Origin of the sequence: Sporosarcina sp. GW1-11 (genome assembly GCF_033088395.1) — a bacterium.
Taxonomy (GTDB): domain Bacteria; phylum Bacillota; class Bacilli; order Bacillales_A; family Planococcaceae; genus Sporosarcina.
Map to the genome: position 1 here is coordinate 1 of NZ_JAPMIW010000010.1, position 57,671 is coordinate 57,671.

General features: G+C 39.6%; 47 protein-coding genes (1 of these 47 running past the window's edge). 8 read left to right on the plus strand and 39 right to left on the minus strand.

What is annotated here, in order from left to right:
• Window positions 1–104 precede the first annotated feature (104 nt).
• On the minus strand, window positions 105–317 hold the full coding sequence (locus ORD22_RS08005) for a hypothetical protein (protein WP_317645407.1): 213 nt from the start codon (window positions 315–317) through the stop codon (window positions 105–107).
• Window positions 318–332: 15 nt separating this feature from the next.
• A complete protein-coding gene (locus tag ORD22_RS08010; protein WP_317645408.1) occupies window positions 333–701 on the minus strand; it encodes a hypothetical protein in 369 nt (122 codons plus the stop codon).
• 197 nt (window positions 702–898) lie between these two features.
• Here ORD22_RS08010 and ORD22_RS08015 point away from each other — a divergent pair, with 197 nt between their 5' ends.
• Entirely contained in the window at window positions 899–1,942 is a 1,044-nt protein-coding gene (locus ORD22_RS08015; protein WP_317645409.1) for a YARHG domain-containing protein, read from the plus strand.
• A 43-nt stretch (window positions 1,943–1,985) separates the two neighbouring features.
• Here the strand turns inward: ORD22_RS08015 and ORD22_RS08020 are convergent, their stop codons facing one another.
• The 5 genes from ORD22_RS08020 to ORD22_RS08040 form a co-directional block, all read right to left on the minus strand.
• A complete protein-coding gene (locus ORD22_RS08020) occupies window positions 1,986–3,158 on the minus strand; it encodes a tetratricopeptide repeat protein (protein WP_317645410.1) in 1,173 nt (390 codons plus the stop codon).
• Between the two features lie 45 nt (window positions 3,159–3,203).
• On the minus strand, window positions 3,204–3,800 hold the full coding sequence (locus tag ORD22_RS08025) for a hypothetical protein (protein ID WP_317645411.1): 597 nt from the start codon (window positions 3,798–3,800) through the stop codon (window positions 3,204–3,206).
• A 307-nt stretch (window positions 3,801–4,107) separates the two neighbouring features.
• Entirely contained in the window at window positions 4,108–4,908 is an 801-nt protein-coding gene (locus tag ORD22_RS08030; protein WP_317645412.1) for a hypothetical protein, read from the minus strand.
• Window positions 4,909–5,146: 238 nt separating this feature from the next.
• Window positions 5,147–6,376 carry a Zn-dependent hydrolase gene (locus ORD22_RS08035; RefSeq protein ID WP_317645413.1) on the minus strand — a complete coding sequence of 410 codons (1,230 nt, stop codon included), beginning with the start codon at window positions 6,374–6,376 and terminating at the stop codon, window positions 5,147–5,149.
• A 15-nt stretch (window positions 6,377–6,391) separates the two neighbouring features.
• On the minus strand, window positions 6,392–7,579 hold the full coding sequence (locus ORD22_RS08040; RefSeq protein ID WP_317645415.1) for a hypothetical protein: 1,188 nt from the start codon (window positions 7,577–7,579) through the stop codon (window positions 6,392–6,394).
• A gap of 372 nt (window positions 7,580–7,951) precedes the next feature.
• Between ORD22_RS08040 and ORD22_RS08045 the strand changes: the two genes are divergently transcribed.
• Together ORD22_RS08045 and ORD22_RS08050 are read left to right on the plus strand one after the other, a co-directional pair.
• A complete protein-coding gene (locus tag ORD22_RS08045; RefSeq protein ID WP_486377079.1) occupies window positions 7,952–8,488 on the plus strand; it encodes a DUF7686 domain-containing protein in 537 nt (178 codons plus the stop codon).
• A gap of 169 nt (window positions 8,489–8,657) precedes the next feature.
• A complete protein-coding gene (locus ORD22_RS08050) occupies window positions 8,658–9,458 on the plus strand; it encodes a hypothetical protein (RefSeq protein WP_317645417.1) in 801 nt (266 codons plus the stop codon).
• 51 nt (window positions 9,459–9,509) lie between these two features.
• On the opposite strand, the gene ORD22_RS08055 is transcribed toward ORD22_RS08050, so the two are convergent.
• The 14 genes from ORD22_RS08055 to ORD22_RS08120 form a co-directional block, all read right to left on the minus strand.
• Window positions 9,510–9,899, minus strand: coding sequence for a S8 family serine peptidase (locus ORD22_RS08055; protein ID WP_317645418.1), 390 nt, complete (start codon window positions 9,897–9,899; stop codon window positions 9,510–9,512).
• A 139-nt stretch (window positions 9,900–10,038) separates the two neighbouring features.
• Window positions 10,039–14,724 (minus strand): leucine-rich repeat protein, encoded by a 4,686-nt coding sequence (locus ORD22_RS08060; RefSeq protein WP_317645419.1) that lies wholly within the window; start codon window positions 14,722–14,724, stop codon window positions 10,039–10,041.
• Window positions 14,725–14,923: 199 nt separating this feature from the next.
• Window positions 14,924–15,904 carry a response regulator gene (locus ORD22_RS08065; RefSeq protein WP_317645420.1) on the minus strand — a complete coding sequence of 327 codons (981 nt, stop codon included), beginning with the start codon at window positions 15,902–15,904 and terminating at the stop codon, window positions 14,924–14,926.
• Complete coding sequence (locus tag ORD22_RS08070) at window positions 15,897–17,867, minus strand: sensor histidine kinase (protein WP_317645421.1); 1,971 nt, start codon at window positions 17,865–17,867, stop codon at window positions 15,897–15,899. Before ORD22_RS08070 ends, ORD22_RS08065 begins: the two co-directional genes overlap by 8 nt.
• Window positions 17,868–17,988: 121 nt before the next feature.
• On the minus strand, window positions 17,989–18,375 hold the full coding sequence (locus ORD22_RS08075; protein ID WP_317645422.1) for an STAS domain-containing protein: 387 nt from the start codon (window positions 18,373–18,375) through the stop codon (window positions 17,989–17,991).
• A gap of 14 nt (window positions 18,376–18,389) precedes the next feature.
• Window positions 18,390–20,084, minus strand: a complete 1,695-nt coding sequence (locus ORD22_RS08080) for a methyl-accepting chemotaxis protein (RefSeq protein WP_317645423.1) — start codon at window positions 20,082–20,084, stop codon at window positions 18,390–18,392.
• Window positions 20,085–20,510 carry an ATP-binding protein gene (locus ORD22_RS08085; RefSeq protein ID WP_317645424.1) on the minus strand — a complete coding sequence of 142 codons (426 nt, stop codon included), beginning with the start codon at window positions 20,508–20,510 and terminating at the stop codon, window positions 20,085–20,087. It lies immediately after the preceding gene.
• Between the two features lie 15 nt (window positions 20,511–20,525).
• Window positions 20,526–21,647, minus strand: a complete 1,122-nt coding sequence (locus ORD22_RS08090; protein ID WP_317645425.1) for a SpoIIE family protein phosphatase — start codon at window positions 21,645–21,647, stop codon at window positions 20,526–20,528.
• Window positions 21,648–22,523: 876 nt separating this feature from the next.
• Window positions 22,524–22,880 carry a type II toxin-antitoxin system RnlB family antitoxin gene (locus ORD22_RS08095; RefSeq protein ID WP_317645426.1) on the minus strand — a complete coding sequence of 119 codons (357 nt, stop codon included), beginning with the start codon at window positions 22,878–22,880 and terminating at the stop codon, window positions 22,524–22,526.
• Between the two features lie 27 nt (window positions 22,881–22,907).
• Entirely contained in the window at window positions 22,908–23,441 is a 534-nt protein-coding gene (locus ORD22_RS08100) for an RNase LS family HEPN domain-containing protein (protein WP_317645427.1), read from the minus strand.
• Window positions 23,395–24,006, minus strand: a complete 612-nt coding sequence (locus tag ORD22_RS08105; protein ID WP_317645428.1) for a ribonuclease H1 domain-containing protein — start codon at window positions 24,004–24,006, stop codon at window positions 23,395–23,397. The genes ORD22_RS08100 and ORD22_RS08105 overlap by 47 nt, the downstream gene beginning before the upstream one ends.
• Window positions 24,007–24,362: 356 nt before the next feature.
• On the minus strand, window positions 24,363–25,118 hold the full coding sequence (locus ORD22_RS08110; RefSeq protein WP_317645429.1) for an SDR family NAD(P)-dependent oxidoreductase: 756 nt from the start codon (window positions 25,116–25,118) through the stop codon (window positions 24,363–24,365).
• A gap of 298 nt (window positions 25,119–25,416) precedes the next feature.
• The gene (locus ORD22_RS08115) at window positions 25,417–27,897 is read right to left on the minus strand and encodes an Ig-like domain-containing domain (RefSeq protein WP_317645430.1); all 2,481 of its coding nucleotides are present in this window, start codon (window positions 27,895–27,897) and stop codon (window positions 25,417–25,419) included.
• Window positions 27,898–28,077: 180 nt separating this feature from the next.
• Window positions 28,078–28,314, minus strand: a complete 237-nt coding sequence (locus ORD22_RS08120) for a hypothetical protein (protein WP_317645431.1) — start codon at window positions 28,312–28,314, stop codon at window positions 28,078–28,080.
• A 312-nt stretch (window positions 28,315–28,626) separates the two neighbouring features.
• On the opposite strand from ORD22_RS08120, the gene ORD22_RS08125 reads away from it, so the two are divergent.
• Window positions 28,627–29,490: an ATP-binding protein gene (locus tag ORD22_RS08125; RefSeq protein WP_317645432.1), complete on the plus strand. Its 864-nt coding sequence runs from the start codon at window positions 28,627–28,629 to the stop codon at window positions 29,488–29,490.
• 576 nt (window positions 29,491–30,066) lie between these two features.
• Here ORD22_RS08125 and ORD22_RS08130 read toward each other — a convergent pair.
• The 7 genes from ORD22_RS08130 to ORD22_RS08160 form a co-directional block, all read right to left on the minus strand.
• Window positions 30,067–30,510 (minus strand): hypothetical protein, encoded by a 444-nt coding sequence (locus ORD22_RS08130; protein WP_317645434.1) that lies wholly within the window; start codon window positions 30,508–30,510, stop codon window positions 30,067–30,069.
• A gap of 510 nt (window positions 30,511–31,020) precedes the next feature.
• Window positions 31,021–31,326, minus strand: coding sequence for a DUF3892 domain-containing protein (locus tag ORD22_RS08135; RefSeq protein WP_317645435.1), 306 nt, complete (start codon window positions 31,324–31,326; stop codon window positions 31,021–31,023).
• Between the two features lie 217 nt (window positions 31,327–31,543).
• A complete protein-coding gene (locus tag ORD22_RS08140; protein ID WP_317645436.1) occupies window positions 31,544–31,816 on the minus strand; it encodes a hypothetical protein in 273 nt (90 codons plus the stop codon).
• Window positions 31,817–31,909: 93 nt separating this feature from the next.
• On the minus strand, window positions 31,910–32,227 hold the full coding sequence (locus ORD22_RS08145; RefSeq protein WP_317645437.1) for a hypothetical protein: 318 nt from the start codon (window positions 32,225–32,227) through the stop codon (window positions 31,910–31,912).
• An 83-nt stretch (window positions 32,228–32,310) separates the two neighbouring features.
• Entirely contained in the window at window positions 32,311–33,525 is a 1,215-nt protein-coding gene (locus ORD22_RS08150) for an ISL3 family transposase (RefSeq protein ID WP_317645438.1), read from the minus strand.
• Between the two features lie 260 nt (window positions 33,526–33,785).
• Window positions 33,786–34,031 carry a hypothetical protein gene (locus tag ORD22_RS08155; RefSeq protein WP_317645439.1) on the minus strand — a complete coding sequence of 82 codons (246 nt, stop codon included), beginning with the start codon at window positions 34,029–34,031 and terminating at the stop codon, window positions 33,786–33,788.
• Between the two features lie 205 nt (window positions 34,032–34,236).
• Window positions 34,237–38,337, minus strand: coding sequence for a hypothetical protein (locus tag ORD22_RS08160; protein WP_317645440.1), 4,101 nt, complete (start codon window positions 38,335–38,337; stop codon window positions 34,237–34,239).
• 282 nt (window positions 38,338–38,619) lie between these two features.
• Here ORD22_RS08160 and ORD22_RS08165 point away from each other — a divergent pair, with 282 nt between their 5' ends.
• The gene (locus ORD22_RS08165) at window positions 38,620–40,146 is read left to right on the plus strand and encodes an ATP-binding protein (RefSeq protein ID WP_317645441.1); all 1,527 of its coding nucleotides are present in this window, start codon (window positions 38,620–38,622) and stop codon (window positions 40,144–40,146) included.
• A 551-nt stretch (window positions 40,147–40,697) separates the two neighbouring features.
• On the opposite strand, the gene ORD22_RS08170 is transcribed toward ORD22_RS08165, so the two are convergent.
• The 7 genes from ORD22_RS08170 to ORD22_RS08200 all read right to left on the minus strand — a co-directional run bounded on the left by ORD22_RS08170 (window position 40,698) and on the right by ORD22_RS08200 (window position 46,770).
• Window positions 40,698–41,606 carry a hypothetical protein gene (locus ORD22_RS08170; protein ID WP_317645443.1) on the minus strand — a complete coding sequence of 303 codons (909 nt, stop codon included), beginning with the start codon at window positions 41,604–41,606 and terminating at the stop codon, window positions 40,698–40,700.
• Between the two features lie 17 nt (window positions 41,607–41,623).
• Entirely contained in the window at window positions 41,624–42,514 is an 891-nt protein-coding gene (locus ORD22_RS08175; protein ID WP_317645444.1) for a tyrosine-type recombinase/integrase, read from the minus strand.
• 131 nt (window positions 42,515–42,645) lie between these two features.
• Window positions 42,646–43,293 (minus strand): hypothetical protein, encoded by a 648-nt coding sequence (locus tag ORD22_RS08180; RefSeq protein ID WP_317645445.1) that lies wholly within the window; start codon window positions 43,291–43,293, stop codon window positions 42,646–42,648.
• A gap of 14 nt (window positions 43,294–43,307) precedes the next feature.
• Complete coding sequence (locus tag ORD22_RS08185; protein ID WP_317645446.1) at window positions 43,308–44,171, minus strand: tyrosine-type recombinase/integrase; 864 nt, start codon at window positions 44,169–44,171, stop codon at window positions 43,308–43,310.
• Between the two features lie 64 nt (window positions 44,172–44,235).
• Complete coding sequence (locus ORD22_RS08190) at window positions 44,236–45,756, minus strand: P-loop NTPase family protein (RefSeq protein ID WP_317645447.1); 1,521 nt, start codon at window positions 45,754–45,756, stop codon at window positions 44,236–44,238.
• Complete coding sequence (locus ORD22_RS08195) at window positions 45,749–46,579, minus strand: bifunctional DNA primase/polymerase (protein WP_317645448.1); 831 nt, start codon at window positions 46,577–46,579, stop codon at window positions 45,749–45,751. Before ORD22_RS08195 ends, ORD22_RS08190 begins: the two co-directional genes overlap by 8 nt.
• 2 nt (window positions 46,580–46,581) lie before the next feature.
• Entirely contained in the window at window positions 46,582–46,770 is a 189-nt protein-coding gene (locus ORD22_RS08200) for a hypothetical protein (RefSeq protein WP_317645449.1), read from the minus strand.
• A 141-nt stretch (window positions 46,771–46,911) separates the two neighbouring features.
• Here ORD22_RS08200 and ORD22_RS08205 point away from each other — a divergent pair, with 141 nt between their 5' ends.
• The 3 genes from ORD22_RS08205 (at window position 46,912) to ORD22_RS08215 (ending at window position 50,060) form a co-directional block, all read left to right on the plus strand.
• Window positions 46,912–47,871, plus strand: a complete 960-nt coding sequence (locus tag ORD22_RS08205) for a S24 family peptidase (protein ID WP_317645450.1) — start codon at window positions 46,912–46,914, stop codon at window positions 47,869–47,871.
• 409 nt (window positions 47,872–48,280) lie between these two features.
• Window positions 48,281–48,691, plus strand: a complete 411-nt coding sequence (locus tag ORD22_RS08210) for a S24 family peptidase (protein ID WP_317645451.1) — start codon at window positions 48,281–48,283, stop codon at window positions 48,689–48,691.
• 97 nt (window positions 48,692–48,788) lie between these two features.
• Window positions 48,789–50,060 (plus strand): replication-relaxation family protein, encoded by a 1,272-nt coding sequence (locus tag ORD22_RS08215; protein WP_317645452.1) that lies wholly within the window; start codon window positions 48,789–48,791, stop codon window positions 50,058–50,060.
• A gap of 1,104 nt (window positions 50,061–51,164) precedes the next feature.
• Here ORD22_RS08215 and ORD22_RS08220 read toward each other — a convergent pair.
• The 4 genes from ORD22_RS08220 to ORD22_RS08235 form a co-directional block, all read right to left on the minus strand.
• Complete coding sequence (locus ORD22_RS08220) at window positions 51,165–55,718, minus strand: Ig-like domain-containing protein (RefSeq protein ID WP_317645453.1); 4,554 nt, start codon at window positions 55,716–55,718, stop codon at window positions 51,165–51,167.
• Window positions 55,719–55,765: 47 nt separating this feature from the next.
• Complete coding sequence (locus ORD22_RS08225; RefSeq protein WP_317645454.1) at window positions 55,766–56,218, minus strand: hypothetical protein; 453 nt, start codon at window positions 56,216–56,218, stop codon at window positions 55,766–55,768.
• A gap of 73 nt (window positions 56,219–56,291) precedes the next feature.
• Window positions 56,292–56,543 (minus strand): hypothetical protein, encoded by a 252-nt coding sequence (locus ORD22_RS08230; RefSeq protein WP_317645455.1) that lies wholly within the window; start codon window positions 56,541–56,543, stop codon window positions 56,292–56,294.
• 17 nt (window positions 56,544–56,560) lie between these two features.
• On the minus strand, window positions 56,561–57,671 hold the 3' portion of the coding sequence (locus ORD22_RS08235) for an S-layer homology domain-containing protein (protein WP_317645456.1). It continues 2,861 nt past the right edge of the window; only the last 1,111 of its 3,972 coding nucleotides appear in the window; its start codon lies off the right edge, out of view; its stop codon occupies window positions 56,561–56,563.

Genomic DNA, 57,671 nt, shown 5'->3' on the forward strand with positions numbered 1-57,671 from the left:
TTTGCGGCATGCCCTTCAAAATAAAGCTCCACCACTTTCTTTTTCAGTTCATATTCATACGTTTTTCTAGTCATGATCTCACTCCTCAGGATGTAGTCTGTCCTTTAGGAGCGCTTTCTTATACTGTCTACTGTAAGGTAATTATGCACTTCTATGAGCGCGAAACTCACTTCTATGAGCGCGAGACCAGCTTCTATGAGCGCGAGACTCACTTCTATGAGCGCGAAACTCACTTCTATGAGCGCGAAACCCAACTCTATGAGCGCGAAACCCAACTCTATGAGCGCGAAACCCAACTCTATGAGCGCGAAACCCAACTCTATGAGCGCGAATCACACTTCTATGAGCGCGAAACTCACTTCTATGAGCGCGAAACTCACTTCTATGAGCGCGAAACTCACTTCTATGAGCGCGAAACTCACTTCTATGAGCGCGAAACTCACTTCTATGAGCGCGAAACTCACTTCTATGAGCGCGAAACCCAACTCTATGAGCGCGAAACCCAACTCTATGAGCGCGAAACCCAACTCTATGAGCGCGAAACCCAACTCTATGAGCGCGAAACCCAACTCTATGAGCGCGAAACCCAACTCTATGAGCGCGAAACTCAACTCTATGAGCTCGAAACCCAATTCTATGAGCGCGCCACACAATTCTATGAGCGCGAAACACAATTCTATGAGCGCACACCTCAAATCCACAAGCTCACAACCAACAAACACAAGTACTTAGACCCATCCAGCGAACAATAATCACCATTCCATAAGCGAAATATCACCTAATCCCCTCTCGATACATCGAACATAGAATTATTCTAAAATACATAGTATAATTCTCTAGAACACTTGCTACAATCACCTTACTTACTAAAGAACTACTATGAATTTGGAGATAGCTTATGAGAAAATGTCTTACATGCCAGGAAATGAATCCTGAGAAAGAAGAGTTTTGCATGAATTGTGGAGCATTCTTATCGTTCCGCCGTGCATCTGTTAAAAAATCATTCATTCAACGGCCGCCACTTTATCAAATGGTCTTAGCCATTGTTATAATTGGTGGATTCTTCGGGTATTACGCAATGCAAACTGAATATGGAAAAGAGGCTGTGGCGGAACAATTCATCACTGCGCTGATCACACAAGATACAAATACATTGAACGAACTAATTGTGCCGAAAGATAGTCGCATCACTGTAGACAAAGATAGCTTGCAAGCACTGTTAGCATTGATCGAGAAAAATCCATCCACTGTTCAGACGATAGAAAATAACTTGATGGAACAAAATAAGGGCATGTTTTCCATGAGAGCATCAGGTAAACGGTTAGGATTATTCCCGTTATATACCATTAATCCGACTGGTTATATTGTTGAAGTGGAATCGATAGGTGATGAGACCATCCTTTCTACAGAAAACTCCGAAATTGGCTATATTAAAAAACGTGGGGAAACTGCCGAATTCGGACCGTTTTTAGCTGGTATCTACCCAATTAAAATGACAACTATAATCGACGGGGAAACTATCTCAGAAGAAATTCAAGCGAATATATTTGGGGAAAACCATGCAATTAGCCTCTTCTTTCCTTCTGTTGAAGAAGTAGCGCTAATCGCCAAACAATCGAATGGGCAAGATGCAAGCATAACAAATAAAGCTGAATCGTCTACCGAGAACGATACCCCCGTTGGTAAAATCTACAATGATTATTTCATCCTTCCCACTAGCGGAGATACGTATTTGAAAGCATCTGATCTAAAGGGTCTTTCAAAAAGTGATTTGCGTTTAGCCCGCAATGAAATATACGCGCGCTACGGCTATATTTTCAAATCAAAAGAACTTCAGGCGTATTTTGACTCACAAACATGGTATGTACCGAACGACGCCTATGGTGGTTCATTGACCGAATGGGAAAAACACAATGTTGCCCTAATTAAATCAAAAGAGTAAATAAAGAGACATCGCAGAAAATCCTACGATGTCTCTTTTCCAATTACTCATCAGTAGCCAATAATTTAAGCATCGTAGCCGCTTCATGATTCACCCAGTCTACTTCCGCCTTGTTAGAAAGTTCCTCCAAAATACCAATAGCTTCCTCACGCCTATCTAACTTTACCAATGCAGCGCTCTCCTGAAGACGGATCGCCTCACGGTAAGGAGACTCCATGTAATGTTTACTATCTTCCCTTTGAAACTGTTCCACTGATTGTAGAGCCTGCTCATAAGCCTCTTCCTTCATATAGGATGCAGTCAGAAAATAAGCTGCATCATCCGAAAAATACTCACTTTCTAAAGAACGGATGGCCTGTTCAAAGGACTTACTAGCTCTGGAATAATTGCCATTGCGATAGTCTTTAAACCCATCTATATAATACTCTTCCGCTACTTCTGCAGAGATAAATAACGGCTTTTCATCATCTGCCAACTCTTGCGGCTTTAGTTGTTCAGCAGCCAAATCAGTATTTTTCGGTTCTGAAATCACCTCAGTAGACACATCTACTTGCTGATCATGCACGTTACCCTTCGTCTCCTTGTCACTTAACAACATATATCCCGACAAGCCAAGCGCACTAATCATCGCTACATATAAAGCGACTACTCGCCCAAACGACTTGCGCTGTTTCACTGGCATTTCTCGTTGCTCAATAAGGCTTGGCGCTGTTCTTGCCGTGAGCACGCGCTTAATTACACGATCATCCATCGCATAAATCGGTAAATCCAAAATAAATCGATCCAATAAATCCGGACGATGGCTCGCAAGTAATAGTGTGTTCATTCGATACATTTCAATTGATATCGGCAAATCTCCGACTCTATGTAATGCATCATTCAAAATGTACAATGCATTTTCAGAATGACCTTTACGAATCTCAGCAACCGCTGCATTATATTCACCAACTAGAAACGCATACGTAGACCAGTTGCTATCGATCTCCTCTCGCAACCATTCAGCTTGCGGTCCTTCTACATCTTCAAGATACCGACGCGCGATATGTAGGCGACCGACCTTACATTCCAGCAACGCCTTCTGCCAAAGAATCTGTTGCCGATTGCCACCAACCACCTCAAGAGAACTTAGGGAAGCGAGCGCTTTCAAGTATTGTTTCTGTCCAATTTGACGATGAATTTGCTTAGCGAGCTCCTCCATCTGAATAATTGAATTCATGATGCAACCACCTCTTTATCTATATGCATCACCATAAACTCCCCCTTACGAAACCGTCTTCACTAAAGCCTCTTGAATAATCTTCCCCGTACCTTCAAACGTAAAGGCTCTGCGGTATACGACCGCCACTTGATACGTCTCTAAACCTTCCGGCGCTTCTTCAGCTGGTATTGTCCCTAATAACTCCATATACTCCTCATCTACGTACTGACCATAGACATCCACCTCATGAATCCCCATCTCACGCAACAACGCAAGCGAATGAGAAACGACCGACTTCACTTGCAAATAATTTTCAGAATCACTTTCTTCAAGCGTCATACGTAAATGATCCACCAAATTAAACATCTCAACCGCCCGTCTCGCCAAATCCACTTGCCCGACAGCACCATCAAATGTCAAACCTGCGATTTCTTCTTTTATGGAAGCGGCTAGTAGATCTGAGTCAAGAAGTTCTCCAAGCGTCTCGAAATTTGAATAAGCAACTAACTCCTTCTGTTGAAGTTCCACTGCCTCGGATGGTTCAACAGCATCACTTGCGGAGTCATCCAATGAGATCTTTTCCAACTTCATGAGTTCTTTATCAAGAAGTCCCTGCAACCCTTTTGGTCGATCAGCATTTGGAATATCTACGTTATTCATCAAACCCCTCATTTCATAATGCAATTTCTGCTCTATTTCGTCATGTAACCGTAGTCTAGCTACGTTCGACATGTTTCGATAATGTTCCCACTATTTGGTTTATTCTACTGATAAGATAGCATTACTTAATGTAGAAAACAACAAGACTAGTGAAAATATCGAGTGATTGCTTCAATTCATTACCCAAATCTGTCCTTTCCTGAAGCAGATTAACATATGTATAGCGAAAAGATTTCAACCTAACTTTCTCTCCCGTACACGTTTCTACACGCAGTCGACTGCCAATCTTCTTTAGTAGCAATCTATTTCATATCAAGCCAGGATAATACAGCTCATCTACTGAAACCGAATACTCCTCGTGAATATCCGCAAACAACGCATCTGTGATCAACTGTCTAAGCACGCCACTAAAATACCCCGCCACATTCCGTATGTTCTTCGTCTTCGTCGCCATCACACTAATTCTCGCTGCACGATACGCTAATTCCTCAAACAACTTTTCTTTCCCTTGATGAATTTCAAAACGTAACATCCGATTGGACAATGAACGATAAATCGCAAATAGATCTCTTGCTTTTGAAGTATCTCCGGTCAACGCAAGGACATTTTTCATCTTAGAAAACAGGGTTGTGGATAACTGTTCATCTGCAAGATGAGACGTCTTTGATTGTTGTTTAATGTTTGTAGATTTTAAAAAAGAAGCTTCCTTCTGAGATACTACGTCAGAAACCGCATCATGACAAGGCTCGTCCGCCTTCTCCGGGCTGTCCATTTCCCCCTGGTCAGTGACAGGCAAAATGACATAAATGTTCGCACCCAATCCATTTAATACAGGTCGTACAAACTGAACTCGCTCAATAATTTCTAGCTTCGCTAATTTACGCAACGCACGTCTGATTGTTGAATTCGATAAACCTAGCTTCTTCTCCATCGTCTCATGCTTCAAATGTGCTGCTAAATACTTCACCGAATAGCAACGAATCATCTCTAAAACGGCACGATCCGTCTTGTTCATCGCGTTATAGTGAATGTCCGCATGCGTACGTGCTGCTGCATCTAATTGTTCCTTGGTTGCAAATCTTGCATAAGTAGAAAGATAATGTGTCATAAGAAAAAACCCCTTTTTCCCTCTATATAGAGAGCAGGGGTCGAAAAGTGGACAGCTGTTTAGAAAAAGTATATTTATTTTAGGTGAATGTTTTATATTAACTAGAAAATCAAAATCCCCACACTCCATGTTGGAATGAAACACTTATCGTCTACACGTACCTTTACTAAGCTATCCATCTCCTTTCCATACAAAAAAAGTTCCTCGGCTGATTACACAGTCGAGGAACTTTTTCATCTTATACTAACGCCAGCCGCTTAACCGCTTCAAACAAAATCGTCGCACCATCCGCCAAATGTTCCGCATCGGACCATTCTTCTGGACAATGGCTAAGCCCGTCCTTACTAGGGACGAACACCATGCCGCATGCGGTGAAATCCGACAGCACCATCGCGTCATGCCCTGCCCCACTATTCATCGTACAATAAGGAATTGCTAACTCTTCACTTATGTCCTTAAACAGTCCACGAATGTCCGGATCTAATTCCTTTGGCTCTATAGACATGAGTTGATCGACATCGGTTCGAATACCTTCTACTCCATTATGAGATGCCACTAGCTCGTTTACCTGACCTAAGGCCTGTTGTATATATTCATCCTTGCCAGCCCGGATATCTACTGAAAAAACAACTTCGTCTGGAATGACGTTCGCACCGTTCGGGAATACTTGTAGTCGTCCAGTCGTAATGACTGTACCGTGGCCTGTCTCTTCCGCGATTTGCGGAAACGCTGCAATCAGTTGCGCTGCGGAAACAAGCGCATCCGAGCGGCGGTCCATTGGCGTAGTACCTGCGTGACCCGCGCGTCCTTGCACAGTCACTTCCAACTGCACGAGACCAACAATCGCTTCTACCACACCGATACGAATGCCCTTCTCTTCCAAAATCGGCCCTTGCTCGATATGGAGTTCAAGAAAGGCTTTCATCGTCTCTGGTCTTCGGATTTTTTCTTTGGAAGGATCCAGTCCAATGGCCGCCATTGCGTCTGTAGCTAAAATGCCGTCTTTATCCGCTACTGTAGTAAAATCCTCTTCCGTCATGACGCCCATCATGCCTCGTGACCCCATCAATCCTCCACCGAAACGAGAACCTTCCTCTTCCACCATCGCCAGTACTTCTAACGGATAATCAGGTGTCACTTGTAGCTCCTGAAACAGCGCGGCCACTTCTAACCCGATGACAACACCCGCTGTCCCGTCATACGCCCCACCGTGCGGCACCGAATCAAAATGCGATCCGACAATTACAGAAGGTGCATCTTTCAACGTACCTTCTAGCTTGCCAAATATATTTCCAAAACCGTCTTCTGACACTTGAAGACCATACTCTATCATTTTTTCTTTAATATAATTCCGTGCGTGCAAATCTTCCTTACTATACGTCAGTCTCGTCACACCTTGTCCAGGAGTGGCTGTGAACTGTCCTAGTAATTCAATATGCTGCGCGATACGCTCTTTATTCGCTGTCATCTTACATTCCTCCTATTATAAGAAGCCGACGAAAATTCCTGCTAAAACAACCGACACAATCGTCACGCTAATAAACCCTCCGACAAGCATCGGTGGCAGCATATGACTAAGCAATGCTTCCCGTTCCTTTTCGTCTTCCGTCAATGAGTTAACGACTTCATTCGTAATGATATAGTCCGCTGGAAAACCGTACAAGGCTGTAAGTGACACCGCAAACGCCATCTCTTTGCTTACCTTCAGAACCTTTCCAATGAAAAACGAGAATATGTACATACCGATGATACCTAATATAATACAACCGACGAGCGGATACAAAATCTCCGACATCATGGCCGGTGTCGCTTTTTTCAGACCATCGAGAATAAACAAGATTAACGCGAGCATAGCGAAGCCGAAACCATTCGCTTTTTGAAGTACGTTGCGCTCAAGAAAACCGACGCTTGTCGCAATAATTCCGAACAGTAAACAAAGTACGTACGGACTGATCGTAATAAATGGCGCGAGTAGCGTAGATACACCATAGGCAAGAAAACCAACAAACGCCAAACGGAAAAACTTGAAATATTCCGTATTATATTTCTCCGGCATCTTGCTAAACATTTTCAGCTCGCTAGGCGCCAGTAACTCCGCTTCTACTGGGGCATCCTTCAATTCCAATTCCCCACCGCGATACTTTTGAAGAAGCATCTTTCCTTCTTTTTTCAAAACTATCGACGTCAATGGATAACCAGCAAAGCCTTGCATTACATAAATCACAACCGCAAAAACAGACAGCGTGACAAGACCCGCTTCAGCTGCACCTTCAGACATGATCAACGCAGAAACAATTCCACCGACTAAAGGCGGGATCGCTACTAAAACGGTTTTCATATCAAACAGTAAGACACCAATCGTAAATAGGAACACAATTATACCGATTATTCCGGAAATTGAAATCAAAATCGTTTTCCATTGCTGTTTTAGCTGCTGAACAGAAAGCATTGTACCCATGTTCGTAATCAATAAAAATATTAACAAGGTAGCAACTGCTGGCGGTACACCGGCAATCGCAACGATATCCTCAGGGAAAAACGTCCAATACCCAAATAAAATTAATACCGCACAGATGAATATTGATGGAATCCATGCTTTTGTACGAACTGCAATTAAATCTCCTATGTATAAAATCCCTGCTAATATAGCAAATGCAAGCATTTGTGGCATATCATCCACTCCTCTCTCGTTGTAAAGCCATAGTATATGGTACCATACGATTAACAGAAAAGTCGATACCTTTCGACAAGTGCAATATTTTTATTAGACAACATACTAATAAGTGCTCGGTTGCCAGTTTCTTATATGTCTAGGCATCTTCCGTCTTTTGCAATCCTGTCGGCAAACACTTCCATTCAATTACTTCTTTTTAATGCAGTAGAAGTAATTTCCTGACTGCCTGCCAAGTCTACGATGATCCGAGCCATTCGAATGAGTTTAATTGCTTGGAGAACTAGTACCCTGCACTAATCCTCTAAGTTCTTCCATACTATTTATGGTACGATAAAGATAAAAATGGAGGGAGATCCGATGAAGTGCGAAATGTGTAGTACTGACACAGTGCGCGTACGGTACAGCAATCATTCACTCTGTATGGATTGCTATAATACAGTGATGGCGGAGGAACTCGGGATAGAGCTTCCGCAACTGCCCAAAACATTTGTCGCGGATGACGCGAATGGAGTAAAACGTATTTTCGAAGTGGAACAGCAGATTACGGGAACGGCGATTTTGCTGACTGCGCGTGAACGATGGGAACAAGGATACGAGTTTGCAGTGGATGGGGAACCGGATACCAATCAGCATAAACTATTCAAACAGCTGAGAGAAAAAACAACACGAGGCCTGTCGGAGACTTATCTGGAAACAGGGAAATTTTCAACGGCTGAACCCTATACGTATGTAAAACAAAACCACTTGAAAGGCGTACTTGCCTACGATTCAGCAAACAGTGAAACACCGCTCGCAATCATCGACGGAAAGCCATATACGTGGGATGAAGTGGGCCGTATGTTGCAGGCTTTCGAAGGATTTCAAGTGAAGATAGCGATGAAGGATTTGGCCGATGAGCTGGAATGAACAGCAAAACGTTTATTGAATGACCTAATTGTGTGGGGACATGGTACCTTCGCTCGATTTATTACATATTTTCTCTCTATTCGTTGCTTCGAGATGGGTTTAATAGTTTAATATCACTCGAAATCAAATGAAAGTTTTGTTATACTAGAAAATAGAGAGGATGATTAACTTGAAGATTAAATTTGCAATTGTTGCCTCCAGTTTAGCCTTGTTGCTATCGGGGTGCTTTGGTGGTAGTTCAGATTCGGACACTAGCAAAGAGACTAACCAAGCGGATCAGGATAAAAACAAGCCTACCGAACAAACAACAGACGAGAAAAAGGACGCTAAAATTGATGGAACTATTGGAGATAAAACCGATGAAACTGTAGATGATAAAAAAGAAGAAAATGCAAAGAATGTTGACCCAATGGCAGACAGATACAATTACGCTAGACACGGAAATCCAATTGAAGTAAAAGGCCGCGTAGCACTTAAAGAAAATGCTGCTGAGGTCAAAAAGAACAAAAATGTAGAAGCAGTTGAAGTGTTCGAACAAAATGGAACAGTCTTTGCAGAAGTTAACGCAAAGAAAGATGCGACGGATAAGGAAGTAAAGGACTTAACTGCTGCTACTGTAAATCAGTTGAAAGACAAACATCCGAAAAAGCCAATCACAGTGACAGTCGTGAAAGATGAAAAAAAGGTCTCTGAAACGAACGTAGATCAAGATAAGGTTCCAGCTGCAAAAACAGTTGGCTCCGTAAACGGATTAGCTGTTTTAGACCCTATTTTACAAACATATATTATTAGAATTACCGCTGAAGAAGTACCCGCTGCAAAGCCTGAAGATACATTAGTACTTACTGTAAACGGTGAAGATTATGTAATGGAGTACGATAAAGAACGTGATCTTTACCAAAACTCGATTATTAAAGCAGACAATGTAGACCAAGTGAAGAACGCAACATTCATCATTAAATCTAAGTAAAACAAAAGCAGTTTCCGATTGAGGTTCATTCGGAAACTGCTTTTTATATTCTTAGTGTAAAGATTGAAGGACTTTCACAGTATCTAACATCCCCCAGCCATATTCTAAATCATAACTTTCTTGCCCTAAATCTACATGATATTCTAACAATAAGGTGCGCACGCGATCTTTGTTCATCTCTGGAGCCGCTGCATAAGGTGTCGCCATGGATGTACCCGAGCCATACATAACTTCCCCATTAGCGAGTAAACTTAGTATTAACTCGCCCAGCGCGACTAGGTCGAGCGCTCTGCCGTAGTTGGAGAAATTAGTAGCTGGTAAAATTACTTTGTCTCCTTGCGGTGTATGTTTGCGAAGAATCCACACGACATGGGAATCATACTGATCAGTCAACACGTTCTCTTCTGCCAAGATCACTACTGCTTCTTCAGGGACCAACACATCCGTCGTATTTGGACGTTACGTAAATTGTAGTTCTTTCGTGAAAGAATCACCTGTCGGAATGGACTTTCTCACCGTTCCATCCATTGTATTCTTATTTTTCGACTGCAAACCTTCTTCAATTACTAGTACATACTCTTCATAAGGCTCCTATCGTTTCTTCTTTTTTTTTGCTCGGTTCCAATGAATACGAAGTCGTTTTAAACACATATCGTTGTGGTGTACCTAGTTGTTTCCCTTTAGCCGATTCTATACTATCGCTTACATAAAGATAGTAGTCAGTATTTGGTTTATAATACGTTTTCGGAATGATTTTAATTGAACGGTTAAGGTTCGTCAGTTTACTTTCTATCTCGACTTTCTTACCATCTTCATCATAAAGATATACAGTATTTGCGTTGACGGTTTCCGCATTCGCGGCTTGATTGAAAGTAATCGTCCATATTTTATCGATCATCACAGGTTGTTCCAATACAGTAGTGTCGCCTGTATACTGATCGTTAACATTCGGTACTTTCCATCCGTCTTCCATTTGGATGATAGAAAAGGTACTAAATTTATGAATGGTGAATTTTAAACCAAGTTCTCCTTCTTTATACGGAACAACCTCACCTTTGATAAATACCTTTTCTCCGTCACTATGTTCGATAAACACACCTAGTTTATTTAAGAATTCTTCTCGTTCTTTTGCGTCAGTAGGAATTTTTTGATCTTTTAACGGAAGAATGATGTCAACTGGTTGATTGGGCATATTCGTTTCAATTGTCATAGGACGACCAACTACTTGAATATTTAAGCTATCCGTCACTTCGCTAATGACTTCTTCTTGCTTCGCACGTTCCTCGACTTCATTCTTTTGCTTTTCGTCCTTCATCGGAATCACTCGGAAGTAAAGGTTGTCATTCACGTTAGTAACCGAGTCTTTTGGTATGATGATTCTTGCATTTTCTGTGAAAACTTCTAATCCGATTGCGTTTTGTCGGAACGCTTGGATAGCCCCTTTATGGAAAGAGACATGTAATTCAGACACTTCATCTTTGGCATCAGGAATGACAATACGTGCCCGTTCGATACCTGATTCTATTAGTTTCGGAACGATTTCAGCAGCATGGATTGGCGAAAATTCAATTTCGTCTTTTTTCTTTCCTGTAGGATCGGTTGTACGTTTAATGGCTGCAGTTGTAACGACAGATCCTTGATTATCTGTTTCAATAGGTAAGGTAATGATTTCCGTTGTCGGTTGTGGTGTTGGGCTGACTGGCACACTTGGAATAAACGGAGCATGAGGTATGACACTTTCCGAAAACTTCGAATCCTTGCTAGATCCCGCTTCATTCGTCGCAATCACTTTAAATGTGTAAGATTTTCTCGGTTTTAGCCTGTTCACAGTAATAGGCGAAGCAGTACCAGTTGTTTCTAGTTCTGTAACTTCTTGTTCACCTTCAAACACTTTCACTGTATATTTAGTGACTGCATTCCCTCCTGTATGCATTGGTTCTGTAAATGACACGCTCGCTTTGGCAACTCCAGCGGTTGCTGTTACGTCTGTTGGTGGATTCGGCATTCTCTTGGCATAGAGTTCTGTTCCTACTACTAAAGAAGTTCCGTCCCATATATTCAGTAATTCTGCATCTGTATACCAACTAATGAATTCTGGAAAAATACTAGCTTCATCCTGTTTGAATGCATTTACCCCAATAGTTGGTGAGCCTTCGAATGTAACACGTTCTACGTAATTGGAAGAAAAAGCATTCGATCCAATCTCTCGAACATTCACAGGAATTGTTACAGTCGTAAGTTTATTATGACTGAAAGCATTGTCTGCTATAGCAGATACGCCTATATGAAATGTTACACTTATCAGTTCATTATAACTAAAAGCACCTTTACCCATTACTACCCCAGGAGGAATCATTACACTAGTTAGTCTATTATGACTGAAGGCATTCTCACCTAATGCACTCAAACTAAAAGGCATGGTTACACTTGCAATCTCATTATGACTAAACGCACTTTCTCCTATAGTTCCTAAACTACTTGGAATCTCTACGCTTACTAACTCATTGGAGAAAAAAGCATAGCTCCCTATTTCAACAACACCTATTGGTAACGTTACATTTTTGATTATATTATTACTAAACGCATGGTTACCTATATAAATTGCGTTGCTAGCTTCATTGATCACTATATTTGTTAATTGATTTCCTGAGAAGGCATTCTCCCCTATTGTGGTTAGATCTTTCGGAAGTTGTACACTCGTTAGTCCTTTATCCTTGAACACATTATTACCAATAGCTGATACAGACCTGCCATTTATTTGATTAGGTATTACAACCTCTTTCGCCGTACCGTTATATCCAGTAAGGGTTACTGTACCATCCGAATTTTCAGTAGCTTCATATTCAGCAACTGGCGTAACAGCAGCTGATGATTGTGAATTTATACTGTCACCTGTTGCATTCGTTGCCACAACTTTGAATGTGTAAGCCGTGCCTGGTGTTAAGCCAGTCACTGTAATCGGTGACACGGCGCCTGTTGTTAATGAGTCGGTCTGTTCTGTTTCGCCTACATATACTTTCACTGAATAACCAGTTACCGTATTTCCACCTATATGCGTTGGACCTGTGAAGGAAACGGTCGCTTCTTCTATCCCCGCAACTGCGCTTACTTCCTTCGGTGGACTAGGTACTCTCTTGCCGTACAGTTTCTTTTCATCGGGTACTGAAGTTCCGTCCCACGCATTTGTAAACTCAAGATCTGTATACCATCCTTTAAATTCCTGAGACCCTTGAGTAAATGCATCCTTTCCAAGTACTGGTTTACCTTCAAATATGATTTCCTCTAATTTATTATATGCAAACGCATTTTCCCCTATGGTTTTCATACTTTCCGGTATAGTTATGCTTGACAACTGGTTTTGAGTAAATGCATAATCCTCTATGCTTTCCACACCTTCTTCAATCGTCACACTAGTAAGCTCATTTCCTGCTCCAGCAATTCCTCCTTGAAACGCAGACTTTCCTATTGATTTTACGCTTCCCGGAATTCTCACACTCGTTAAGCGATTGAGAGGATAAAATGCCTGAGACTCGATTTTTGTTACTCCATCTGCTATTGCTACACTGGTTAAAAAATTCCAAGAAAATGAAGAAGCATCTATGATCGTATCATTTCCTAGTATCGTAACACTCGTCAGTTGATTACTACGAAAAGCAGCCACCCCTATTACTTTCACACTCTCGGGAATCGTAACACTCGTCAGTTGATTACTATCAAAAGCACTCACCCCTATTACTTCCACACCTTCAGGAATCGTAACACTCGTCAGTTGATTACTACCAAAAGCACTCACCCCTATTACTTTCACACTCTCGGGGATTATTACACTTGTTAAGTGTTTTGCGATAAACACAAAATTTCCAATCTCCGAAACAGTCTTGCCGCCTATCTTACTCGGAATCTCAATCTCTTTTTCCGTTCCATTGTATTTTTTGATCGTCACCGTGCCGTCATCATTGTCCGTAGTTTCAAAAAGCACTACTGCTTTGACTGATTCCGAAGCAACTGATTCCACACTATCGCCCGCTTTATTCGTAGCAGTTACTTTAAAGGTGTAATCGGTGTCATGCGTAAGTCCTGTTACCATAATTGGTGATGCATCGCCCGACATTTCTAAGTCGGTTTGTTCTGTTCCATTTACATACGCTTTCACTGTATATTTCGTTACTACATTCCCACCGATATGTTCAGGGCCAGTGAAGGTTACTGTGACGTTCCCATCTCCAGCAACTGCACACACATCTTTCGGTGGATTGGGTAATCTCTTACCGTACAGTTTCTTCCCATCTGGTACTGAAGTTCCGTCCCATTGCGAGGTAAAGTCCTGATCTGTATACCATTCTTTAAATTCTTTATATAGTCCCCATGATTGATTAAAAGCGTTCGTTCCAAGCACAGGAGAACCTTCAAACGTCACTTGCTCTAATTGATTATAAGCAAAGGCATTCTCTCCTAATGTTTCTACATTTTCTGGGATAGTCACACTTATTAACCTATTACCATAAAATGCAGAGTTCCCTAATCCAGTCACTGTATTTGGGATGGTCACGCTTGATAATTGATTCATAGCAAAGGTAGAATCCCCAATAATTTCCACGCCCTCTTCAATCGTCACGCTTGTGAGCGCATTTCCTGAGCCTGCAGGTGCTCCTTGAAATGCAGAATTCCCTATTGATTTCACACTTCCTGGGATGGTCACACTTGTTAAACGATTGATAGGATAAAAGGCTTCATTTCCGATTTCTGTCACACCATCCGCGATTGTCACACTCGTTAACAAATTTGAAGAAAAGGCAGATTGCCCTATAATTGTTTGCTCTCCAAGTATCGTCGCATTTGTGAGTTTATTATTATAAAAAGACATCTCTCCAATATAAGTAACGCTCTCCGGTATTGAAATATTCGTCAGATTATTACTAGAAAAGGCGGTATTTTCTATTCTTTCCACACCTTCTGGAATCGTTAGGCTCGTCAGTTCGTTATTACCAAAAGCACCGGTTCCTATTACTTTCACACTCTCGGGAATTGTTATACTTGTTAACTGTTTTAAGAAAAATGCAAAGTTCCCAATCTCCGAAACAGTCTTGTCGCCTATTTCACTCGGAATCTCAACCTCTATTTCCGTTCCATTGTATTTGGTAATTGTTAAAGTACCGTCTGGATTTTCGTTAGTCTCAAATATGGAGGCTGCATGAACTGCCCCTATCGGTGGCATACTAGCCAATACAAGAAAAGTAGCCAACATCATCATAAATATTTTTTTCATTTTATCCTCTCCATTCGCTCTCATTATTAAATTTTACTTATATAAACTTGTGCTACCTACCATTTACATTCGGAATCACTAGTCGAGCTATATACTAATTAATCTATCAAAAAAACCTTACATTTTTCTTACATAGCTCTCGTTTTCTTAACACAAAAAAAGCAAGTCTTATACAATTACATGTATAAAACTTGCCTTCTCATATTATAGATATTATTTTCTCTAAATCTTCTTCTCTTATGATAGGTTTAACGGTATGAAACAATTTATCTAACTGATCAGGACATTCATTTTTACTATAATACTTGGCAACCTCTTTAACAAGATGAACATATTGTTGATAATACCCCTCTATAGTATGGATGCACCATATATAATCTTTGCCTTCAAACAAATCACCTTGATATAGTGAAATGTTTTTTTCAAATTCTTCTAGCGTATGTTTGTCAATTTCCAACTTTTTATTTATGAATTTATCAAACTCGATTAAGTCACAGTGTACATCTGTTAGCACTATTTTATATATACCATTTTTCCTTACCATATCGACTACAATACCGGCAGTTCGTAACAATTTCTTCAGCCTGAAAATCATCGTATATAAATTTTGTTGTGATTTTTCCATAGAGGAATCTTCCCACAGAATATCAATGATCTGCCACTTGCTTATTCCCTTCTCTCGATGCATGATCAATAAGGCGAAGAGCTCTTCTAATTTCGCTGTCATAAACTCGGTTTGGTGATCGTTTATACGCAAGTGCATATTCCCAAACAAGCAAATTTCACTATTTTTACTAATATCCTTTCTTTCCATTCTTCTCTTCTTGTACACTCTTTTCAAAACCTCATCCACCGATCGCCTATCCACTGGCTTTAATATATAGTGAATTGCGTTTAGTTCGAAGGCATGAATGGCATACTGTTCATATGACGTCACAAAAACGATTGCCATTTCTTCATTACCGGCTTGCATGAGTGTCGTTGCCAGCTCAATTCCACTCATTTCTGGCATATCTACATCTAGAAATAAAACGTCTGGTTCCAGCCGTGGGATTTCGTTTAATGCCTGTTCTGGGTCTGTAAATGCACCGATTACTTGCATGCCGTTTGTTTCTCCAATAATTTTTTCTAAATGAATTAATACTAGGAGTTCATCATCTACTAACACAGCCTTAATCATCGGCCACCTCCTCCTTATCATGATTCAAAGGTATGGTAAAATAGACCTTTGTTCCCGTATGACCTGTTTCAAATTGCAACTCTACATGATAAAAGTTTTGCAATCTTGTATAGATATTCGCCAAGCTTATACCGTTCCCGGACAAAGATTGCACATTCCTATCACCATTTCGAATAGCATTCATTTGATAGACATCTATACCTTTACCGTTATCTTCCACACCAATATATACGCCATGTTCTTTCCTTTTTAGTGTTAACTTCACTTCACCGCCACTTTTATTTTTCAACACCCCATGTCGGATAGCATTTTCTATAAGCGGCTCAATTACTAAAGGAATGATTTTAAACGAAAGAACCTCTTCATCGACATCATAAATCATATTAATCCGGTCTCCAAACCTGACTGTCTCAATATCTATATAAGCCTCTATCAATTTCAACTCATTCTCAATAGTTACGTAATCAGCTTGTATATCTACTTGAAAAGACCGTTTCAAGTAGTTTGACAGATTAGAAAGTACTTCACCTGCACGGTTCCCATCCGTATAACAAAGACTAATAATACTGCTTAGCGTGTTAAATAAAAAATGTGGCTTAATCTGCGCTTGTAAAAAAGCCAACTCATTTTTCTCCGCTTTCTTCACTGTTTGATCTAATGTGGAGAACGTTTCGATTAATTGATTAGATAGTTCTTCATTCTTTTTATAGGAATACGTATATCTAAAAATCAGTAAAACCGAAAACGCAATACTGTAAATAGGGATGGTGAGAAAAGAGATGAACATATCTATTTTCAACCCTACACTATATAAAATCATATCGAACCAGAATAAATAGATACTACATATGGAAATAATCATCGCAATATGTTCTATATCAGTAATATTAGAACCATTTCGTTTAATAAAAAGAAACAAAACTTTGATCCATATAATAAAGTAAAATAGCACGGTGTAAATCATATAAAATACTAGTATTTTCGAATAGGTAGCCAAAGGAAATAGTAGGGTAATTAAAACAAAAACACTGTAAAACACAAGCATAACATTTCTTATTCGATTCGATAAAAAAACAGAACTCACTTTATTGACCACGATCAAAACCGTAATGACGGTAAATGCACTTATCAGATGACCGAAACGAAATGTACTATCCATACTAATAGACGGAAAGATCACTGTAATAATCCGTTCACTATAAATACTACTCATCACACCATAGAATAGACAGCTTAATGCAAGCGGAAGAGTAGCAGGCTCTTTCTTTCGATACTCTTTATTGACTAAACATAAGAATAGATAGAACAACCCGATAATGACTACGATTAAAATCATAGAAAACTCAAACATGATCTTTTGTTGATGCAGCTCGATAATTTCCTTCTGTGTTCCAAATGTAATTGGTTTGGCTATACCTCCAACGATGTAATCATGATTAGCGGCTTGAATGATAATTTCCGCTGTTGAACTCTTCACTTCAAAATAAGCGGCTTTTGAGTTATTACCTGATACATTTCCATCTAAAGTCTCCGAAACTTCACCGTCTTTTAACACTATCTCACCATTCACAAATATTTGGCTTGCGTTTCTAATATTTCCTTTAAGGATGCCAAAGTATTTGGTATCTAACGGTATATTTCTAACGACCATCCTGTAGGTCGCGTACCCTGTTGCATCATACGTGTTACCATTAAGATCATTTAACCAGTTGCCCGGAACAAGCGCGTACTGTACATCGTGTTGCTCATGAAGGAAATCATCCGGATTTAACAATTGATTCCAATAAAGTTCCCACTCCCCATCAAGAGCTATCATACCTTTTTCATCAAAATCTGTTTGGGTAAGATCTACTTCTCCATTAGTAATAGTCAAAGTTTCTTTTATCGCATGGGCATAATAATAGATAAGAACGACTAGCATTAAAAGGATGACAGAAATAATATATATTTTGACACGATTCAATAGTCTCACCCTTCGACAATTTGCTACTTACTATTCTATCAGAGAAACGTTATGACACACAGAAAAAATCCCTTAACTGATTTTACTCAGTCAAGGGATTCAGTCTGCTCGGCACCATTGATTAATAATCGTTAATAGACAACTCCGTCTCAACAGGTTGCTGGATAATTTGTAAGGCAGCTTCTTCGTTATTGACGATCGGGAAAATTTTATCGCATTGGGAAATTGAGAATAACTTGCGGACAAAATCGTCAACGATAATGATGGCGATTTTCTCGTTTTTTAAAGATACTTTTTTTGCAAAATTGACGATCATACCGAACCCTGTACTATCGATATTTTGTACTTTGCTCATATCCAAGATGAAGCTCCGTCCTTCTTTAAACGGTGTACTATGCAGTCGTTTTTTCATCTCTTCAATTAAGGTGTACTGTAAATAGCCCGAAAACTCAAGTGCTACATACGTATCTTTTTCCAGCACTTGCAATGCTGCTGTTTTCTGTTCCATAGTAACTGCCCCCATTACATTTTAAATTTATTTACTTCTTCACGTAAGCGGTCGGCTACTTCCGCTAAACTAGTTGTATTGTCAGTCATTTCCGCCACTGTCGCATACTGTTCTTCAGATGAAGCAGCAATTTGCTCTGTCGCTGCTGCAGACTCTTCAATAACCGCAGAAATCGTATAGATTGCATCTTGGACATTATGTGAATTGGAATTCACATTAAAGAACGCATCTTTTATTTGCACGACACCCGACTCCGTCACGCTTACTTTCTCCACTATATGCTTCAGCGCTTCTCCGCCTTGATTAATAATGACCACTTGTTCTTCCACTGCAGTTAAATTGCTTTCCATCGTCCGTACGGTCACCGATGTCTCGGCTTGAATATCCGTAATCAGATCTGTGATTTGCTGGGCAGCAGCTGTTGATTGTTCAGCTAGTTTACGGACTTCTGCCGCAACGACCGCAAAACCTTTACCGTGTTCACCGGCTCGTGCCGCTTCAATTGCAGCGTTCAGCGCCAGTAAATTGGTCTGTTCCGAAATTTCGGTAATGACAGTAATAATCCCACCGATTTCTTCTGATCGCATACCTAATTTTTGAATTGAATCGGTCGCATAGCTTACCGTTTCTGTTACCGTGCTTAAATGTTCTATCGCTTTACTAATCGCCTGCTCTCCTTCAAGCGCAATGACAGTAGATTGTTGTGCATTCAGTAAGCTGTGCTCGACATTTTCTAAATTACTTTCCACTTGAGCAAGCGTATCACGCATCATACCTGTGATTTTTTCTGCTTGTTCAGATTGGATCGTCACACCCGCCGCAATTTCATTCATCGTTGAAGCAATTTGACTTGCCGCTTCATTTGTCTGCTGGGATGATTCCGCTAGTGTAACAGAAGAATTAGCAATTTCATTGGCGTTTCGGGCAACATTTTGCACTGTTTCCGTTAACTGCTTTTTCATATTACGGAATGCCGCTGACAGTTCCGCAATTTCGTCCGTTCCTTTCGCTTCATAAAGTGCGACGTTCAAATTCAAATCGGCTAATTCATTCGCATTGTCACGCAAATGATTGATTGGCTGAATAATCATGCGCCGGATGATCAGGCTTGTGATAAGAATGAAAAGTAGCGCAAGGACTAGCGAAATTACAATAGTCTGCGTGGCAGAAGAAGCCGCAATTTTTATATAAGGGGCTGTAGGAACCGCCACCGCGAAAATCCCAATCACTTCTCCATTTTTATCAACGATCGGATCATATGCGGATTGATAAGGCGTACCAAGAACATCTGCAGTACCGACAAAACGTTCTTTTTTTCCGAGTACAACAGCTCCTACATCATCTGCAACTTTCGTCCCTAAACGCCGCTCCCCATTTTCGATAATATTTGTGGTAATCCGTGTATCCCCCTGAAAAATCGACATCGTATTGCCGTCTGTCAATTCTTCCAACTGATCGGGGATATCGAACGCTTCATTCATATCCATTTTACCTTTATATAAGGAACCATTTGTAATAGACCAGTCGCCCGGCACGGAACTATCTAACAACTCTATGCTTAGCTGCAAATCGGACAGTAATTTAGCCTCTGCCGCTTTCAATAAATTCTCTTTTGTGGCGAAATAATTCAGACCGCTTAAAATACCCGAAAGCAGTAAAATCGCTAGTAAGATGACTAAGTTTATCTTTTTCCCGATCGACCATTTCATTTACTTTTCCTCCGAAATTACTAATTTTTTCTTCACACCGACTAAAAACTGTACGTCAGATAATTGTTCAAACCACACCTGATCGACCATATGCTGAATGAACATAAAGCCGCGCCCTCGCTCACAATAACTATCATTGTTCGCACTTGCATCCAACACCGTCGGCCACTGCTCTTTAGGTATTCCTTCTGCATAATCGGTCACCGTAATATATAATTGTTTATCTTCATCACGCACGTACACTTCAATCGGTTCCTTCCGTCCATCCCTTTCCATCGCCTCTACTGCATTAATGACAAGCTCATGCGTCACAAAACAAATTTCTCTGGCGCATGGGATCGTATACAACTCAGTATACGTCTCCATTAATTGATCGATTAACTCTATTGACTGTCGGTTCGGTTTGATCGTGAATGTAAATTCCATAAGCAGTTCCCTCACTTATAATGCTGTTGTTATTGAAACAACTGTAATATCATCTTCCAATGGTAAATGGGACAATCCGTTCTCTTCCGTTAACTTCCGCAACATTAGGTCACCGTTTTGTGAACTATACGAATGAAAAAAGCTCCAGTCGATTTTCTGGTCAGGATATAACGTCAACAACCCATCCGTATATAAAATAATCCGATGCCAACCCGTCAAACGGATACTTTTCGCTTGCACTTGAATTGTCGGAAATAGCCCAAGAATAGGAGAATTCGCATGCATCATGACTGTTTCTCCGTATTTCCCAAACATGACCCCCTCGGGATGTGAAGCATTTACATACCGCAACATACCGTTCTTTTTATCAATGATTACATAGATAGCTGTCACTAAAAACGAATCCAAACCATCTGTATAAAACAGCTCATAAATTTTCCGGTTCACTTCTTTTATCACACGCACAGGATCAATCAACCGTACGATAATATCCTTTAGCAACGAACGAATGGACATCGTAACGAGCGCCGCCGGAACCCCGTGTCCCATCACATCAAAAAGCATCACGGCGGTTAAATCTTCATCCAGCTGAAACCAGCAGTACATATCCCCACCTAGTGATTGGGATGTGAAATACATACCATCCACTTCGATATGTGGTAGCATCAACCTTTTCGTCAATGCACTTTTTTGCACGTTTTTTGCAATTGCCAAATCTGTGTTCAACTGAACCTCATGCTCTTTTCGTTTCTTCGTTTCCTCATAAAATTTCAGCGCAATCCCTACACGCGTCTTTAGTTGAATAAAATCAAAAGGCTTCAGGATAAAATCAAATATCCCCACATCCAGCAACCGTTCAAAAATAACCGGCTTCTCATAAGACGTCGACAACAAAATCGGTACATCCCGCCAAATCTTCAGTGCTTCAATTTCACGGCAATGCGCATCACAATTATCCAAATTTAAATTTGCATCATAAATGATGAGCCTAACTTCTTCTTCTGGCGCCAAATGCTTGTACTGAATAGCTGTATACGCACTCTGGAATACATGAACGGTATACAGTTCCAACTGTTGCAAGTTCTTTTGAATTTTTAGGACATCGTTCTCAACATCACCAATAATTATAATCGCCATTCACCGATTGCTCCTCATAATTAGTGATTTACTGATTCAAATTGATTATACGATAAGACTGTGTAGAAAGATATAGACGGTTTCTTTTTACCCTATCGAGTAGATGTAGAATATGGCCTAGATTAGTGGAAAATCAAATGATTGGAACTTGGCAAAGTAACGCAGAAAAAAGCCTTCCAATCGTTTTCACGATTAGAAGACTTCCATCTTCGTTCTTTCAACCTTTTTCTAGCGGGAGCTCTATGCCGGACACAGATTCTCTCCCTATTACTCCAAAATGAAGATCACCGTATTAGGGTTCCGAATCAAATAACTTGAACTATCGCCGTTTAAATTTAAAGGAATTGAATTGTGCGAGGATCTGGTACCCTCTTTAGTTTTCTATTCAATAAACCTAATATAATCAGCATTCACTCCACCAGCACCATTAGTAGCAAATGCAAAATGGATATATTGACCTTTTTCACCTGAGATATTGATCGTTTTTACATCCCAAGAAGTCCAGCCTCCAGTTGCAGTAAAATCTTCTAAATTGCCACCTTGATATAGAGAAGCATAGTCATTCGTAACATTAAGATAATACTGTCCCCCAACTTTTGCTGCATATCTAATTTCAATACTTGTAAGTCTTTGGTAGCTTCTACAATAAAACCAGAATTGATGTTATTATTTTTCCCTAAGAATCCATCGCCAGTATACCCGGAATGATTAGATTCAATGACTGTATTCCCCATTCTTATAGAGTTTGCAGAATACCCCAAATCAAGAAGCGTTATCATTTATAAATCTGGGCATGAAAAAAGAGCAAAACGTATAGTCTTGCTCCCCCGCAAATGGAATATTTGGATTCAGGCATGAACTACGCCTTCCAGCGGTCTATATTACATCGCCAGTTGTAATTAGGTACTGAAGCGCCTTTGGCAAGACACTATTCTTGATAAGTTGTTCATTTCCCCTAAAATACAACGAGCTTCTTCTACGAATCTCATCGTCCACTTGTTCTGCAACTTTAATTGTTTGTCGCTCACAGGCAGCGTCAATTACATCGCATTCTACAAAGCGATTCTTTTTATTTCCATGAATCAACATGAAATCAAATAGGACTTTTCCCTGTTCTAAGCTCACAACGTTATTTAGCTTCGCCAAATCACTGAGGGAGCTGCGAAAACTTGTTGCAATTAACAAGTAGTCGTATGGGCCGTTATTAAGTTGTATTACATTGAAATCAGCCACAATAAACCACCTTCTCCCTCAGTTATTTTATGCGGTAAGATATGTATATGTGCGTTCAATCATGTTAATCACGTCATATACAATCCGGTCTGCCTCGAGCTTACTTTCTAAGATGACAGTGGTGTAAAGGATTTGATCGGTATGGAACAATTGATGTCGATTTTTATTGAAATAATTATAAACCTCTTCTAAAACTTCCTTGCTTTTAGAGTTTGTTAGTTCATCGGCAGTTTTTTTTCTTAAAACAAAGGAATCCGTCTGTTTCTTATAATTAAAATGCGTACCGCTTTGTGACCCAAATGTATGGGTAATCACGATATCTTCCATGCTAAACAATTGCATTAAATATCCTTCTAATGAACGTAATGCTGGGAAAGCATAGCAAGCATAATCTTCAATTTCATCACTTAACTTCATTGTCGCACTCATGGATGTTGTACCATTATTTTTGTTATAAAAATTCAAAGTGCAAGGCTTTTCAGGAACAGGATCCTTGTGCGATAATTCCTCGATTTCATTTTTTTGTATAGGCTTCTTTAGCAAGCTTATCTGCCAAGTCATTGAATTCATTACCCGAATGGCTTTTCACTTTTACAAATCGAATCTGCAGATCTTTTTTTATCCCATCATAATAGTTCTTATAATTAATAGTGCCCGGCTTAGTCGCTTTCCATTCACCTGTACACCATTTTGCAATTCCTTCATAATCGTAGTGGAGCGAAAGGGTCTTGGCACCTTGTTCAATCGAAAATGCCATCGCCTTTTCCGCCCCTTTGATTTCCCCAGCAACATTTCTCATCGAAACAAGCTCAGGATCATTAAATTTTTCGTTAAAATGGAGTTGTTCTCCTTCGTAGAAGATCACTGCTCCATAAGAAAATTCATTGCTCTCCTTATTGAAACTACCATCCACATAAGCTACGACATCAGAATCAACTTCATCTACTTGGTCTTTTATGACTTCATCTTCTTGGACGCCATGCAGATAGTTTTCAGCTTCTGCTTTATTTATAAAACTTTTATATTCAGCACCTGGATAGCCATGCACATTTTGTTTGCACTCATCCCATGTAGTGAAGATTCCAGTTTTCTTTCCCTGTTTTACTGCGTAGTATTTTTTTGCCACGTTAATCACCACTCCTGTAAGCGCATATTTATAAGTATTACCCTACGAAGAAGTGCCCTACAGAATGGAGATTTAGGTAAATCTATCACTAAACGAAATAAACAACCAGTTTCTATTCAAGAAAACCAGTTGTTCAGGCACATGGGGTTACGAGAATCTATTAAATCGTATTTCAGTCTTTACAAGACTACAGGAAATCTCATCTGTTTGCAATGTAAACACGTCTTGTTGCTTACAACATGATCATACACCGAATCCTTTTTTCATTCCGAATGCCGGGGCCAGCGCCATAGAATTGCGTGTGTACCTGGTACCCTCGGTGCATAGGTAACGTTGTGGGTGCTTGGTACCTTATGTTACTGGAATATTTGCCCGCCCGCACAATTTACTGTTGTTCCATTTAGCATCGTTGCACCCGTCGTGAGCGCAAAAATAATGACATCTGCAATCTCTTCAGGTTCCGCTGCAATATTCGGTCCTGTTGACGCGATTAACTTCGCAAAACGCTCTTCTGTTAAATGACTAGAAGGGTTTACACCAATTGTAGTGTTCATTGTGTTTGGTGCGACACCAACCGCGCGAATATTCATTTCTTGATAATCTTGTCCAATTGATTTCGTCAAGGCAGCTAACGCATGTTTTGATGCTGAATAAAGTCCGTTAAATGCAGTGGGTTTAAAACTGTTTGACGAAACGGTATTAACAATATGGCCGCCACCATTTTCCAGCATCACTGGAATGACGTATTTCAAACCGAGGAATGCACCTTGTAAATTAACGCCCATTAACCGATTGTATTCGTCCATATTGTATTCATGAAGTAGTCTCATCGGCACCATTATCCCTGCGTTATTCACAAATAAATCAATGGTTCCAAACTTTTTAACTGCTTCATTGACATAGTTTTGTACATCTTCTTCTTTTGAAACATCCGCAGTGACAAAAATCGCTTCGGCACCTTTTTCAATCACTGTTGCTAATGTGTCATTCCCTGCATCTTCATTAAAATCTACAAGTACTAGTCGATAACCTTGTTCTGCCAGTTTGAGTGCTGTTTCACGTCCCAAACCCGTTGCACAACCCGTAATGACAACTACTTTATTTTCAGACATTTCCCCATCTCCTAACTATCCATTATTTTCTACTACATTTATATTTTACTATTATTCTAACTACGTTGAAAGTTTTTTCCTTTTTATCAACAACTATCTTTTCTTATAGTGCCTGGCACCGATTGTATGGGGATCTGGTACCCGATCTGTAGAACTTCAATCGTTATATATTACACCTTAGGGTAAAGTGAACTTCCAACATATAGAGGCCGTCTAATCACCTTCATGATCAGAAGACCTCAGCAATGTCTTGAATGAGTTGTGTATATATTTTCAGAAGCCTCGTATCGCCTTTATATCACTTTTTATTCAGCACAATGGAACCGTCGTGCGCATAAAATTTAACTTCATATTGATCATATAACGTTTGCGCAGTAAACAGATAATACTTCCATTCATCATATGAGCCTGTTCGCTGATTATATATTCTTTCTATTCCTGTTGAAATATATTCTGTTCGGGCATCTTCGAAATAGCTAGTCTGTAAATACTCATGTATCTGATCTACTGATGGATTGATCGGTGAATCTACAAATGATTCTCCATCGACAGCATCTAATAACCACTTCTGACCTACCTTTACAAACGTATATATTTCATTAGCGCCTGAACTTAATCCGCGGTTCGGTATAACTGTTTTCAATACTAGTCTTGTAGAGCTCGACTCGATGATTTCAAATTTCAATGCTGTGGATACAGGTTCTGCAAACAACAGGATGTCTATAGTCGGATGCATCCATTCTTCATAATAACGTCTTAGTTCTTCTAAATAAGTAGGCGTGACTAGCGCCTTCAAATCATTTTCAATATAAGAAAAATCTCTGTAAGCATCATTGACAATTTCTGCTGTTTCAAAAACCTTTCTTATAGCTGGTCCTATCGATTCGACCATCTTTTTCTTTTCATCTAGAAAAGCTGGGTCTGCAATTCTAACCGGAACAATCACTTTTACTATGGCATCCCGATCATTATTATATGTAACGGTAATGAAGGTTTGGTCACCAGTTTTTGCATTTGCTCTTGCGTGTACTTTACCAAGATAATTAACCGTAGCCACATTCAAATGTTCCACCTTTACCTTTACATTACTGTCTGGCAGCATCAGAGGATGTATTTCTTTCTTATAATCAACTCCGCTAATTCCTAATTCGGCCGTCTCGCCTGGCGCTAACACAAGGGGGTCTGCTATCAATTCCTCAAAACTGCACGTGGATCTCTGTCGATATGGGATAGTGAGAAATGGATATGTTATATCCCAAAATGTATTTTTCTTCGATCCTATGCGTGCGGATGATTCAAAATATATTTCACCTTTTTCACTAAAACATACTCGATCTTTGTCAATTTCACCAGCTGTTTTAACTTTATAACCGCCCGTAACGTCTATACCGCCAAGTGTAAACTGCAGAGCTTCGGCGTTTACATTTAGACCTATACCAAGTTGAGCTTCCGCTTCACCTTTCATCGATAGAAAATCAACGGACAAATCACTAGTAGAGCGATTGAAACGAGCATAGTCCCCTCCCTCTTTCTTCACACCAAGGTTATAAGAGCTATCACCAACAATTTCAAATTCAATTACTATTTTTCCGCTTGCCCCATAACTTATAAAAAATTGAATCTCGGCGCCTGCCAATCCGTATGCCTTGATAGGAATCGACACGCCAAGCGGAATTTTCAACGGTACTGTTTTAGAACTCTTCAATTCAAATTCTACGTTCATCTCATTTTTCAATCCGCTGTCTACTTCCAGCCAATTCAACGTGAATCCCTTAAAATCAAAATTTACAACGGGTTTGATGAGTTGGATCTTCCCACCAAGTGTGATCGCCCCAAATTCCTTTCCTTCAGGAATTAATTGAACGTCACTATACTCCACATAAGGATTTCCATTTTCACTTCCGATTTCAATTTTACCTATCGAATGATCCACAGGATTTTCAACTTCAAAAGTACGTCTTTCTCCTTTATTTACTACAGTTGACACATTGGAATAAACTTCAGGATCTAGTTTGAAATCATCTGCTGTAATGGTTAACACGCTCGAAATATCAATATCCTTTATGACATCTTCTAACTTGGGCTCCTTAGTGATTAAAACAGTATTATTCCTTTCATATATGACATTGACAATTTCTTTTGACCAGCCAAAAGGATATTGTTCAGTTTTAGGAAAAATAACAATATCCCCATTCGTTACTTTCTTTAGTACGTCAGGTAGACCCTTAAAAACAAATCTATCCCTTTCATAATTCAAATCTCCTAATGACTGCACGATATTATTAGGTAAACTTGTCACTCGCTCTTGATAAGTTATGGTATCTTCACGATCTTCACGCGGTACAAAGACATTCGACTGATCGGGCTGTTTACTTGTATGAAACTTCATTTTGACAGGAGTGCTTAATAATCTACGCTTTGCAGAAGATACTTCATGCGCAACAAATAACGTATAAGAAGCATTCGGACGATAGCCTTCTTTAGGTGGCTGTATCCTTACTTTATTTCCGTTATCTATTAATACAGCGGTCGTCTGAACTACTTGACCCACTTCATCTGTTACGTATATATGTGTATTGGTAATAGATGAAATTTCAACATCCTCGCTGAACGTAATAATCCACTCTTTGTTTATTGGAACATTATTCTGATCCGGCAAAGTCTTCCAATCCGTTTCAGCTTGTACAGTGTGATGAGCACCGATCATGCTATTCATACATACAATAGAAACTAACAGTATAAAGATGACTATAGACTTTTGCCTAACGAATCGTCGCAAAAAATCCCCTCCTATTCATTTTAAAACACCATTACGATCTGACACTTGCTTATCAACCTACGTCAAAGCAGAAAAAGCCTACCGACCGTTTTCACGATTATGATGCGCTCTCTAGTTGTAGAACTTTTACTGTCAGACTAGCGGCTTAGCCTTTTAGATCCGCAACTGTGTTTTGGTATCCTACAAGCAAGGCGCTTCCTCAGTAATCCTCAGCGCTTCATGTTTGTTCTGCAACATAGAGTCCATACTCTTCACGGCCGGCCGCGCTTTCAGAATTGCGATGAAGTACGGAGCGAGCCAGTCTTCCACGTATTTTTCTTTATCGCCGACTTTATACATTTCTTTCAGCCGCTTTAGCAATTCCTTTGTGAATATATAATCCGCAATAAAGTTCACTTCCTGCTGTGTGAATGCCAATTCTTCGGCAGAGTGTGCCGGATATCCTGCCTTTTAGAATATCATAGATAGTGCCACCAACATACCACCCTTTAGAATGAATTTATCTTTAAGCTCCGATACCGCAATTCTTTCTAACAAACGTTCAAGCATCAAAAGTCGGAGACAATTTCTGCAGAGTGGCTTTCAAGTACTCATTATTCATCCGGATCTCATCCGCTGTAAACATTAAATGATTTAGATGAGGAACTTCTGCGTCAGTACAGCAAAGCAGTAGGATATGAAGGTGATGACTTGACACAACCGCTATACGCCCGCGGATTCATAAACCCTATGGAGGATGACAGCATACAAGTTACTGCTGCTGCTGCATTGCTTTTTGCAAAATATCCGATGCGTTTCTTCCCTAATTCAAGAATCCGCTTCATAAGGTACGAAGGAAGCAGAGAAGAAGTCGGAACTGCTATGAATATCATAAAGCAAAGTACTATCGAGGGACCGCTTCCTGTTATGCTTGAGCAAGCTAAAAAATTTATTTCGTCGCAACTACGTGATTTCACTAGCTTAGACCCGTTATCTGGAAAGTTTGCAACCGTTCCGGAGTACCCTGAGTTTGCATGGTTAGAAGGAGTTGTAAATGCTGTTACACACCGTGCTTATAATATTATGGGCGATGATATCAAAATTAAAATGTTTGATGATCGATTGGAAATTAGCAGTCCAGGTCGTTTTCCCCACATCGTCAATCGGGACAATATTAAGCAAGTTCGATACTCAAGAAACTCACGCATAGCTAGGGCTTTAACTGACTTTCGTTGGGTTAGGGAACTCGGTGAAGGTGTCAAACGGATGTATAAAGAGATGGAGGATTTCTTTTTAGATGCTCCCGAATACACGGAATCGGAAAGCTCCGTTATCCTAACGTTGAAAAACAACGTTGTAATGAGACGAATTAGAAAAGAAGAACGAATCAGCTCTCTAATATCGCCTGCCTGGGATGACTTGAATGATTATGAAAAGATGGCAATCGAGATTGTATATAACAGAGGAAGAATTACAACAAACCAATTACACCAATTTTCGGGTAGAAGCAAAAACTTCTGTACAAAAACACTTAAAGAACTTTGTGAGAAAGAGATTTTGACTCATATTAGTACATCGCCCACTGATCCAAACCAGTATTATACTTTGAAGTAAATAGAACTCTGAACACCTTTTGGTATAAAATATTTATCAAAAACCGACGCTTAAGCTTCGTATGTATGTTCAGCTTCGCAAATCTGCATCTAAGCTTCGCACAGTTTCGACATAAATTCAGTACAAAGTGACGGGAACCTGCGTTTTTACAAGGTAGCTTCGCATAGGCTATTTTGAGCTTCGCAGGACTTCGAAGCAGCTTCGCAATTTAGCATCTGAGCTTCGCATAGTTTTTAGCGGAAATTCAATGAAAATTGATGGGAACTCGCGTTTTTATCAAGCTTCTTTGCATAAATCAATTTGAGCTTCGCAGGACTTGAAGGCAGCTTCGCAAATTATCACCTAAGCTTCGCACAACTTTAAAGGCCAATTCCACGAAGTTTGACGATAATCCGTACTTTTATCGAGCAGCTTCACACAACTCAATTTGAACTTCGCAGGACTTGACTACAGTATTGAAAAATCTAAAGACTTTTCTTTACAATACTCCATATAAAAGGCTGTTATACTTAAAAATCAACAGCCTTTTTAATCATTTCACTACATATAAAAAAGCATTCACCTTTTAGCAGATGCTCAATACTCATTTGGATTCTTAGCCATGTCTTCTCTTAGTTTCTCTTTAAGTGACTCGTCCACTTCATATTTGAATTCAATTTTATCACCAGTAATTTTATAGAATTTGTTAGTCGTAATCGTATCAAGTTTTAGCTTCTTATGATAATATAAGTACCCTATAATAATTTCGTTTCTAATAGCATTTTCAATATCTACTTTCATTATAGTGGATTCAAGAAAGCGATCAGACGATTTATCGGCCTTCTGCTCATGATAAATCAATACCTCATACATGCTAAGAAGCGTTAAGAGTTCTTTAGAGGCAAGTCCGATGTTCACTGAATTAAGTATTTTTAAAAACTCATCACGATTTAGGTTTAATGCGGTTTCTTCAGAAATAGTAACTTCCGTGCCGCTTTTTCCACCGAAAGAAGTACTCTCATTTCTTTTAACGTTCTTCAATTCGATAATCGGTGTTTCTTTACCTTATCTAAATGATAACTCGATCATACAGGAAGGTGCTCTCATAATATATGCATTATTTGATTACGGGCTTACCAAACGAGAAAAAGCCCCTCGACTGATTTCTCAATCGTAGGACAATTTCTTTAGCATCAACTACCATTGTCGGAATAGTGTATGAATTGTGTGTGTACCTGGTACCTTCTTTTAATCTTTCCACCCGCTATACGTTGCAACCTAGGCTCGGTCGCTCGACCTGGTACCGTCTTTTTAAGTGTTAACGTATGTTGACAAACAGAAAGAAGCCATCCAATCGTTTCCACGATCAAAAGGCTTCCTTCTTGTATCCTCATTTATATACTTGAATTGTGTTCGAATTGTGTGTACCTGGTACCCTATCTTTAGCCTTGTAAAAATCATGAAACCTAGCTGAATAGAAAAAGCCATCCAGAGTAATCTTAGTAATTTCTGTCCGGATGGGCTCTTTGAAGTCCACAGTAGCATGTATGTTCAAAACTCAGGTAACTCTCCCAAATTATCTTTCTTAATCTTATTAGAATCCGTTCTTAAGTAATTTTTATTATCAATCACTACAACTTCAACTTTAGCTCCATTTTTCCATTTACTATCTTCTTGATAAATAGTGTTAAAAGAAGTTCCCTTTAGGATAGCGTCTACAACCGATTGCCTCGGATAAGCCTTACCTACCTCAACATTATCACCGCTATCTTCATGGATAAACAAATCGGTGATATAATTATGATTTTCGTCATATCTGACCTTCGAAATTAGATAGTCCGCCCATTTTTTGCTCATAAGTTTTCACCTCACTCTCTTTCTCTACTAATTGATTCGTGTGAACCGTGATAAAGGATTAATTGTGTGGGAACCTGGTACTCTATCCTACCGTGCACCTTAACCTAAAAGTATCAGCTATGCATGTGGATCTGGATACAGGAGAAGTTACAACCGACTTTCCATTCTATGAGGACTAAGCTTAAACACGGCTCAGTCCTTTTTTGCTTCTATTAAATTAATCGTTCAGCAAAATATCTTTGATCCGATTAAGTTCTTTTTTACAAGAATTTAAATAAGGCAGGTAGACAGCTCTATCTGTTTCTCTCAAATTCACTTCTGAAATCGAATTATCGCAACCGTCCAGACATTCATCAATCAACTTAAGCGCAGCACTTTTATCATTTTTTAGAACTTTCCATCCCTCTGGCGTAATTCCAATAGGTATAGCAGCAACTACTGTTTCCAAATCTGACATATCACTCACCACCCTTCCCAACCATTCTACCAAATCAAAAAAGAAAGAACCAACCCGAAGGCCAGTCCTTTCTTGTGATCTACTCAAATGGTTAAGTGGATTATAATTGTGTGGGGACCTGGTACCCTATCTAATTATTTTATTAGCAAATCGTTCCGCTAATTCTTTCGCATCCTTATCACTGACTTCTTTATCGAGGAGTAGTGTACCTACAGCTGTATCGTCTTGCTCGTACACTTGGCCATCTATAACGCCTTTCTCTTCTTGCACTTTTTTCGTCAATGCCTCATTCTGTTTGATGTTAGACGTCGCATCGTCTTTGTTTTCATTCACTTGCTCTACAGGTGCTTTTTCTTTCGTTGCGTCAGACTCTTCCTTATCACCGGAACAACCTGCAATAAGCATGACAGAAGCAAGTGACGCTGCTAATAATTTCATTTTCATAGCGTTCATACTATCATGATGAACTGCTCCTATTGTAACAAAAAGGGTTCAACGTCAAATGTTGGGGTGACTCATAATCCACGTCACCCTAAATGAACCCCGATTTCTTTATACTTTATAGTTAATAAGATTTTCGCTCTAAAGTGATCGAAACGTCGATAGCCATAGGCATTGCGTTTCATCACTTTTGTTTTATTGTTAATCCCCTCTAAAAAGCCATTTGAATAAGGGAAGATAAAACTGTTTAAGATCTCCACTTGCCAGTTCTTAAAGGTCTTAATGGCCTTTAATAAGGCGGGCAGTTGAGCCTCTTCCACCTTCTGATAAAATGCTTCTAGCTGCTCTTTCACTTCTGCTACATCTTCTGCTGTCTTTGCCCAATCGAACCACGCGCAATAAGCTTCTTTTAATTCATACGCTTGTCGAAGCTCCTCTGACATCCCCAAATAGCGTTCCAGATACCAACGTTCTTTATCCGTTAATTTCTCTTTTCGCTTATACAATACATGCCGCATCCGTTTACACTTTTTTCGATCATAGGCATGCCATTCTTTCTGCACTTTCCGGCGAACCTCGTCCAATGCCCAATAGATATAACGACAATAATGGAAGCGGTCTGCGACAATGACAGGACGTCCCAATGCTTTCTTTACCGCGGCTTTAAAGCTAGGATTCATGTCTATCACGACCAATTCTACATCCTCGCCATACTGACGAAGGTAATTTTGAATCGTTTCTTTCCGGCGGTTTGGAAGGATCTCCAACGGTTCACGCGTTTCGGCATTTGCGATAATGAGCTGGAATTTCCCTGCATCCGTGTCCCCTTTATATTCGTCGATCGCAATGGCTTTGGGTAGACGAACCCCTTCGACCATTTCGTTTTTCGCAATCCGTTGAAAGCGCCGAATGATGGTGGAACTAGAGCTTCCTAACACTTCGCCAGCTTCTTTAAATGTTTTCGCCTTAACTGATCGTACTTGCGCGACTTGATTCCATTCTTTGGAGAAACGTTGGTATTTGTCGACGAAAGGCGCATGTTCAGAAAAACGTTTCCCACACGCACAAACATACCGACGTCTTTTGTAAAACAGGCAGGTTAGCCGTTCGAACCATTTAAGAGGCTTAATTTTCTGCATGCGATAGTCATGGATCTTTGACGTGAGTGCACCGCAGCTAGGGCAATGATGGGCTTTTTTAGGCATCGATACATACAGCACGGTACGATCCCCAATTTCTTCTATCTTTTCAATCAGTACCTCTTCAAATCCTGGAATATTCATGTTAAAATTCATATGCACGTATCACCTTTCGCTTTTACTTGTATTTCGACAATTCAAGTATAAAAGAAATTGGTGATCACGTGCATTTTTTTATGCAAATTGTACGGATACCCCAACAAATATTATAGAACCGAATAAGAAAAGCCCCCTAACCGATTGCTCGATTAGAGGACTCACTTCATTCATCGATGATTCTAACTGATTGTCAGAATAGTGTCCGAATTGTGTGGTGCACAGACACCGTTTAATCGTGTCGTGCACAGGCACTGTTTGATAAATTACTGAGGTAGTTCTCCTGTTACGCGATATTTTTCGACCCACTCTAAACTTTCCAACATATCAAGTGTCATTGTACCATTTGTGTTCTTACCTTGATTACTGTAAAAAGCTGCTACGTTATCATCACAATCACCTTTGTGAAGTACCAAACCTTTTTCAAAATCGCCATTTCCAGATCTTATCTTTAGAACCAATCCATCTCTAAGCTTTTCGATTGGCTGTTTACAAAACTCACAATAATACATATTAGTTACCTCTTAAGCTCTTCATTATTCAGGAGAACTCCTTTAGTATCATTCCCTATTACTAGTATTATAAACCAGCCAACCATCCCGAAGGATAGTTGGCTGGTTTATTTAACTGCTTTTCACGTATTCAGAATAGTGTCCGAATTGTGTGGTGCACAGGCACCCTTTACTACAGACACCGTTTACTACTTCTTTCTTTTACTTAGTTCGTTGCACTACCAGTACTCTCGTATAATAATTCATCATCTTTATCATAGCGAGCAAATGTCACGTCAGTACCACCCTTTACTGTACTAAAGCTAATAACATGCTCTTTACCATCTGCTCTCATTGCTGTGTAAGTTACAGGCTGGATTAAGCCTTCAAGGACAGATCCTGTAATTGCAGCATTGATTATAGCTGGTAGGTCTGAACGGTTAGTTGCCGCAGATGTATTAATCGTTAATGTTAGCGGAGTAGTTTCTAACGCATCAGAGTATACAATCTTGATCTGATCCGCTAAACCACCGAGATAAGTATTACTAGTAGCGAAATTATGATTCGATGCTCCAATAAGTACTTGATTTACTACGTTAACTGTACCTGCATCCGACTCTAGTGATGCTGTAGTATTGTAATGACCTGTCACTGTTACAGTATACGTGTCTCCACCGTTAAGTCCATCTACAACTAGACCACTTGTAGCGTTAGGTATAGTTTGAACTAGATCATTGCTTGAATCATATACCTTCACTGTATATCCAGTAGCATATGTTAATGGATTCCACGTTACTTTGATTTTTCCATCATTATTTTGACCGTTTGATAGTCCGTCACCTGGGACGTCTGTTGCTGCAACATTCGCTACTTTTTGTGTAGCAAAGAAATCTTCTACTGTTAACGAACCTTTAATCGGTGAGAATGGTTCTGTCGATGCATTTTTTGCAAAGTCAAATGCTCCGTCAGCTGTGATTGTGTTAGTTGTTACTAAGCTGTTACCACCACTAATTGTTAAGACTACTTTGTTCGGTGAAGCTGCATTGTGTTCAACACCTGTTACTGCTGCAGTTGTACCACCAGCAAATGTGAAGTCTCCATTAACTAACGAACCAAATGTACCGTCGTTTTTAGCTGTCACTGCTTCAGAGAACGTCAGTGTAATTTTATCTTTACCAGCGTTTAATTCAGCACTTGTAATAACTGGGGCTGCTTTATCAATAACTTTATCAGGGTTAATTAAAAGTGAACCATTTGCTGTTGTTACTTTTAATCCTTTTATTGATGTACCAGCGATTTCATTAGTGCCTACGCTACCTGTTGCAGTAGGATTATCAGCTTTAAAAGTAAGTGTTGTTCCAGTCTGATCTGTTCCAGCAACAAACTTCTTACCATTTACTAAGATGTAATCAGTTGCTTTTACAGTTGCAGGAGATGCTGTCATTACTTCAATCTCATCAATGTCACCATCAGAATCTGAATCTAAAGCTGTAGTATTAATAACTGCCGCACCACCAACCAGTGTTGCTTTATCTGCGTTCACGTATAGTGCTTCGAATTTTCCTGAACCAGTTAATCCATCATTGTCAGCTGCTGATATTCCAGTAGAATGAGTTAACTCAAACTGTACAGGCTGATTTGAGCTTAGTTTTGTACCATCTGCTGCTTCAAAGTTAGATGCAATTGACATGTTTGTAGTAAATGCTGTTGCTCCACCTATTCCATCCCAAGCACCTTTAGGCATCTTGATCGTTACGCCGTCCCAAGCATCTGTTACGCCGTCAATACCAACGGAAATATCAGAACCTTCTGGAAGGTCATAACCACGGAATTTATAGTTAGTTGTCGCATCTACACCGTTTGCTGTGTATGCTTTCATTTCTTTTGTGAATTTCACATATAGATAATCATGAGTTCCATTTGATGCATTATTATCAAATGCTGCCCAAGCAACTTTTGTATCTGTAACTGCTGCTGCAGATTCTGCAACTGTTACTTTCTTGCTGATTGTTGCAGATGTGTTACCATGATCGTCTGAAATTTGCTCGATATAAAGTGTCCATGTACCTGCTTCTAAATCGGTCCGCGGTTTTACTACGAAGCTTTGATCGTCTGCAGCCAATTCAATCGGATCACCAAGTACTACTTTATCGCCTTTTACGAAACGGAATGTTGAGCGTGGTACACCAGCTGTATTACCATAAGCTGCTCCAGCTGAGTTTTGCTCAAGATTTGGTGTTACTGGTTTTGAAATCGCTGTTCCATCTGCATTTACTAACTGAACAGGTTCATCCATTTCAACATATACGTATTTACCGCTTGCGTTATTTTCCAACGCTGTAATTCCACGGAACTCAGCTTTTGGTGCTTTTTCAAATAAGTCAACAGCGTTTTTAATTTCTGGGGATTGACCATCATAAGAAATCGATACGTCTTTTACTGATTCCGCCATTTTCACGCCTGTTGCAGATTCAACATTATCTAACACTACTTTGAATGGATTCAACCCAGACTTCCAGTAGTTATCTTTATCATTTGCGCTTCCTTTTAATGCTACAGACCAGTCGCGGTTAAATTCAACTAATAAGTGTTTAACGCCTGACAATGTTGCAGTAGTAGCTAATTGACCTGCAGAAGTTGCCACACCATTTTCATCAATTACTGTCACAATGTAGTCATTAGCATCAGTAGTTGCGTTCATCTTAAGTGGAACTTTAGTTGATGCTGCATAGCCTTCTTTTGTATAGATTTTTAATGCATCTGAAATATTTTTCCCTGTTACTGTATCTACAGGACGGTCAAAAGTGATTAACCATTGTTCTGGAGATTGTGCCACTACTGTTGCTGCTGGTACTGCTGTATCAGCTTTAACAGTTAACGGGAATGTTTGTGTTGTTACTGTGTTCGCTGGGCTATCCGTATGACCCGCAAGGTCACCGATTTTAGAAATCTGGATACCATGTGAACCTGCTGTTAGTTTAAAGTCTTTGTGAAGTGTAATATAGATATTACTACGGTTATCTACTGCTGGTGATTTAGTTGCATCGTACTCACCTACATAGAGTGATGTCACTAGGATTTCATTATTATCTTTCGCAGTAGTGACATCTGCTGTTGTTACTGTCGCAGGGTTAATCAAGCGCAGCTTTTTACCGTCAATTGTGATGTTTTCGTTTGTTTCATTTAATGCTGAAGTTTCAGTTAAGCCTTGTGCCAACGCTTCTGAAGCACGAACAGTAATTGTAATATTGCTATCTTCGCCTTTAGCATCTTTAGCGTCTACACCATAGATGAATGGTTTTGTAACGTCAGAAGCCATGAATGTAAGATCAGAACTGTTGACTACTAGGTCCGTGATATTATTATTGATTCTAATTGTGTGATTGACGTTATCGCGTAAGAAGTTACCTTCTGAGTCTACATCACCAGTAAAATTAGCATCGATCATTTCAAAATTCTCTGGACCCGTTCCTACTCCTGGTGCAATCGAACCCTTAAAGTCTGTGTCAAGTACAAACATGAGTGTATCTTCTGTCACATTGTAAGCATCAACGATTTTAAGGTTGTGGTAATTCCCGCCTGCGCCTTTATATTGAATACCATAAGTAGCGCCTGCCCAAGCATTTGCACCTTTTGCAGTTACGACTTTCTTATAGTCTTCTGCTGATACTTTACCAGAGAATTTCACGAAGAAGCGATCCCCTTGGTCAGCGCCTGCCGATACAGCAGAAACCATTGTTGTCGTTCCTGTACCTTTACCATCTGGAGTAAAGTTTACAACTAATGCGCCCGTTAAGCCAACATACTCTTTTGCACCTGGTGCACTTGCAACTGTTGCGTTAACTATAGCAGTTTGGCTAGTTGGTGATGAAATTGAACGAAGTTGTGTTGATGCTGAACCATTTACAAGAGCTACTTGTGGTTGTGATAACGAACCTAGAGTAGTTGTGAATTGGACTTGAGCATCTTTTACAACTGCTTCTCCAGTTGCTTTCTCAATGATTTGAGCTGTAAGCATTGTTGCAGAAGCACCGTCTGATTTGATTGTGTTGTTGTTATCTTTAGCATCGGAAGTAATTACTAGATCAAAAAGCTCATTAATTGCTGGTACTTTCACAAGTTCTGTGTGTGCTGGACTACCAACAGTTACAGTTGTTGAATCACCATATGATAAGCCAGCAACGGTGATTGTTGCTACTTTACCAGATGCAGTTACTGATTCAACAGTACCTTTGCTTAGGCTGAAGTTAGCTACAGCAAGATCAGCTGGTTTTGGATCTTTGTTGAATGTTACTTGGATTGTAGTAGTGTTAATCGCCTTTAACATTTACTAAGTTAAAGCCATAAAATTGGGTGAATTCTATCTACCTCCCCTATACAATCCGCCTATCATTGAATTTCCTATCAATCATATAGCAAGCACTTCCACTCGCATACGTATAATATTAGATTTCCCCTTGTTCCACGATGGATCTACATGCGCTCATATTTTCCATCAAAATATGCCGTCATCACCGTCACCATCGTCACCTATTTGTTAAAATACATACCTTTTCTGAGTCTCTGTTGTACAATAAGAAGACTATATAGTTATATAGAGGAATCTCGTTTGTTTAAACGAATTATTAAGACATATACTAAAGTTATTGATCAAGAAGGGAGCATGAATGTGTTTAAAACGCCGGATATTGAAACAATGACGATTGACGATGTGTTAACACTCCCAGAGAGTCAGTATTTTGAACGCAAATCAGCCGAACTGAAAGCGGCTAAGCTGAATGTCCCATTGACAGCTATGGCAAACGCTGATGGCGGTGTCATTGCGGTTGGTGTTAGCGACGGTAATATTGAAGGGATTTCAAGGCAAGGGAATATTAAAGTTAATGATTATATACAGTGTAAGATGGCTCATTGTCATCCAAATGTAAAAGCGAAGGAACGCTATTTAGACGTTGTCAATGAGCATGGCGTGGAAGATCGCGTATTGCTCATACAAGTAGAACCATCGCCTAATACGGTCCATAAAACAGCAAGTGATGACGTATATCTGCGTATTGGCGATGAAAGCGTAAAGCTTAACCACGAACAGCGGCTTGACCTTGAATTTGATAAAGGAGAGCGCTCTTTCGAGGATCAGATTGTTGAGAACTGCAATCTAGCCGATCTCGATGAAGAACTACTGCGCCAGTACAGCAAAGCAGTAGGCTATGAAGGAGACGACTTAATACAACCTTTATATGCTCGCGGCTTCATACATCCTATGACAGATGGCGGTATACAGGTTACTGCTGCAGCAGCGTTGCTTTTCGCTAAATATCCTATGCGATTCTTTCCCAACTCGAGAGTCCGCTTCATTAGATATGAGGGAAGCAGTGAAGAAGTAGGTACGTCGATGAATATCATCAAGCAAAGTACAATTGAAGGACCATTACCCACTATGCTTGAGCACGCTAAAAAATTCATTTCGTCTCAATTGCGTGATTTCACCAGCTTAGATCCTTTATCAGGCAAGTTTGCAACGGTTCCTGAATATCCTGAATTCGCTTGGTTAGAAGGTGTAGTAAACGCCGTCACACACCGAGCATACAATATTACAGGTGATGATATTAAAATTAAAATGTTTGATGATCGCTTGGAAATAAGCAGTCCCGGACGATTCCCCCATATTGTCAATCGCGATAACATTAAACAAGTCAGATATTCAAGAAACTCACGTATAGCAAGAGCTTTAACGGACTTACGCTGGGTTAGGGAACTTGGTGAAGGCGTGAAGCGGATGTATAAGGAAATGGAAGACTTTTTCTTAGACGCTCCTGAATATAAGGAAACAGAGAGCTCTGTCGTCTTAACCTTGAAGAACAATATAGTTATGAGAAGAATTAGACGGGAAGAACGAATTAGTACCTTGATTTCTACGGAATGGGATGAACTAAATGAGCATGAGAAGAAAGCTATTGAGTATGTTTATAGTAAAGGGAGTATCAATACAACCCAGCTTAAAGAAATAATAAACAGAAGCAGAACTTCATGTAAGAATACATTAAAAGGATTAGTGGATAAAGAAATATTTGCATTGAACAGCACTTCTCCTACTGATCCAAATCAATTTTACACATTAAGGAATCTTGATAAATAAATTCTTACTTGTTGCAGGCTTAGCAACATTTGATGCAAGCTTAACAATTTTCTTATTGAGCTGTATCAAGTTTTGCCGGGATACTTAAAGAGATACAGCCTAATTGAGAGTATTTTAAGGTTTGCTTAGCATTTTCTACAGGAGCTTAACAACCTTTCAAGCAAGCTTGACATCTTTCAAGTGATAAAAACCAATGGAATACAACGTTTGTTACGTATATTTATTTCAACTTAGCTTTTCCTGCTGTCAGCTTAGCAATTTCTCTTGATAGCTTAACAATTTTAAATTACTTTTATAACAATTTTAAATCAGTAAAAGGTGAAATGCATTTTGATTTCACCTTTTATGTTTATATAACCATCCCGCTTGGTTGCCAAGTGGTTATTAGCTGTACACAAAAAAGAGCAGGACATATAGTCCCACTCCTCCCGCTAATGGAATATTTGGATTCAGGCTTAACCCTTGCCTTCCGGCGGTATATTAAATATATCATCTCCATCACTAAAATGACTAATAAAACTTCGTATTGCTGCTGACAAACCTTTTTGCATCTACATGAACAAAACCTGATTTCTACTAAATATTTCCCCTCTCATATCCAAAAAGCAATAATCCTTTCCTTTCAAATGAAACTTAGCGCATCGAATAGTCGCTAATACGGCACCCCTTTTCTGATACTCTCCCTTAAAATTCTTTAAAAGCTTCTCTATCATCACTTCATTACGAATCAAAAAGCTAACACTCGGAATTTCCCGAATACCTTTCGCATTACGATCTCGCACTAAAGGCTTTTCGAGCTCCAAGCGATAAAACTCTTTATCTTCTCTAAGGTGAAAATTCCCTTCAATACAAACAATAGAGTCCTTATGCTGCTTCCCATATCGGAAACACTTTTTCAGCTCATCAAGCCCTTCTCTGTAGTGGAACTGATCCCACCTGACAATCCTGTCAGCAATCTGCACTCTAATTTTCCTGCGAAAAGTGTCGTCATCTCCGTCACCAACGTCACCTTTCTCAATTTTATTATTGATTTCAATAATACGTTTAATAGTTGTAATATAGCGATCAAGCTGTTTATCCTGTTGCGGATTACTAAATATTAGCCTTGCTTTCTTCGGCTGCGCAATCGTTACGTTCACCTTATGTTCCATAGGCTGGTTCAAGTCGATTTGCAAAAGAAACTCTCCAACATCATTTTCAGTAAATCCATCACCGGTATCTTCTACTAACTGCCGTAAGTTCCCCAGGATATTAAATTCACAGTCATCCGAATGCTGCCAGGTTGCACGTAAGCAAGAGCGTTTCAATGTACCATCTCTTAAACGGTGAGACTTTACATATGAAATCCTATTACCGCATCCTACGCATTGCAGAGAGTCCTTTAAATCCGGTCTTTCGTCCAATTGCTGAAGTGTCATAATCGTATCACCAACAAGAGCAGAACTCATGCTTATATTCAAGGCTTCTCACCTTCCCTTTACATTTTATTCAGCGCATCAATCAGTTCTTCGCTACCTGGCTCAATATAGATGGCGGTTGTCTCAATCTTCTCGTGCCTCGCCAGCCTGCGGATCATTTCAATTGGCGTTCCTTGCCGGGCAAGGTTCTTGCAGAAGCTATGACGTAAACAATGCGGGGAGACAGCGGGCAGCCCAGCTAATACACTGTATTTTTTTACGAACTTATGGATACTGCGAACATTCAGCTGTCCTGAACGCTCGGATACGAATAGTTTTTTCGAATCTAGATGAACCGTCTTCGACACTTGCTTTCGCAGTTGCAGCCACTTCTTCAGATTGCGCGAGTACTTATGAATCAGCTTCACAACCGCATACTTCCCACGCTTTCCATCGCGCACAACGACACTTATGTGTTTTCCTTCAGAGCTAACGTCGGAGACCACTAAGTCGGCTACCTCTTGAACACGAAGACCTGTATAAAGCATTAAATCAATGATGGCCAAGTTTCTTGTGCGTAGCCATTCGTTCTGCTCCAATTCCGCATACGCCATGAACCGTTCTTGCTCCGCAGCAGACAACCATTTCGCTTTGTCTAAAAACGCATCAGAAACAGGAATGCCTTTCAAACGTGTCGTCGGATTCAGCTTGAGTGTGCCTGTCCCTTCTATATAACTGTAAAAAGATTTGAGTGCAGCAATATACTTATTGACCGTAACTGCACTTAAACCTTTTTCATGCCGTAAATACGTGATATATTCTTTAATCATGATTGGCTTGGCATTCAACACTTCCTGTTCACTGCCGATCCAGTCGAGAAAATTTTGTATGATTTGCCGATAAGAATTCACCGTCTTTGAATCTTTTGCTTCTTCGCTTAAATATAAGGCGAAAGAATTTACGATATCCATTTTGTCACGTCCCTTAACAACTATTCTCGGAACTACGCGCTGTAACGTATTTCCCTTACTCGGAACAAAACCATATCGAATAAAAGTAGTTTGTTCCGAGAAGGGCTATTCTACGCACTGCAACAATTTTATTATTTTCTGAACAACGCTTTCACTTCATGCGCGTATCCGTATCTTTGAAAGAAATCAATAACAGCAGTTTCGAAGATTTCTCGCTGTCTAATATTCTTTTCCCGTGCGAACTCAATTACCATTTGATTTAAAAGGTGACTGATGTGAATATTCTTTCCTTGCTGGATTCCCGGGATCATGTAGCGCGGTATCTGTTCTATAGTGCTAAGAGAACTTGCAGTATTCAATTTCGCATCTTCTATTTCGCCGTCTTCTACCGAAACACCATATACTCTTTCATAGTTGTTTTCCGCTGCAACCCACTGATATCCTTTGTTCCTCATATATTCTGCAAGTGCTCGGTGACTCTGGAAGAATAACTGCTCAGCAACTGCTTTTGCATCCAAGCCTTTTGCAAACAAGTCAATAATCTGTGCCACTTTTCCACCATGAATTTCCTGCGTGATGTACGTATCAGTATTCGTTTCACGTTTGATATAGCATTGCATTTCCGAGTCCCATGTGTAGCCACGCCTGCGCATATACATGTCAAGCGAGCGATAGTCCCTGTGGCCAAACTGTACAGCCAAATCCTCACGCGTTTTACCTTCTTGCAACGAATCAATAATAAGCTCAACGCGAGCATCATTTTGTAATTCAGAAACCATACCTTTTCCTCCTCCTAATCTAATAAGTCAACCGCATTACGTAAATCTAAATCCAGTATGTTTAAATAGATGCTCGTTGTACGCAAGCTTGCATGCCCAAGCAAGTGCTGAATTGTCACAATATTGACGTTTTTATTCAGCAAAATCGTCGCGAAACTGCGACGCAATGTATGATTCGTAATATTCTTGTCCCATCCAAGCGCTTCAGCTGCCATTTTTAATTCACGATTAATATATTGTGCAGAAAGCCGTCCCGTTTTCTTCGTCGCAAAAAAGTATTCCGAATCGGCTTCTCTCGTCTGCTGCAAGTACTCAATTAATTCCGTACGCAAAGATTCTGCAATCGGCACTTCTCTGTACTTACCCCCTTTCCCTTCGATTACATGAACGATATTCGTCTCCAAATCGACCTCCGATAGCTTCAACATTACGACTTCATTGACGCGCAAGCCGGTCTTCGCCATAAACAGGACAGCTAGTCGTAGGATAGGTTTTTCAATAACTTCTACTAACTGAGCAATCTCACCTTCTGTTAAAGACACTTTTTTTTGCTCGGTCACCCTAGCTGTATCGATAAACGTTGCTGGATTCTTCTCTATCCATTCTTTTTTCAACGCGTAGTTAAACATGGAAGAGACCGTTGATACATATCTGTTCCTACTGCGCGCCTTCAAAACTTTATCGACAGCCAAGTAATGAAGATACTGCTCAATGTCATGAACAGTAATTTCATCGATATAGACAGCTGCGTTGTATTCTTCGCTTAAAAATGTGTTAAAGAGTTTTAAATCCCTTGCATAGGCACGTTGTGTCTCGCCACTAAATTCTTTGAGCCGTATAGATCGCAAAAATAAAGCCATCGCATCATCAAATAGCACTGTACCTTGCTCCTTTCTTACCGATACAAGCAATAAAAAAGCTAGTATTGATAATAAGTAAAATTTATTCCACCTTCGAAATCCTGTGGATACGTCCATTCTTTTTCCGTATATATTCATATTGCATTCCATTTTTCACTAGCGTAGGCTGCAAGCGTTCAAGGGAGTTCTTTAATTGATTTGACGGAACCCAATGTTGATACCGCATATCTTCCTGGGAAACAAATGTTTTCAAGGTAGATAGTATTTCATATGCCGTACCCTCTATCGCATCTGTTGTTTTTAAGCAATTTTTGATTGCTATGCCTAGCAAACTTTCTTCCAATGCATCAATTGCTGCCGATGACTGGTTTTCTTCGAGTGCCGCTAAAAAAGCCCCTTTTTCAAAGCCAAAGTGCTTCTCAGCTGAGCAAGATAGTAGCGCAAAATCTGCCAATCTAGGATAATAGGGCAGACTAGTGCTAGGCAAATCACAAATTGCCCTGCTAAGAACATCGAAAAAAGCACCTAGAATTTCAGCTTTCACCTCATCAAACCTTGTCCAATATGTCCGTTCGTCAAGTCTTTTCCCCGATAGGCTGGGCAGATTGATAATAATCGCCCGGCTTGCTAAATCCGATCTGTGGGCCACATAATCTATGCCGTTTACAATCACTGGTCGCATCGCTGAGTGTATAAACTCTCCTCCGTTTGAAAATAATGTCCGAGTGGATATGCCTGCTCCCGTAGTCAATCGACACAGGTTATCAGACGCTTCATTTTTAATTGCAGAGACATTATCGAAGACAAGCAGGGAGGACTCTCTAGCTGCGATAAGGAGATCTTCTTCACTATTTGGCAACGTTGCTATTTCTAATGATGAAGGATCAACTAGCTTTTTAATAATCCTCGAATGAGTAGACTTTCCAGAACCCGAGAGTCCTTGATAGATTAAAACTGGAAATGGCCCTCTTCCCCGTAAAACTGCTAATATGAACGATACAAGCAGAATCCATTCTTGCTGGCCTTGGATATTCAGAAATTCTCTTAGCTTATTTATATCTCCATTTTTCTTAGGCTTTGGCATCTCCAGCAGCTTAATCGGCCGGATAAAATTAATCGGCACTTCATTGTTTTCAATTACTCTCCATCCTTCTTTAGAAATCACTACGGCCTCACCTGACTTATTTGCCAGGTCGATATAGATTTCTCCATTTTTCTCTGCTGATCGTATAGCAATATTTTTTATATTTTCCGATGAAAGTTCTTCACTTGCGATTACTGTGTCAATCGAATCCTTTAAGGCGCTTGAAGAAGGTGATTTCCCAAACAGATCATAGTATTCTTTCAGAAGCCACTTGCGAAATTTTCCACTTTCAAGTAATACGTGTTCTAGTACATTCCTAACTTTGATGGTAGCGTAAACATCTGAAGATTCGGTCACAAATAATTCTTCTACAGTATAGACAAGTTCAATCAAGGCTTGTCCTCGAGTAATTTCCTTCTGCTCGACACGCACTTTGATTTGCTCTTTTATCGGGAGCGTATCAAGATGCTTCACTTCCCCTAACTGCATCTTCTCTCGCTTCTCTTCATGATCAGACATAGACATTTTCACCTTTCAACAATCTGATTGCTTGATGACGCGAGATACCGTGCAATCTTTGCACTGCTTGCATCCCACTTCCCTTACCGCAACCTGCAAAACAAGAAAAACTACCATTTTCGATATTGAACCCAAATGAATTTTTATTGTCATCATGAAAAGGACACGTACTGCTGCGCCATTCTCCGTTTCCCCGTATATTCTTTACGAACGTTGAGTAAAAACTAGTCCAATCAATTCTTTCCCAATCGATTGCTCTGTTAATTTGCTTGTTTTTTGGATATACTTTAGAAGTAGAATTATTTTTTGTAGCGAAAAGTAAATCTACTAACCATTTCGGTAAATCCGCTTTCGCAGTCATTCGAGGTGAAATGATCCAGCCATAGACTTTTCCACTTGGATGCCGCGATGGCGGTACTACTACTTGCTTGCCGTCCGATAAAACATCAATTGTATTCCATAATTTCATGGATGGGATTCGTCCGTCATAATTGAAGTACAAATGCATCCCACGATTAGATTGAACTGACCAAGTAGCCGGTATTTCACCTAATTGCTTCAGCCTTGTCAGCGATGACATATCATCAATGTCTAAAACAATAACATTCGATATACTACCTGTGATTATGCCAAGGTTCATGCCTGCATAACTCGTCATCCTTCCAGATGTATCAGGTATGCCGTGAATAATATGCTCTTTTGTTAGTGGGGAGTGTAGAAAGCGAGTGGACCACTGTTTTACAATTGGTCTTTTTCCTGACAACGGTATCGGTGTGAATCCATAATCATACAGCTGTAAGGCCGATAAGATCGTCTTATCCATGGTCACACGCTCCTTTCTTTCTGTATTTTAGTTACAACGTCAATGATTTGCTGTTTTTGTTCATTTGTCATCTCTGTGCGAAGCAAACGGTATAGGCTACTTTCATGTATCCCCAGCTCTTTTGCTACTTCCCAAATAAAGATGTCTGATTGTTTCAAGTGTGATCTGACATCGGTGTTTGCTTTTGTCATAATGTCACCTCCTTAACTTATAAAACCAGTATTAGTTGATATTAAAAAACAACTGAAATTAAGTTGACTTTTAAAAAACAACTACTTGCACTTTCATCATAAAATCCCCCAATAGATTTGTCAAATGAAAAGGAGAAAAAGATGAAAATTTATCATGATCTCTTAAGAGATAGCATTTCGAGAAGTAGATTATCACTCGCTGATATTTCAGATCAGCTGATTGATATGGGTTTCTCTACAAAAAAAGATTATCTTAGTAAATTACAAAACGGTAAAATACCACCTGCTCGTGATGATTTAAATACCGCATTAGCTCGTATACTAGACATTGATGAAAACGAGTTAATTTTATCGGCACACCTTGCCAAATCACCACAAGCGTTTAAAAATATTATTTCTGAATACAATCAATTAGGACGGTTACTCACCGATTCTATAAAGCAGCTTTTCACCACTTTTTCTGTTGAAAAGTTGCTTTCCCAGGAAGATATAAAAAGTCTCGTAGCTGACGGCTTCACCATTCACGAACCCGACTTGTTTTTGACTGAGATAAAAGAAAAAATGAGTTCACTAGATAAGTGGACACTGTATCAATCAGCTATACAGAAATTTGAAATTAAATACGAAGAAACCGACTCTGTATCTGAAAAACTCTCGGTTAGTTTAACAGAACTTGAAAAAATATATTCCGAACAGAACAAACAGACAGTTCCTTTCTACACAAAAATGTACAGAGATTATTATGTTGATCCGATTGATTTTATTAGAGATGAAGTAATAGATTTAAAAGAAGACTATCAGGAGTTATATGAAAATGGAGACTTATTTTTTTTAGAAGCTTTTGATGATGGCATGGATATGGAGGGTATTGGTGCTAGAGAAAAGCTTTTAATAGCGAAGCAAAAGGATTTCACTAGTACAGATGTTGTTCTTCTCACCATCGATGACCAGCAAGCAATCGCAAGAAGATTACAGAGCGAAGAAGATTCTTACTTAATACGCACTGCTAACCCGCTTTACCCTGCAATGATTTATCACAAAGACCGCGTCAGTATTTTAGGAAAAGTTATTTCTGTACACAAGGAAATCAACTTCGATTAATGTCTAAATTTTTCTGTTCATCTTTCTAACTTGCTAAACGGCTATCTTTTGCTACAATAGAAACTAACAAAGAAATATAAGTGACCTAAACATTAAGAGTTTCGTTAGTATATTTAATAATTTGATAGCGAATGTTCCTTTACAAGGTTCGGCTATCCGCGTGTCCAACTACCAATTTTGCGACAAGGTGTCTGTTTTGGGGAGGACTTCCTTTGTTGTAAGTGTATGCAATTATCAATAATTCCGTAGCTCGGGCCTCTTGTTGGAGGATAAATACCACCTCGCTACCAGTGTGTCTGCAATTCAACAATATATGTGAGTGTTTAAAAAGCTTTGCGATCTATTCGCCAAAGCTTTTTTGCTTATCAAAATATCCTCTCCCCACCAATTTAGGAGGACACACTATATTATGAAAAACAGAATTATCATTCCCTACTTCACAAAGCTGGTCGGACATTATTATACAACACCTGAGAATCTCATCGGAAAAGAAAGTTTACGAATGAACCAACAATTATCACAATTGTATAAAACCACAGACTTATTTTTCTTGCAAGCATCAGATGACGGCATGAGTTTATCCGGCATAAAAGAATACGACAAACTACTAATCTCCATACAGAACGACTTCAAACCAACTGATATCGTCGTTTTAACATTCGATGACCAGCCTGCTATCATCAGATACGTACAAGAAGAAGATAATCACTATATCGTCAAGTCTACCAATCCTAATTACCCCACAACTATATTATCTAAAGAAAGCGTGCAGATATTCGGGATTGTGTTAAAAGTATGGCCGGAAATATCATTTATCTAATCTCTACTCAATGCAAAAAGGTCCGTCAGAACAATTAAGTGTTTAACAAACCTTTCTTCATCCACTATTTAAAACAGCAAAAGGAGCTGTATCGCATATGGCATACGCACTCGGTTATTCACTTGCACCAAAAACAGAAAGAATCTTAAAATTATTACTTTGCTATCGTGGCATGACTGCAAAGCAGCTAGCCTTCATCTTCTTTCAAACAAAACAAATCACATTATCACAAGAAAAATCCATTTACAACGATCTTGCTAAATTAAAAAAGCAGGGTTTAGTTAAATCACTTCGCTTGCAACAAAACGTCTCAAGTGGTTCACTTTATTACTTAAGCCAAGCCGGATATGATTGCACCAAAGACTTGCTGAACATTCAAAACGGCCAAATCGCAACGGGCTGGTTGCCGGCTGACTATGATGAATACGATGTGGCGGATCTCTCATATGATGTATATCTGCCGCCGTTAAAACAAACAGCACATCATCTATTGCTGATTGACTTTTTTTCAGAATTGCACATAAACAGTGATGAATTAGGCGAAACGATTGCACACCGTCATAACTTATACGCCGCCCGAAAGCATAAAACAAGAGAAGGCACAATTCAATACCGACCGGATGCTGAAATCATCATCAACAATAGCGTCTTTACGGTAGAAATCGACCGGGCGACAGAATCACATGAACAACTCAAACAAAAGTTTCAAACATACAAGCAATATTTCGAAACTATGGCCAATGACTCTAATAACGAAATACCCGCAGGCATCCTATTTATCGTTGAATCACGTCGTAGGGAACAAGGTATACAAAGACGCTGGCATAATATCCTGTCCGCCTTCTACAGCGTCCTGAGCGATTACAGCCATCGCCTGAATTTAATCTTAACAACCATCGACCAAGCAGCCGAAACAATTTTATTTGAAAGAGAACGCGAATTCTATAAAAGCAAAATCAAGGATCATATGAAATACTATATCGAACCAAACCAACGAGCGCACTTTCTGCAAAAAGAATCGAACGATGAACCACTCATTGTCATTGTCACAGACGAAACAAACGAATACCGTTTATTACTTTGTGACGTAGCACAAGAATACGAAAGCTCGATTTATAGAAAGCGTATACACTTCTATGATCGACAACTAAAAGGATACAAACAAAAACAATTCACAATTCACAATAAAAATGTCATATTCAAAGACTACAAGACCACCATCTTCTACCCAAAATACAAGCCACTCATTCTTGACTCATTTAAAACGTACAAACTAGACGTAAACCTAACGTATAAATTAACCGCGCTTTCAAAAACACTCGATTACCATAGTTTCGACTCGATACTAAACGCACCCGTCACCTACTGATCAAACTAGGAAGCCAACACAATAGGCTTCCTTTTTCAAGATAACGTGACAGGGGTGACGACAGTGACGGTCGTTTTCTACAGATAAATAACTACTCCCCAAAAATACGCTCTTCTTCTATTATTGAACACGGATCACATAGTCTTTTATCATCCCATATTATAAAGATTTCTTCCCTCGCCATACGTTTATGACACGCCATACAAAATCTTAGATAGACTACTTTTTGATCTGTTGACTTCTTCTGCCTAATCGACTGTTTCATATCAAATACCCCCTGTCATTTTACCAAACCTAATATAGTGAAGCAGATCTTGTCAACTTATAACCTACTTATCAAGTGACGGTCATTTTAGAAATATAATACACTTGTATTAATGGCCTGCGCACATCTCTTACACTTCTAAGCAATAATTTTTTGGGTACTAATCTAGTAACTACGATAGAAACACTGATTACTATGTCTATTACTCAGTAACCACTCTTTCTACAGTAGTTACCGATCTACAAAGCCACTGACAACGCTCTTTTCTCCCGGTTACCCCCTTTCTATTTTAACACCCAGACAATATGCCCTCCAATCGACTATGTCTAGCACGTATTGTCGGTTCTATTCCGCATGACTGGTTGAGGTCTTGCTAAGGCGCTACTAACAAGAAGCTATCCAAGTCGTTTTACAATCAGAAGGCTCACTTCTTATATCTTCATTCATTTGCCTAAATTGTGTTTGAATTGTGTTTGAATTGTGTTTGAATTGTGTGTGTATACTTGGTACCCTATCTTTCCACCCGCTATACGTTGCAACCTATAGGCTCAGTCGCTCGACCTGGTACCGTCTTTTTAAGTGTTAACGCATGTTGACAAACAGAAAGAAGTCATCCAATCGTTTCCACGATCAAAAGGCTTCCTTCTTGTATCCTCATTCATTTACTTGAATTGTGTTCAAATTGTGTGGGGACCTGGTACCCACTTCCATTACCTCACAATCAAACAGAAAGAAGCCCTCTGAATCGTTTCCACGATCAAAAGGCTTCCTTCTTGTATCCACGTTCATTTACTTGAATTGTGTTCAAATTGTGTGTGTACCTGGTACCCTACACTAGTTTATTGTTTTTCTACACTACTTATAGTGCCATCATCTTCAATCACAACAGTAAATTTAACAGTTCTTGTTATGTCAGAATTAGAATCAGATTTAATTTTTGCAACTAATATTACATTCATTTGAGAATCTGGCGTCTCATTTACCGTTCCATCATTATTTAAATATTGAGTATTATCTGATTCCCAAGTAACGATTGTATTATCATTAACAGTTGATGGTAATTCAAGTTTAGTGTTATCAGCCACATCAATTGTAGGACTTAAAGCTACTGCTGCTTCTAAAACATTTAATGTATTTAGATCAGTGGCTGGAACGTCCACTTGGTCTGCTCCTAAATTGTTATATGCAGTACGTGCTTGATTAATTAAATTAATTGCATCAGTATCACTATATCCATCGGTATTTGCCTTATTATCTGCTTGAGTTAATAAGATTTGGAAGTCTTTAACATTCTCGTTGACAATATCATCAACACCTGCACCACCGTTAGTAAATTTCTTGAAGTAATGTCCACTATATAAATAAGCATGAACGCTATTTGCATGTACATCATCAGAACCGTCTTTTGCAGAGAACAAGCGATTATTTGCTAAGTCTTTCACATTAATCACTGATAATGCGTGACTATCTGAAATTCTTTCTCCACCATCAATTGTTAGAACTACTTTATTTGGTGTGTTCACATCAAAAGCTACTGCAGTTACATTGATACCAGTATCTTCGTGTAAATGACCGTATGCAGGACCGAAGAATGCAAAGTCTGCGTTATTAAAGCCATCAATATTAGTTGACGTCACTGCTTCTGAGAATGTAATAGTTACTTTATCTTTATCATCACTTACTCTAGCCTCTGTAACGACAGGTTTTGCTTTATCTTCTACTGAACGAGTGTTAACAATGATTGAACCGTCTTTTGCTGTAATAATAAACCCATCTGCTGCAGTTCCAGCAAAGCCTGCTGCTGCAAGATTTATTTTAGCTTTGCCCGTGCTATTTGCAGGATTAGTAGAGTCGTAACCATTATAGTCAATAGTAGTTTCTTTACCATTTACATAAACCTTTTCATTGAAATTACGTGTGTTTTTAGGTACATCTAATTCAAAGATGTTGATTTTACCGTAACCCTTGTCTCTAGCATTAGGATAGCCTGCTGTACCGTTTGGCTTGCTTTCTGTATCTTCTCCAGTTACTGCTAGATCATCCTCAGTAGATTTTGCAATTGCACCTTTAACTGCTGATCTAGCTAAACTAATGTCTTTGTTTAGATAGTAAGCTTCTAAATCATCATCTAGAGAATTAGAACCAGTTTGAGTGTCCGTTAATTCAAACTCGTTGCCACCAGTTAATGCTTCTCCTTCTGCTGACTTGATGTTTGATGCAACGTTTAGAGCTGTTCCGAAGTCCTTATTCTCTCCGTCTGCTCCATTCCACGTTCCTGCAGGCATAACGATTGTAACACCGTCCCACTCTCTTGTAACGCCGTGGATACCTTTTAGTACTTGTGATCCTGTTGGTAAAGGTTGACCCATGAACACGTAGTTTTGTGTACGTGATACACCATCAGTTCCGCCTGACTTCATTTCTTTCGTGAACTTCACATAAATAACGTCTTTGTCAGCATGTTGCGTTCCAGGAGCTAGTAATTTGCTGTTACCACTTGCTGAATCATCAAACGCAGCCCATGCGACTTGTGTTTTTGTCTCTTGCTCATCTACTTCAGTAGCTACAATTGTTACTTTTTCGCTCACTGTTGCAGAAACGTTACCGATATCATCAGAGATTGAACGGATGTAAAGTGTCCACTCGCCTGCTTCTAATGTAGCGCCAGTTTCAGGTTTTAAAGTGAATGCATAGTTGTCATAAGAAACATCTGTTGCAGTTGCTTTAACTACTTTGTCACCTTTTACAAATTCGTAAGTTGGTACTGGTACACCAGTATTAACATTTCCTTGATCTTGTGATGGCGTTAAACCTTCGTTATTAGCATTAGTAATAGGATTAGAGTCAGTATCAACGTTTTTCACTGGCTCTGTCATCGTCACGCGAACAGCAGGAGTTAATACGTTATTATCTGTAACTTGCTCTGCATGTGCGATTTCTGGCGACTCACCGTCATAGATCAATTTAACATCTAACTCTTGTTTCGCCATTTTGTTTCCGTTAAGTGATTCAACGTTATCCAGTGTTACCGTATAAGGGTTTTTCGTTGATGCAAAGTATGTTTTAGTCGGATTAGTTTTCGTTTGGTATTTCTCAGTCCAGTCTTGTGTAAACTCGATTAAGAAGTGTTGTTTGCCATCTAATTTACTCGCATCATGATTTGGATCTAAGACTCCACCATTCTTTCCATCCTTATCAATCCATGAAACAATGTAATCTCCATTAGCTATAGTAGCATTCGTCATTACAAATGTATCATTTGCATCAGCTGATTTAAGTGAGAATACATCTTTAATCTTTTTACCTGTTACACCGTATACTTCTTTGTCGAACGATACTTTCCACTGTTCTGCAGACTGTACTTCAATCTCTGGTACAGGTACTGTCTTATCCGCTACCACGTTAAAGTCAAATGTATCTGTGACAACTTTGTTTTGTGTCGGGTCAACGTCTTGTGCGTAGTCACCAACGTTTGCAATTTGAATCTGGTGTTCGCCTTCTGCAAGTGCAAAGTCTTTGTGTACATTAAATGTTACGATGTTACGCTTATCAATTACATTACCATCTTCGTCAGGACCGTACTTACCTGCTGTTAAGCTCGTAACATAAATTTTATTGTTATTTTTTGCTGAAGTAATCTCTTGTGGTGTTGGATCAGCTTTAACAATTATTTCACGACCATCTAGTAAGAAGTTATCTTGTTTAACAGTCTTACGATCAACTGTCTCTGTGAAACGAACGGCAAATTCTAATTGGTCTTTCGCCGATACACCAAGAACTGCTGGACGTGATGTATCTGTTAACATGAAATCAACACCATCATTGTTTGCTAATACGACATTACCTACTGTAGCTGGAAATGATACGTTATGGATAACATTATCACGTAAGTAGTTGTTACCAGCTGGTGCATCTCTCCAAATATTTGTTTGTTCAATACGGTTGAAAGCACCTGCTCGGTCAACATCTAAAATAAACTCTAATGTATTTGGCGTTAAGTTTATAACATCTTTCACTAATACACCTTTACCATCTACTGAAACCATGAAATCCCCTGCAGCTATTTTAGCAGCACCAAGCGCTTTTTTATAGTCTGCTGCCGAAATATCGTCAGAGAATTTCACGTGGAAGCGATCACCTTGTGAGGACTCTGCAAATACTGGCTGTACAAACGTGATTTTTCCTTCGTCATCTTCTTGTGGCTTCGGGGTGAATACGATTGTTTTCTGATTTGTTAAGCCTACATATTCTTTTGCACCTGGTACGTCAGCAATTGTTGCTGTAATAAATGACTCTACAGATGTAGCCGATGCTTCTGATGTTAATTGTACAGTTGCTTTACCATCTTGAAGTGCTGATGTTGTCTGTCCTAGTCCACCACGTGTTGCTTGGAACTGAACAACTCCATCCTCTTCTACAACTTTACCTGTTAAGCGATCACGTAATGTAACAGTAATCATTGTGTTTGTTGCACCGTCAGATGTAATAACATCTTTTTCAGCTTCTACTTCTAATATGAATAACTCACTTACTTGTGGAATTTTTACTGTTGCTTCGTGTGCTGGATTCGCTACTGTAACTGTTGTTTCTTCACCATATTTTAAACCTGTAACTGTAAGTGTAGCGATGTCACCTGACACGCTAACATTCTCAATTTCACCTTTTGATACTGAGAAGTTACCCTTTTTCGCTTGATCTTCCGTTAAGTCACCGTTGAACTGTACTTGGATTGTTGTAAGGTTAATCGCCTTTACCGATTCAACAGCAACATCCGTCTTCAACTCAGCAATCTTCGCCTGAAGTGCTGCAACCTTCGCTTCCAAAGCCGTTACATCTGCACCAAGTGCCTTAGCCGCTGCTACAAGAGCCGCTGCTGCTGTTACGTTTTCTTCATCAGTAACTTTCACTTCTGCAACTGTCGGAAGTGCATTCACTGCTTGAGTAGCCGCATCTAAAGCTACCTGTGCTTCATCAACCGGCTCTCCGTATATCGGGTTACCGTTTTCATCAAATTCTACTCCTACATAGTCATCGCCAGAAACTAGGTTTCCTTCGTCTTCAAGAGCTAGCTCAAGCAATGCAGAAGTGTCTAGTGTTGGGTTATCGAAAAGAAGATCTACGAATTTTCCGTAGTCAATATACTGACCGTTTACACCAATTGCTGTTGGTGCTTTACCTTCAAGAAGTGTTACGAAATTACCTTCTCCAAACAATGAATCTACATAGTCTTCATAGCTTACTAGGAATGACTGACCTTTATCGTTAACATATACCAACTGATCTGCTTCTACTGTTGCAGTTGCCGCAAATGCTCCGATTGGTGCTACGACCGATGGTATTACAAGTGTTGCTGCAAGTGCCGCAGATGTTAATACCTTATATGGCTTATTCATAAATTTTTTCCTCCTCAAGTTTTGCTTTAGTTGTTTTTACTTAGTCTTCAGTCTATTCCAATTACCTTGAACTCACCGTCAACGGTAGTTCCATCAGAATATATCGGTTGTCCGTTTTCAAAACCGATGATTGTTTGATACTTAGATTTCGTTTCTTCATCTACCAACTTATCATTTGCTTGTAAAGCAACATCGATAATTTCGTACGCATCCTTATCCATTTCAGTGAATAGTAAGTCCTCATAATCCGAATAATGAATAAAGGAATTTCCAACACCCAATGCAATCGGGCTTTGTCCAGTTAATAATCTTGTGAGATCTGGATTTTCTCCAAATAACACATCTTCGTAATCAGAGTAATCTACTTTCACTTGCTTACCATTCAAAGAATACACTAACGAATCCGGTGCAGCAGCACTTACAAATGACGGAGAAACAACAGCTGGAATAAGAACGCCTACTGTTAAAACAGACGCAATTAAACGTGTATGTTTTTTCATATGTTAATCTCTCCTTTCTTTTGTAGTGAAGTCCTTTCAAGAAATACTCCCTGAAAGGACACACATACAAAATTTAACGTACTACAATTTTACCGTTTTCTATAACTTCTAAAGCATCTGCTTTTAAAGAGTTATTGAAATAGATATTTCTTGTAGCGTCATGCTCAAGCTTTTTCATCGCTGTACCAAAATCTAGGTAGAACTTTGAATTTCCTGAGTTTTGGAAGTGGTGAGCTGGAATTCGTACGATATACGTTTTGAAAATTGGATCGAAACGAACGGCGCCGTCTAATTCACTAACTGTCTTTCCAGCTATAGTGTTCAACTACTACCATCTCCTACTTACTTGATAACAACAAATGTTGAAGCTTCAACAGCAGCAACGCTAGCCGCATTAATGCCTTTTGCTTGGAAATAATCTTTTCCAGCTTCAGCGATTGCATCATAGTTAACACCGTCAACAGTGATTACTAGCTTTGTAGCGTTAGCATCTACGCCAGCTTTTGGTATGCGTACAATGTAGCGTTGAGTAACGCCATCAAAAACTGCTCTACCGTTTGCAGATGCAACTGTTTTTGGTGTAGCAGCTACTACTTTTGCTGTAGATCCTTCTACTTCAGCAACGCTATCTGCTGCGATACCACGTACTTCAAAGAAGTCTCTTCCAGCAACAGGTAGTGCGTCATAGTTAACGCCTTTTACTGTAATTGTTACTTTTTCAGTATTAGCAGGAGCTGATGCTAGTGGAATACGAACGATATAACGTTGTGTTACTCCGTCAAATACTGCTGTACCGTTTAATTTTGCAACTGTGTCGCCAGGAAGTCCTGGTACTACGATTGCATTCAAACGATTTACTAGTGCTGTTTTCTCTGCGCCGTCTTTAAGTGCATTTACCTTCACGCGAGCAGCATCTACAGCAGCTTGAGTTTTAAGATTTTCAGCATTCACTACAGCAGCTGTAGCATCTGCTAACATGCCATCTAAAGTGATTGCAACGATTTCGTTGAATCCAGTTAACTTCGTACCATCTTTAGAAATGATATCTTTGTTAATAGAAACTGTGTTGCTGTCAGCTTTTAATACATCCGCGTTGTTGAACGTGATGATTACTTTTTCGTTACCGTTGTCTTTGTTACCGTCAGCGTCTGTAACTGTAATAGTAGCTACGTTAGACAATTTCTGACCATTCAACGTCCATAGTGATGGGTTCGTTACGTTGCTTGTACCATCCGTGTGGTTAACAGCTTTAGTGAACGTAATTTCGATTCTGTCGTTTTGTCCTTGACCAGCAGCAAAGTTTAATGCTTTCACTACGCCGCCACCAAATGCGCCGTTCGCTTTGTTTTCGTTCGCATTTTCTTTAGCAATGATTTCAAATACGTTCGCTTGAACTTCTTTCACTAGTGTGAAGTCTTTAACTAGTGTTGCAGCTGTGTTACCTACATCATCA

What these genes read in the sequence shown, in the direction of transcription:
- ORD22_RS08015 (WP_317645409.1), top strand. Translation starts at nt 899, where the DNA reads ATGAGAAAATGTCTTACATGCCAGGAAATGAATCCTGAGAAAGAAGAG.
- ORD22_RS08020 (WP_317645410.1), bottom strand. Translation starts at nt 3,158, where the DNA reads ATGAATTCAATTATTCAGATGGAGGAGCTCGCTAAGCAAATTCATCGT.
- ORD22_RS08025 (WP_317645411.1), bottom strand. Translation starts at nt 3,800, where the DNA reads ATGAATAACGTAGATATTCCAAATGCTGATCGACCAAAAGGGTTGCAG.
- ORD22_RS08030 (WP_317645412.1), bottom strand. Translation starts at nt 4,908, where the DNA reads ATGACACATTATCTTTCTACTTATGCAAGATTTGCAACCAAGGAACAA.
- ORD22_RS08035 (WP_317645413.1), bottom strand. Translation starts at nt 6,376, where the DNA reads ATGACAGCGAATAAAGAGCGTATCGCGCAGCATATTGAATTACTAGGA.
- ORD22_RS08040 (WP_317645415.1), bottom strand. Translation starts at nt 7,579, where the DNA reads ATGCCACAAATGCTTGCATTTGCTATATTAGCAGGGATTTTATACATA.
- ORD22_RS08045 (WP_486377079.1), top strand. Translation starts at nt 7,952, where the DNA reads ATGTGTAGTACTGACACAGTGCGCGTACGGTACAGCAATCATTCACTC.
- ORD22_RS08060 (WP_317645419.1), bottom strand. Translation starts at nt 14,724, where the DNA reads ATGAAAAAAATATTTATGATGATGTTGGCTACTTTTCTTGTATTGGCT.
- ORD22_RS08065 (WP_317645420.1), bottom strand. Translation starts at nt 15,904, where the DNA reads ATGATTAAGGCTGTGTTAGTAGATGATGAACTCCTAGTATTAATTCAT.
- ORD22_RS08075 (WP_317645422.1), bottom strand. Translation starts at nt 18,375, where the DNA reads ATGGAACAGAAAACAGCAGCATTGCAAGTGCTGGAAAAAGATACGTAT.
- ORD22_RS08080 (WP_317645423.1), bottom strand. Translation starts at nt 20,084, where the DNA reads ATGAAATGGTCGATCGGGAAAAAGATAAACTTAGTCATCTTACTAGCG.
- ORD22_RS08085 (WP_317645424.1), bottom strand. Translation starts at nt 20,510, where the DNA reads ATGGAATTTACATTCACGATCAAACCGAACCGACAGTCAATAGAGTTA.
- ORD22_RS08090 (WP_317645425.1), bottom strand. Translation starts at nt 21,647, where the DNA reads ATGGCGATTATAATTATTGGTGATGTTGAGAACGATGTCCTAAAAATT.
- ORD22_RS08100 (WP_317645427.1), bottom strand. Translation starts at nt 23,441, where the DNA reads ATGACTTGGCAGATAAGCTTGCTAAAGAAGCCTATACAAAAAAATGAA.
- ORD22_RS08110 (WP_317645429.1), bottom strand. Translation starts at nt 25,118, where the DNA reads ATGTCTGAAAATAAAGTAGTTGTCATTACGGGTTGTGCAACGGGTTTG.
- ORD22_RS08125 (WP_317645432.1), top strand. Translation starts at nt 28,627, where the DNA reads ATGGAGGATGACAGCATACAAGTTACTGCTGCTGCTGCATTGCTTTTT.
- ORD22_RS08135 (WP_317645435.1), bottom strand. Translation starts at nt 31,326, where the DNA reads ATGAGCAAAAAATGGGCGGACTATCTAATTTCGAAGGTCAGATATGAC.
- ORD22_RS08145 (WP_317645437.1), bottom strand. Translation starts at nt 32,227, where the DNA reads ATGAAAATGAAATTATTAGCAGCGTCACTTGCTTCTGTCATGCTTATT.
- ORD22_RS08155 (WP_317645439.1), bottom strand. Translation starts at nt 34,031, where the DNA reads ATGTATTATTGTGAGTTTTGTAAACAGCCAATCGAAAAGCTTAGAGAT.
- ORD22_RS08160 (WP_317645440.1), bottom strand. Translation starts at nt 38,337, where the DNA reads ATGTTAAAGGCGATTAACACTACTACAATCCAAGTAACATTCAACAAA.
- ORD22_RS08175 (WP_317645444.1), bottom strand. Translation starts at nt 42,514, where the DNA reads ATGGATATCGTAAATTCTTTCGCCTTATATTTAAGCGAAGAAGCAAAA.
- ORD22_RS08180 (WP_317645445.1), bottom strand. Translation starts at nt 43,293, where the DNA reads ATGGTTTCTGAATTACAAAATGATGCTCGCGTTGAGCTTATTATTGAT.
- ORD22_RS08190 (WP_317645447.1), bottom strand. Translation starts at nt 45,756, where the DNA reads ATGTCTGATCATGAAGAGAAGCGAGAGAAGATGCAGTTAGGGGAAGTG.
- ORD22_RS08195 (WP_317645448.1), bottom strand. Translation starts at nt 46,579, where the DNA reads ATGGATAAGACGATCTTATCGGCCTTACAGCTGTATGATTATGGATTC.
- ORD22_RS08200 (WP_317645449.1), bottom strand. Translation starts at nt 46,770, where the DNA reads ATGACAAAAGCAAACACCGATGTCAGATCACACTTGAAACAATCAGAC.
- ORD22_RS08205 (WP_317645450.1), top strand. Translation starts at nt 46,912, where the DNA reads ATGAAAATTTATCATGATCTCTTAAGAGATAGCATTTCGAGAAGTAGA.
- ORD22_RS08210 (WP_317645451.1), top strand. Translation starts at nt 48,281, where the DNA reads ATGAAAAACAGAATTATCATTCCCTACTTCACAAAGCTGGTCGGACAT.
- ORD22_RS08215 (WP_317645452.1), top strand. Translation starts at nt 48,789, where the DNA reads ATGGCATACGCACTCGGTTATTCACTTGCACCAAAAACAGAAAGAATC.
- ORD22_RS08220 (WP_317645453.1), bottom strand. Translation starts at nt 55,718, where the DNA reads ATGAATAAGCCATATAAGGTATTAACATCTGCGGCACTTGCAGCAACA.
- ORD22_RS08225 (WP_317645454.1), bottom strand. Translation starts at nt 56,218, where the DNA reads ATGAAAAAACATACACGTTTAATTGCGTCTGTTTTAACAGTAGGCGTT.